Here is a 57,671-nt window from a genome sequence, read left to right as displayed (position 1 = left end):
ACCACACCGCGGACGCCGGCGAAACCGACGCCGTCCGCGTCGCCTGCGGGGCCCGCGCGGCCGGCCACGGAGGGCCAGCTCCTCGACGGGATCACCTTCGGGCAGGCCGCCGACGGGCTGAAGAAGTGCCTCGCAGACGACCGGTCGCGCACAGCCGACCCGTCCGGCTTCCGCATGGACCTGGGCGCGGCCGAGGACTACCGGATCATCCTGGCGATGAACAGCACCGGCGACTCCAACGCGCCCGGCGACGGCATGTACGTGGTCGCGGTGAAGGAGCAACCGAAACCGGCCCGGCTGATCTGTAACGTGAAGGACGGCCAGAAAAGCGGCATCAACGCCAGCGTAGGCTCCGACGACGTGCCGGGCGCCGGCCCCGTGATGGCCGACATCAACGGAGGCAAGCTCTACCAGCAGTCGTTCCTCGACCGTGGCCACTGGAAGCTGCCGTTCCAGTGGGGTGTCATCGGCACCGTCAGGCCGTCGGTGGCCCGGGTGACCGTCTCCTACGGCGGCGCCACCAGCCAGGCCGTCCTGGACCACGGCTGGTTCGTCGCCAACGGCGTCCTGAACCAGCAGGTCACCATGGCCCCGCGCATCAAGGGCTATGACGCAGGCGGCAAGCTGGTCTACGACTCCGACAAGGACAAGAACCACGAGAAGCGGCTGCCGTAGCGCCATGCGGCCGGGGGCGCCTCACAGGGGAAGGCGCCCCCGGGTCCCGGGCAGAGGTGCGGCATGAGGGCCTTTCCGGTCGCCCGTGCGGACGTGGCAATCCGCACCGGGCCGGAAGGCCCTCACCCACTTCTGTGGACACAACCTCCGGGCGACAGTGCTCCGCTCGGCCAGGTCCCACAGCGCAACGGGACGTCCCCAGCCCGCTCGGCCCGGCACAGCCCCCGATCCGCCTGCAGGCCCGTCAGACAGCGAAACGGTCGGGATCAGCGGCCTTCCAGTCGGCCGCCCAGGACTCGGGCGGCTCGATCAGCAACTGGCCAGGGGTCAGCCAGTCGTAGAGCTCCGAGTAGGAGCGGACGGTGACCGGGTCCACGCGCCGACGCAGCATGTTCGGGCGCAGTTCGGCGGGTTCACTCACGCCCAGCGAGGCGATGATCTGCAGTGCGCTGTTCACCGTGGCGGACTGGAAGCGGTGGACCCGGGCCGACTTGTCGTCGACATCCAACGCGCGTGCGCGGCGCGGGTCCTGTGTGGCGACACCGGCGGGGCAGGTGTTGGTGTGGCAGCTCTGCGCCTGGATGCATCCGATCGCGAACATCATGGCGCGTGCCGCGTTGGTGAAGTCGGCGCCTTGCAGCATGCGCTTGACGATGTCGGCTCCGGTGGCCACCTTGCCGCTGGCGCCGATCTTGATCCGGTCCCGCAGGCCGGCGCCGACCAGGGCGTTGTGGACGGTGATCAGGCCCTCGGTGAGCGGACTGCCCAGGTGGTCGGCGAACTCCAGCGGCGCGGCTCCGGTGCCGCCCTCCGCTCCGTCGACGATGATGAAGTCCGGCGCGGTGCCTTCTTCGAGCATGGCCTTGCACACCGCCAGGAACTCCCGCCGGGAGCCCACGCACAGCTTGAAACCGACCGGCTTTCCACCGGACAGCTCGCGCATTTCGGCGATGAACCGGATCAGTTCCCGGGGCGTGTCGAAGACCTGGTGGTAAGGGGGCGAGATGACGGTCTTCCCCTCGGGAACCTCGCGCACCCGGGCTATCTCGGCGGTGACCTTCTCTCCGGGCAGCACCCCTCCGATACCGGGCTTGGCTCCCTGAGACAGCTTCAGTGAAATGCATTTCACGTTGTCGTGAGCGGCCTTCTCGGCGAACCGCGCGCGATCGAAACCGCCGTCCGCGGTGCGGCAACCGAAGTATCCGGTGCCGATTTCCCACACCAGGTCACCACCGTGGCGCAGATGGTACTCCGACATGCCGCCCTCGCCGGTGTCGTGAGCGAAGCCTCCGAGGGCGGCCCCCCGGTTCAGGGCGAGTACGGCGTTGGCGGACAGCGAGCCGAAGCTCATGGCCGAGACGTTGAGCAGGGCCATGTCGTAGGGCTTGGCGCAGTCCGGGCCGCCGATGCGGACACGGGGCTGCTCCGCCGGCACCGGGCGCGGCCTCATCGAAGATTCGAAGTATTCGTAGCCTTCGGCGTAGACGTTCCGCTCGGTGCCGAACGCGATCTCCGCTTCGGTCCCCTTGGCGCGCTGGTAGACAAGGCTGCGCACATCCCGGTCGTACGGACGGCCATCGAAATTGCGCTCAATGAAATACTGCTGCAATTCCGGCCGGATCGACTCCAGCATGAAGCGGATGTGCCCCAGTACCGGGTAATTACGGAGAACGGAATGACGCTTTTGGAGCAAGTCATGAGTGCCGACCCCGGCTATCCCCGCACACAACACGGCGACCAGCCACAACCAGGGCGAAACAGTCAACGCCGAGACGCCGAAGGAAATGGCGAGAGCCCCGATGAATACGATCACTGCAATTCTGATCATGCGGGGAACGTACAGCCCTCCCGGGCCGCATCACAATGTTCCAAGGCTGAGACGTCCGCCCCATGAGGTGCCGGCCGTCCGAACGGCTTCGTGTCCGCTGAGTGATTTAGCCGACATAGTGGACGCCAGGTCAGCCGTCACCGCCAGTGCGAGAGGCAGCCTCAACCCTTGAACGTCCAGCTGTCGTCCGGCTGCAGCTGCGCGAGAACGGGGGCGACTTGAGGGCCTCGATATGCCACCCGGGACGTACCTTGAGCGCTCGGCATGGCCACGCGGTCATGAATCGGACAACAGTGACAAGTTGCACATCAGTGAGAAGTCGCACAGGGGTAAGTGCTTGCTCTGCGAATGGCCTCGGGGTGGGATTGCGGCAACTGTCGAGTGGGGGTCTCACCTTGTAAGGGGATCATGCGCAGAGTTCGTGCGCGGCGCCGCGTCGCGGTCGCAGCGGCCGGGGTCACCGCCCTCGCCAATATCGCACTCATGTCACCCGTTTTCTCAGGTTCTGCGGTCGCCGCACCCGTGCAATCGGTCCAAGAAGTCAAAGCCGTGCCGGCAGTAGCCGGGCAGCAGTCGGAGAACACCGCCCGCGGCTTGCTGACCACCGAGCAGTGCCGGGCGAAGTGGCAGATCTCCTGTTACACCCCGACCCAGTACCGGCAGGCGTACAACCTGAACCCGCTGTACCGGGCTGGAGTCACCGGCAAGGGGCGCACGATCGTGATCGTGGATTCGTTCGGCTCGCCGACCATCCAGCACGACCTGGACGTCTACAGTGCCCGGTTCGGCATGAAGAGCACCCACGTCGACGTGGTCAAGTGGGGTACCGTCCCGCACTTCGACCCCGCCAACCCCGCTCACATCGACTGGGCCGGGGAGACCACCCTTGACGTGGAGATGGCGCATGCCGTCGCCCCGGACGCGCACATCGTCCTGGTGGAGACCGGGGCCAACCAGAACGGGGACGGCACCACCGGCCTGCGAGAGATGATGGACGCCGAGAAGTCGCTCATCGACCGTGGCGTGGGCGATGTGATCAGCCAGAGTTTCGGCGCGACGGAGAACACCTTCCCCGGCTTCCGCAGCGGTGACTTCTCCAGCATTCAGAACCTGCGGTATGCCTTCAAGGACGCGGCCAGGCACGGTGTGACCGTCCTCGCGGCCTCCGGCGACGGCGGAGCCACCAACACCACCGCGAGCGGCAAGGCCAACTACCCGTACAGGGTCAACGCCTGGCCGTCCTCCGACCCGCTGGCCGTCTCGGTCGGCGGCACCCAGTTGCACTTGGACGCCAAGGGCGACCGCATCGCGCCGGACAGTGTCTACAACGACGACGGCGCGAGCGGCGGCGGCCTGTCCCATGTCTTCGCCCGTCCCTCGTACCAGAACGGGGTCGAGCAGGTGGTCGGCGACCGCCGCGGCACCCCCGACGTTTCGATGTCCGCCGCGCTGAACGGCGGCGCATGGGTGTACTCCAGCTACGACCCGAAGCGGGTCGGCTGGGATGTCTACGTCGGCACCAGCGAGGCCAGCCCGCTCTTCGCGGGCATCGTGGCCCTGGCCGACCAGGTCGCCGGGCACCGGCTGGGTGACATCCACCAGGCGCTGTACTCGCTGTTCGCTCAGTCCTCGCGGAACCCGTCCACCGGGATCGTGGACGTGAAGGACGGCACGAACAACAGCTACGCGGGAGTCACCGGCCACACCGCTGTGAAGGGCTACGACATGGCGACCGGCGTCGGCACGATCGACGCGGCCCGCTTCGTCCCGGCCCTCGCCAAGGAGGGCTGAAAGCTCCCATCCCCGAGGGGAGGGCGCCTGCCGCAGACCGCCGGGCCCCGCGCCGGGACGGCGGGGACGGCGGCTCCTGCGGCTTCGGAATGCCGGCTGCGGCGCATCGCCCTGCCGGCCGTGGACGGGCTCCACCGCAGCTGGGCGTCGATCGCCCACGTCTGGCTGGAGGCTCGGGCGCCGGCGCTCCCGCCGACCGCGGTTGCCTCGCCGTCCACCGCCAGTCCGTACGCATGGACGGACGCCTGGAGATCGCCAACCGCAAGATCGAAGAGTTGTTGCGCGAGTGCGAGTGAATAGCTCTTTCCCTGTCCGGGGCCCCTGGCGTCCTGCCCGGAGCCTCGCTGCTTCTCTGGGCCGACCCAGTCGTCCGGTTCACAGTCACGACTGGTGTGCGCAGTCTCACGACGTCTCACGACCCCCATCGGGTGACGATGGCTTCCTCGACGCTGAAGACCTCGTCGCAATCGGCGCACTGCGCTTCGCCGAAGACGTAGGTCAGCTTGTGCGCGATGCCGGGATGGCCGTCTGCGAGTGCACGGGTGTGGAGTCTTTGGGCCAGTCCCTCCAACGATGAGGGGGCCTGAGGCCGCAGCGGCACCCTCCTCGCCGCAGTGGATTTCATATACATGCTGTTTGTGGTCGAAAAGAAGCCGTGCTCTCCGAAGGCGACGAAGTTCTCCGAACCGCACGCGGGGCAGGGCACTTCATATTCCTCGTCGTTCAGCCCGTCGAGCTGTTCGCTCCAGACTTCGACGCCTTGGAAGCTGAGGAGCGTGGACAGCAAGTAGACGTAATTCGCGGGGTCGTCGGCGAGTCCGGGGTGCCGGAGGGCTTCCTCGGTCAGTTGCGCCAGCTCGGATACCTCCGAGGCGTAGGTGACTTGGGGATCTTCATCGCCGTATGGCTGATCCGTGCTCGCCATGATGGAGCCGGCCAGGCAGAGCGGCGCCTGTCGGTCCGGCGGTGCCCACCGACGCGCCATCTCGGTCAGAGCGGGCAAGGCCGCGTAGCTTGCCGAGTAGACGGTGCCCTGGTGGCACAACCGGGACCAGAGTTCATCCCAGCTGGAGTCCTGCGGGCTCGAGCCGGCTCTGTGGAGCAGGCTGGGAATGTCTTCTGCCGTGCCGTAGGCGTGGTGGAGCCGGGACCAGTCCGTCATGCCGATGATCCAAGCAGCAGAGTGTGACATGACGCGGCGGTGTCCGGGGAGGCTGAGCGAGCGGGCCGGGTCACGTTCCTTGGGGTGGTGCATCGGCGACCGCTCGGTGATCTTGCCTTTGAGGCTGTGCGGTGAGTTCGGTGGGCAGGGTGGTCTCGTCGGTTTCCGACTCGATCGGGTGGGGGCGGGCCACGGCGAGGAGTTCACGGCCCATGTAGCGGCGGGCCTCGGTCCACTCGCCGTTCCGCTCGGCCTGGACCGCGCCGACGAGTCGGATCACGGCGGGGCCTCATTGATTGCCGGTCAGGCTCCTGGCACGCCGCGTGTGACGCCAGGCCCCCGAGGCCAGATCCCGTGGTGGATGAGCGCTCGTCGTGCGTGCGTCACCTCTCCTGGCCACTTCCCCGGTTGCTGCCAGCCGGAGTTGAACGAATGGCGGGGTGGTGGCTCGGGCCGGCGGGGGTGTTGGCCTGCGAGGGTGTTGGCCTGCGGGGGTAGTTGAGAGTTGCAATGTCACAACTAGGTCACCACCTTCACTGATTCCTCACATTGGACGTATCGGCGTAGGTAGCTTCACCCCTCACGTACTGAAACAGGGGGGTCCCGTGAGCTACTACCAGCCTCAACCGCCGTTCCAGCCTCCGCCCGCGCCGCCGGCCGCCCGTCCCGCACCCAAGTGGGCCCGCAAGCGATTCGTACTGCCCGCCCTGGGCCTCGCGTTCATCATGGGCGTGGGCAGCGGCGGCGCCGACGGTCAGAACCCGGACGCGACGAAGTCGGTGGCTAACGACAAGGTGCAGCCGACGGCCACGGCTACGGTCACCGCGACGGCCACGGCCACGGCCACGGCGACCGCGAAGCCGAAGCCCGCGCCGACGGTGACGAAGACGGTCAAGGTAAAGGTGACTGTCACCGCGCACGCCGCTGCCGCGGGGTCGGGAACGGGTGGCAGTTCGACGTCTGGCGGATCGTCGTCCAGCGGCGGGTCCAGCTCGTCGGGTGGCTCCAGTTCTGCGGGCGGCGGTGCGACGGCGCTGTGCAATGACGGTACGTACTCGTACGCCGCTCACCATCAGGGGGCCTGCTCGCATCACGGTGGCGTGGCCGTCTTCTACCGGTAGCCAACGTCTCAGGTCGGTGCTCCGACCGGTGGTTGAGTATGGGACCGCCTGCCCCGCTGATTCGGGGAGTCCGGTCCCGCGTCTCCGAGGCGGCCTCTGGGCCCGCGCGGGGGTCAGGACCACGGCCGCCCCGTCCCGGTATCAGCGTGGGGCGGCGGGGCAGAAGGCGGCGCGCCAGGTGCGGCCACGGCGATCAGGCTTGACCCGCAAAGGATCGAGGTTCAAGGACGTCGCACTCGTGGGGTACCGGGGTGTCACCTGCGGGAATGTCCCGAGATCCCGTCGACGCCTCGCCGACAGGCCTCGACATACGCCGCTTCGGGCGGCATACGCCTGCACAAACGCGAAGACCCCGGCCTCAGCGTTTCCGCTGGTGACGGGGTCTTTGGGCACCTCATGAAGGGTGCCCCCGGCAGGATTCGAACCTGCGCACACGGCTCCGGAGGGCCCGTGAGAACCGTCGAATGATGCTGGTCACAGGAACGTCAGCCCGTCCTGAGACGCTACCCGTCCACGAATCGTCCACGGCCCTTCAGCTCCCCATAGGGAGACTCCCTGAGGCCAGGCTGTGAAGGGTCGCGACCTCCACCCGACGGTATAAGCCGTATGACTCAGTACGGGTTCAACTCGTAAGTTGATCTAGGCATGTGCGTTGCAAACGGATCTTGTGCGTGGCTGCCGCGCCTCCTAGAGACGTGCTTCGTCAGCGACGCATCTGTTTAGCCAAAGCGGCTCACCCTGCCCTGCATCCAGGGACGGTGGGCCGGGGACAGCAAGCCAGGCCCGTCATGTTGCGCCACTCGCTGACAAGCAGACAGGAGCGTAGCGAACGCCCACTCCGACAAGGTCCAGTAACATGCGCCTAGTTGACCCGGCTAAGGGGGGATGGGTCGTCATGGCGGGTGTGTCCGACAGCATCAAGGCACAGGAGCGGTATCGTCTCGGCGCTCGAACACTGGGGCACGGAAGCTATGCCCAGGTATTCCCTGCCGTGCACAAAGAAACGGGTGAAGAGGTAGCGCTCAAACGCGCCTACAATCGCCAGGACGCTCAGGACAGGATCAAACGTGAGATTCAGGATCAGAAGCGGCTAGCCCACCCCAACATCATGCCGATCCTGGATCATGATCCAGGCTTCACGTGGTACACGATGCCTCGTGCGGTCGGCAGTCTCAAAGACCTTCGTCAAGGGCCGGATGAAGAGGAGCTGGCGTCTATCCTCCTTGCTATCGGCGAAGCCTTGGAAGTGGCTCATCAACTCGGACTGGTTCATCGCGACATCTCTCCGCCAAACATCCTCGCCCTCTCGGGTGACAGCGGTGCGCGATACCGGTGGGTGGTCGCGGATTGGGGCATGGTCCGTCGTCCGCCTGAGGAAGCTTCCCGGGTTCTTACCCGTACCGGCCAGGGGATGGGCACGCCAGGCTACGACGCCCCTGAGTTGAGTGTGGACCCTCGCAAAGCCACGTCGGCAGCGGATGTGTACAGCCTCGGACGTGTTGCTGCTTGGTACCTCACCGGGACCCCTCCTGCAAGCGGAGTTCGGCTGCTTCCTGACGGCGAATTCCTGCATTGGCGGCTTTTTGTCAACGCATGCACGCGGCAAGAGGCCTCAATGAGAACACAAACCATGTCTGAGTTGCGGGACATGGTGCAGACGGTTCTTAACGACCGTGATGAGCCAGTGCTAACGAAGGCCAGCAGACTAGTGGAAGGAATCGTGCTCGGACAGGAGGGAAGCCTAGAGGCGCTAGTCCGGCTGGTTGACGCTCATCAAGATGACGCTAGCCTATACTTCGATTACTTTGCGCAGATACTTACAGGGCCGACGCGTACTTGGTGTCACTCCGACCCCGAGCGGGCCGCTTTGTTGGCAAGCGTTCTGGCAAGGCACCTTGTTGCCGGCTCCTGGGGCGATCGAGATAGGGAGTACGTAAGTACGCCGTTGGCCTTCCTGCATACGGTCCTCCAGGCGTTGGTGGATGACAACAACCTTGGACACGCCCAAGATCTCGCGCCAGACTTCTTCGCTGCGGACGTCCACTGGCAGGATCAAGACCAACGCAGACGCACTCTAGAATGGTTGGGCGACCTCCAGGCGCCAGCTGACCGTGCGCTCGCACCGGTCTTGGGCGCGCGGCAGGACATCGTGGAGTACTACAGAGAGCCTGGTTGGCGAGCGCGCAGTGTCGTGCTAGCCACCATCCTTGGCGCCAGCTGAACCCGATCCCGCATCACCGTGGTGGTGAGGGTCGTCACCGTGGTGCAATGGGCGAGTGTTGACGAGCGATAACCACAGGCCGACGCCGGAAGGCGCGGTCCTCCAGGAAGAGTCACCAGTGCAGGAGCCTAGCTCAGGACGAGGACGCCGGCACGGCACGAGTCGAAGTGAGCCGTTTGACCGATGGTTTCGCTACCCAGCGGGCTTCGCCTCCGACTATGTCTCCGTGCTCCTACGCCAGTTGCGGCTGCCCACCGCCGGTCTTGTAGTTGATCCTTTCACCGGATCAGGGGTTGCAGGCACCGCGGCTAGGCGAGCTGGTCATGCGTTCTATGGAGTTGAGGCTCATCCACTCATAGCTGAGCTTGCAGCTCTGAAACTCGACCGCACCTCCGAGGATCCGAACGCGCTTCTCGTGGCTGCCCGCGAGCTCACGCAAGAAGCTACAACGACGAGGGCGCGCATCGACATCAGCGGCGAAGCCGAACTGACACTCCGCAGCTTTGATCCCGAAACGCTCGCCACTTTGGTGAGCTTGCGCGATTCGATTCGAGCGCTACAAGAGCATGAGTGGCACTTGCATTTGAAATGGGCACTGCTAGCGACTCTAAGAGATGTCGCCTCAGTTCGTGTCGGCTGGCCATATCAGAGACCCGGAAGTCAACGGAAGCCTACATTCGCCGACCCCGTGTCTCGTTTCCTTCAGCGTGTCGCGTGGATGGTCGAGGATATCCGGGAGTTTGAGACCAACTATTTTTCCTCGCCGGCATGCCGAGTCAGGCAGGGCGACTCCCGTGAGGCTGAGAACTGGAGTGAACTGGGGAAAGGCACTGCGCATGGGTGTGTCACCTCGCCGCCGTACCTAAACAACTTCGATTACGCTGACGCGACACGGCTGGAACTGTACTTCTGGGGTGACGTTACCAGCTGGTCGCAAATGTGCGCCGAGGTACGTTCCGACATGCTGACTGCTACCACTCAGCAGAGCAGTGTTGGTGCTGCAAGCGATGCCAGAACCCTTTTGCAGTCGTACGGAACGGTCGGGACTGAAATCAGCGAAATTGCAGATCGACTGCGAAAGGAAAGAGGAAATCGATCGAGGGGTAAAGAGTATGACCGCGTAGTTCCCGACTACTTTGTAGCGATCGCGCGCATTCTGGAAAATCTTGCCACAGTGCTGGTCACGGGAGCCCCCGCGGTCTTGCTAGTTGGTGACAGCGCGCCATATGGGGTCTACGTTGACACGCCCGGCTTGATTGCAAAACTGGGAATGCGTCAAGGTTTCACTCTAGAGAAGGATGTAATTCTTCGTCACCGTGGGCAGCGGTGGGCAACCAATGCGACCCGACATAATGTGCAACTCGCGGAACGATTGGTGCTGCTCCGCCGTGATTGAAAGACTTCGGCGTCTTCCTTGGAAGCAGACCTTGTAAGCCTTCAAGGAAGAACGCCGGCCTCTCCAATTAGGGCACAGCATCTCAAATTGATGAACGCTGCGCCGTTGCGAACTCTCGAAGTAGCTCTTCTTTAAGGGAGCGAGTGTCCGTAGAGCGCTCAAAGACCATGCCGCGATGAGCTAGCTGGCCAGCGGCACCGCGATAGGCGCCCACCAGCGAATCAAACGCTGAGGCAAGGGCAGCCTGCGTAAGTCTCGGGCGCCTAGCGAGATCTCGACCAAGAAATGCGATAACTTCCTGCCTATGCCGAGCGGGAATGTACAGGAGCTCACCGCCATCTTTGCCGTTGGGAGTTACGACGAGTTGGTCAGCCAAACGCCGACGCGCTTCACTGAGGGCGTAACCGCCTTTTAGGCGTTGTTCTCCGGAAGCTCGACTACTTCGATTCCGAGACACTTCAGCAGCGAAGGCCTCAGCTCCCGCGAAAATAGCGCTGTCCACCTGTTGACCATCCGCTGTCGAGTGATGCCACCTGACTACGGCTCTATCCTCGGTATCCGACCTGTTGACGAGAAGCGCGATTACGACCCCCACAGCGATCGCTTGCATCACCTCGCTTCCTTGCCCTCGTCTGAGGGCGACTACCTGGTTCAGCCGCGCCATTGACCATGCCCTGTAGAGTTCCATAGCTCGGCGTTCTACTGATGCCACGTCAGCCAGCGTCAGCACCAGGTGGTCATCGCCGGCGTACTGCTCCTGCAATAGCTCCAGCATGAGTCGAGCCTCGATACCCACCAGCGATACATTGTCGCCCACTTGAGTTACCAGCGGCTCCCCGTACTGGTTGGCGCGACGCAACAAGTCAGCTGGGGTGGGTGGAAGCTTGCCCAATCGGTCACGCAAGGAATGTCCACGTGAAACAGGATCGAAGAAGCGTTTGCACATGGCTAGGTCGGCTTCCAATACGCCCGGCGCCCTGCCATACGAAAGGTGCCAGAGCTGAGTGAGGTCGCGAATCAACGCCACGCACTCGTCGCCCGTCAAGATGGCGGGAACCCCGAACACTCGTTGCACCATCGTACTCATAGTTGAAAGGCCTCTGCGAAGTATCCGCGCTGCCGCAGCGCGTTAACTCGCTCGTTCGTAGTCCCGTTTGATGACGCTATCGCCGGAGAAATTTCAAGCGGAAGGATCACTAGGACTTGATCGTGGGGTGCTTGTGCCTGTCGCCCCCGAAGGTATGAGGCTAGGGCTGACATGTTTTTGGCGTCAATGAATGAGCCGAACTCATCGAGGGCGATGAGTCGGTTTGAGGCGGCGTTATCATCTCTGTCAAGAGGAGCTACCTGTGCCTGCGTGTAGGCGAACGCTTGCTCTCCACTGGAGAATGCCGCGAGTGGGCGTTCGTTAGTCTGCCCGTCCGTAGCTGTCCATGAAAGCTGCAAGCTGTCGGGATCCAACTCGACGTTCGTGCCTCCGTTGAACAGTGCCGCTCTTACGACTTCGCTCTCGAACCACTGGCGAACCTCATCCGCTAGCCAGCGCTTGGCTGCCCTATCGGACGCAGTCTCGGTGCCTGTTTCCCCGCCGTGTTGGCGAATACGCGACCCCAGTCGCCCGAGTGCTGTCTCCATGCCGCGGAGTGATGAATAGGTGGATGCCAGGGAGTCGCGAGCCTTGTCGATTGCAGAGGCCACCTCTGTCAGTACTTGCGCTTGATCAGCAACGTTGAGCCCGGGCAGGGAGGAAATCTTCGGGATTGCCCTCCTTAGCCAAGAAAGCTCAGGCTCCTGATTCAGGAGGCGCGCAGTCGCTGTCACCCTGGAAATGCGGTTCTCGGAAGTGCGGTGAGCAAGAGTGGCTTGCTGGGAGGCTTGGGCTTCTCGGCGAGTCAGCTCCTCCAAGTCGGCCTGCTCTTTCTCGCGATGCTTTCTAAGGCGCGCAGCCTCTACGTTGGCTTCGCGGCATAGCTGCACCAACTCCGCTGCCAGGGCAGCCTCGGTCTTTCCACCACCGAGTAGTTCTCGGGCATGAGTAAGCCTGGCGTGATCTGCTTGAACAGCACGAGCCTCTTGGTCCAGTGTCGCGCGGTTTGACATCAGGTCTTCAAGGTTTCGCGCTGTTTGCTCAGGCAGCCCCTTCGTCGCCTTGAGCAGGCGGCCTTCGGCCTTTTCGAGGGCTGTTTGGGCCGCTTCCAGGTCTCTCAACGCAGCTTCTGTTTGTGCGATTGCTCCAAGCCGGCCTCGCGTTGCCTCGATCTCCTGCGTCAACTGTTCGGCGTCAGCTGAAGGGGCGTCTTCGCGGAGGACAGCCTCGCGATGCTGAAGCGCTTCCCTCAAAGCGGTAACAGTCCAATCAGAGTCACCCTGACTAGAAGCAATCAGGATGGCGTTGCCTAGATGTTCCTCTTGTTCTGCGGATTCCAAGCTGGAAGTCAAGCTGTTGAGCAGACTCAACAGCATTGGAGTGGCGTTAACGCGAGGCTGCTGCTCTAGCAGTCTATTCAGATGCTGGCTGGTGTCACGACGAGCTGCCGCGAGAGCATCTTCAGACGGCTCCAATCCGACAACTGCTGCAAGATTTTGGAGGTGGCTTTGTATAGTTCGAAGCGCCTTGTCTCGGCGAATTAGATACTTTTGAGCGTTCTCGAACTCGTTTTCGGCCTTCTCGTTCTGATGCTTTTGGGCGCTTGCATTTTTTATTTGAGTGTCGAGCTTTTGGCGCTGTTTATCGAGGTCCGCAAGGTGCGCCGCTAGTTCCTCAATCTTCTGGTCCATTTCAGGTCCGCGCCCTCGAACTTGCGTGAGCTGCGCGGAGATCTCTACGGCTCTATCTAGTCGCTTGATACGTTCACGCGCAGATTTCAGCTGATTAGCCAGACTGGTCGCTACCTTTTCGGCCTCGGCTGTAATCGTGAGCTCGCGTGACAACTGTGATGGTGCGCAATCAGTGATCCTGTTCTGCAGGTCCCCTAGTGCGAGCTCTACCTCTTCTTGGCGCAGCCTTCCGACCTCGGCGTCCCACTCCTGGATTCGCTTCTGTGCAGTGCTAAGTCTTTCAGATAGGACGCTTACGGGCGTATCGGCCGCCACGACATGGTGCACGCTGAGAAGTGGCGAGATGTTGCGTGGTCGAGCGGATCGCCCGTCGATTCTAATCTCTCCGATTAGATCGCCCAGGGGTTCGGCAATTTGAGGCCAGCGACTTGGATCGAGTACCCACTCCAATTTTTGCGCCCCGTGCAGGTCGGTAACTGAAACACGCGCGCTCTTCAGCTGGTTCCGGAAGGTCTTCCAAGAGTGATCGTTTCCTGCAAAGGGCTGGTCTCCCGTGCACAACCTGAGGAGCTTAATGGCGTTTGTTTTGCCGATGCCGTTGTAGCCCTCAATGCGGCAGAGTGGAATGCTGGGAATTTCGCCAATGATTCGGAGGCCGCGGCGGGTTTCGGCTTCAATCCTGATGTGCATCTGCGATCAACCTTTCGAGGACCAAGTGAGGGCCGAACGGTTCTGATGCGAGCAGGGTCAGAAGTGAAAGATCTACCCCGTGCGCGGTGCCCTGGTCGGCGGTCGTACGGGAGTTCCCAGGCCCTCGAAGCGCTGAGTCTATTTCCCGAACCACTGTCATCATTTGTTGTCCGACATCTGACACTGCAGTCCCCCTGTCTGTCGCGACAGGCCATACCCACCAGACCTGATGCTGCCACAGTTGCGTCGTGGGTAAGCCTACTTAAGGCGGAACGGGTTTGGCCGGTGTCCTGCCCGGTCTGGGGTCGAGCATGACCAGGGGGCCGTACGCTGGTTGGCAACTCGGGCAGGCTTTGGGCCTGACCGCAATGTGCACGAGTGGCCCCCTGGTCTTGCTCGACGAGGGACCCGGACCGGGGAGGTGGCTAAAGCCGTGGAGCCGACCGGCCCAGCCACGACGTACCCCTTCTCTGGCATCAGGTGACTGAACGCCTAGTGCGCGGCACGGGCGCCGGCCGGGCTGGAGCGGGGCGGAGACAGGAGCGCAGGCCCGGCCGGGGGTCGGGCCGCGCGCGGGGAGCGGAGCGAGCCGCCTTGAACCCGTGAAGAAAGTTGTTACTCAGGTTGCATCTGGGATGCGCCAGAGTGGCGCGTCGTACTGCTCCGGCCGGCTGTTGATGAGGAGCTGCCGCAAGTCGTCGCGTTGCGAGCCGCTGAAGTTCAGGGCCTCGGTGATGCGGCGAAACGTCGTGTGGGTGATCCCGCGGGCGCGGGCTTCACTCTCGAACTGGTCGAGCTGGGCCCAGACCGCGGCCGGGTTCAGCTTGGTGGGCTGCTGCTCCTTGAGCCATAGAGCCTTGTTGCGCTCGTAGTCGATCTCCGAGTAGCCGCAGATCTCGCGGCTGTAGGCCTCGGCCTCGTCCAGATGCGCGGTCGCCATGATGGCTCGGGCCAGTTGGTTGCGGCTGATGGCGTCGTCCAGGTCGACCTCGTGCACCGTTGGGCTCTCGTCCGTGAGCGACACGGGGAGTCCTGCGTCTCGGATCTCGCACGTGCCTCGCACGCCTCGGGCCGTCGCCACGAGGAGCGCGGTTGCTTCGGATGGGTGCCACTCCAGAACTGGGCTGATCACACCCGCGTCGCTCGCGGTGAAGGTGTGGATTACGGGGCCCAGCGCGGTGGCCAAATCTTCTGGCAGAAGCTCGCCATCCAGGCCCGGACCCGCAACGAGGAGTCGGACAGGCGCGTACACTTGGCAGCACGCTGCCAGAGTGAGGGCGTCGGCGAGTGGACTTTTCAGTGTCGGCTCGTCGCCCCGCGCGAGGATGTCTCCGCCTACGTCCAGGAGATCGATCGACTCGGGCTCCAAGTGGCTCACGAGGTCTTCGAGTTGGTGGGTGAGGCCTTCTGCTCCCTGGTAGGGGTCGAGCAGGGCGAAGGTGTGCGGGAGCTCTGCTGCGAGTCGGGGGAGTGTGGAGCCTGCGGACGCAATCGGGCGGGCCTGCGCCGGCACTGCCCAGACGGCCGGGGTGAGGCGTTCGAGGCCGGTGAAGTCGGCGGGCCGCCGGGGGCCCGGAAGAGGGTCGACCAGGAGGCGGTCCCAGGCGTACGTGAGGATCACCGCCTGGTCCTCGTCGCCGTAGAGGGCGGCGTGAAGCATAGCGGCGGCGACTGCATCGCCCCCTCCTCCTGCTGCGACGATCAACCGCGTCATGCGATCAGACTACGGGTTCACAGGTTGGCCACTCACCCTATAGTGGCAAAAGGCCATAGCCACTTGGACAAGGAGGGGAGATGCCTCAGATCGAAGAGGCTCAGCCGAAGTATCTCCAGATCGCGCACTACATCCGTGATCAGATTCTTCGGGGCGACCTGCGGCCGGGGGACGAGGTTCCCTCGGAACGGCAGCTCGCCGCGGACTGGAAGGTGTCCCGGCCCACGGCCGCGCGGTCACTGGAAGCGCTGAGCCATCAGGGCCTGGTCGAGAAGCGCCAGGGCTCCGGAACGTACGTGCGCAGCCTCGAAGTGAACCGGCGCGCACGGGAGTTGTACGGGCGGGCTCGGCAGACCGGGAAGATCTACACGTCCGGCGAGTACGCGGTGATCACGTCGGCCGGTTGGCTGGAGGCGCCGGACTACGTCGCTGAGGCCTTGGGCCTGGTGAAGGATCGTCGAGCCGTGCACCGCCGGCGCGTGACGAGCAATCAGGACGGTCCGATCACGCTGTCCACTTCGTGGTTCGCTCCGGACGTCGGCCAGCGTGCGCCCAAGCTCACGGATCCCGAGCGGATCCAGGAGGGGACGCTCATGTACGTCGAGACGATGACGGGGCGTCAAGGCAGCTACGCGGAAGACCGCATGTGCGCCCGGGCCGCCACGGACGAGGAGACGGCCGACCTGCGGTTGGAGCCGGGATCTGCGGTCCTTATCGTCCATCACGTCGTCTTCGACCTCCAGGATCGTCCGTTGGAGTTCGCCGAAGCCACCTACCCGCCGCACCGCTGGGCGTTCGAGCAGGGCTACCCGCTCACCTGACGGCGCGCCAGTTACGGCGAATCGCTTGCGCTCCCGAAGTGGCCAATGCCACTATCCACAAAGTGGCTAAGGCCACTTGGATGAGAAGGGGGCACGACGTGACGAGTCGGCGGCCGGAGCAGGGCGCGCGGTTAGCTTGCCGGGGGTGTCGGGGGCGTGGATGGAAGCGCGTCGGCTCCCGAACGGCGCTGGCGCTCTTCACGGCCAATGACCGCAGCCGTGCCACGTCGAAGCGGCGCTGCCTCGACTGCGACGGCAGCGGCAAGGAGTGAGCACGCATGGCCTACACGATCGACCGTTACCCCTGTCAGGACTCACCGCGGCTCGGTGCGATGATCTTGCATCCGGAGCCTGAGTCCGTGCCCCGGGCCCGGCGCTGGTTCCGGAAGTTCATCGCTCCGTACAGCCCGGCCTGCTCGATCGACGACTGCACGCTGATGATCTCGGAACTGGTGACCAACGCCATCCGCTACGGGAAGTCGGACGACCCCTGGCTGGTGCGGGTCGAGTGGTTCGCGAGGGAGCCTCGCTCCGCGTCGAGGTGCACAACCCGGGTTTCCCGGCGAATGTACGGCTGCGGCACCCGGAAGCGAACGACGCTCACGGGCGGGGGCTGCTTCTGGTCGACTCCATCGCCGACTCCTGGCATTCCGGGCCCAGCCACCTCGGCGGGACGGTCGTCTCCTTCGTGGTCGCTGATGCCTGGCCGGCGTGATGGGATAGCCCACCTCTTCTATTGCCACGCTAAAACTGCCGCTAGTCTGGTTGACCAGTTGACTTGGCCAATCTCGACAGGCGGCGTTCATGGCGTATGAAGTGGAGCCACCGAAGTACGTGCGCCTCGCGCAGACGCTTCAGCGTCGCATCGAGGACGGCACGTATGCGCCCGGCACCCGTGTACCGAGTGAGAATCAGCTGGTGCAGGCCTTCGGGATGTCTCGCCCGACCGTCGTGCGGGCCCTTGAGTTGTTGAAGCGGGACGGTTGGCTTGAGTCCCGGCAGGGGTACGGCACGATCGTCCGGGGTCGCCCGGAAGTCGTCGAGCAGAAGGACCGGCGGGGGCGTGAGGCGCTGGAGCGAGACGAGTCGCAGAGTGCGGGCCGCCTGGTCGAAGTCAGGCACGTGCCTGTCCCGGCTCGGGTCGCCTCGGAGCTTGGCCTGCCGAAGAGGGCCGAAGTCCTCATGCGTCGCTTCCTGGTCGAAGAGGACGGCGAAGCTGTCGAGTTGGTCTCGTCGTACTTCCCCGCCGGCCTGGTCGAGGGCACTGAGCTGGGGTCCGACGAACCTTTGAGCGGGAGTTCCCGCGAACACCTCGAAGCGCGGAAGAAAGTCCGCTTCGATCACGTGGTCGAGCGCGTGTCGGCTCGGCTGCCCGAGGCGCGTGAGGCCGAGCTGCTGGATCTGCCGGACGGCGTTCCCGTGCTGAGCGTCCTGGTCGTCGCCTGTGACGCCTCCGGCCGATCCTTGCAGGTCTCTGACGTGCTCCTTCCGGCTGACCGGCAGGAACTCGAAGACACCTACCGTCTGAGCTGACGCCGCCCTTCGGGCGAGACTCCCCCGATAGCTACTTGACAAGTCAACCTGGCATCCCTAGGTTCGAACTTGCTAAGTCAACTTGTCAGGTCGACGGGTTGGTCGACTCTCAGAAGGAGTAATCCCTGTGCGTGTGATCCGCGTTGACGCCTCAACCGCCACAATCCTGCTCACCGAGGCTCCGGCGCCGAAGGTGCGCGACCGGCAGACCTGCGAGATCGCCAAGGATGCGGTGACCGGTGAGGCACTGATGACCGTCGGCGTCGTCTACATCGACGAGGGCGAGTCGTCGCTGATCCAGGTCACCGTTCCGGAAAGCGGAGTGACCGAGGGCCTGACGGTCGGTGCTCCGGTCTCGCTTCCGGGTCTGGTGGCGCGGCCCTGGGAGAGCGTGTTCAACGGCAAGGAGCGGCACGGCATCGCCTACCGGGCGACCGCCGTTGCCCCGGGTGCCTTCCTGATGGCTCAGGCGGGCTGATCGCCGTGACGGACCTGGTGACGTTGGCCGAGCTGGGCGGTTCGCTCGCTGCGATTGGCGGCGCCGCCTACGCCCGGCACGCCTACCCGGCGGCGTACTGGTCCACGGTCGGGCTGCCGCTCTCGGTGGCCCGGCTGCTGGCCTCGTACTCCTCGACCATGGACGCCTGCGGCCTGACCGTGGAGCCGTCCCGGTGGCGGGCCCTGGCCGTCCGGGCGACTACCCGCCGTGAGGTCCGGCCGGTGCCTCCTCGGCGGGGCATCATCCGGCCCACCACGACCGGCCTGCGCATGCGGCTGCGGCTGGCTCCGGGCCAGGAGCCGGCGGACGTGGCGGCCTCCGCGGAACGCCTCCGGCACGCCTGGGGCGTCCACGCCGTCCACGTGCGGGACATCAAGCCCGGCGTCGTCGAACTGCAGCTCGTCGGCTTCGACGTGCTGCGAAAAGTGCGGATGCCCCGTCGGCTCAACGGCGGCCCGCTTCAGGTCCCGGCGGCATTACGGGAAGACGCAACCGCGTTCGTACGGGACTACCGGACCGTTCCGCATGAGTTGGTGCTCGGCGCCACGCTCTCGGGCAAGTCCATGTACCTGCGGAACCTGCTGACCGGGCTTGCCGCTCAGCCGGTCGTCCTGGTCGGCATCGACTGCAAGCGCGGGGTCGAGCTGGCGCCCTTCGCACCCCGGCTCTCCGCCCTGGCCACCGACCCGGACCAAGCGGCCGAGCTGCTCCCCGCGCTGGTCAAGGAAATGGAGGACCGATACGACCTGATCAAGGCCCGGCAGGACATCGCGCCCGGCACCCCGGAAGAGCTGATCACCTCAGACATCTGGGGACTGCCAGCGGACGAACGTCCCGCTCCGATCGTGCTCTTCATCGACGAGGTGGCCGAACTCTTCCTCGTCGCCACACGGAAGGAGGAGGAACGGCGGGACGAGATGGTCACCCAGCTCATCCGCCTCGCCCAACTCGGCCGGGCCGCCGGCATCTACCTCGAAGTCTGCGGGCAGCGCTTCGGCGCCGAGCTGGGCAAGGGCGCGACCATGCTCCGCGCTCAGCTCACCGGCCGCGTCTGCCACCGCGTGAACGACGAAGCCTCGGCCAAGATGGCGCTCGGCGACATCGCCCCTGAGGCCGTCTTCGCGGCCTGCGCCATCGCCCCCGAGCTGCCCGGCCTAGCCGTCGTCGGCGACACCTCCGGCGGCTGGTCCCGTATTCGTACCCCTTCCCTCTCTCTCGCCGACGCTGCCGCCACCTGCCGCGCGACGGCGGACCTCGCCCCCGACGTACCGGCGCTCAAGCCCTTCCGGCCGTACGTCCCGCCGATGCCGGTTGAGACATCCGGGCCCGTGGCCACGGCTCGCCCGGTCACCGAGTAAGCGCACCCGCCCACGGTCGGCGCGGCCGCCCCGTGCCAAGTCCCTACCCCCTCCATGCCTGGAACCGGAAGGAGTCACGCCGTGCGTGCCCTGCCTGTCCGCCTCGACGCCGTACTCGTCCAAGCGCTGATCGCCGCCGCGCTGTCCTTCGCCCACCTGCACGACCTGGCCTCGGCTGCCGGACAGCACGGATGGAAGGCATGGGCATACCCGGTCTCCGTAGACCTGCTGCTCGTGGCGGCCTGGCGGCGACTCCGCTCCGGCGGCGCGAAAGCGGCCGGATGGTGCTGGTTCCTCGTCGCACTGACCGCCTCGCTCGGCGCCAACGTCGCCACGGCCGGGCTCCTCGACCTGGGCGCCGTACCGGCCTGGCTGCGCATCCTCGTCGCCGGATGGCCCGCGGTCGCCTTCCTCGGCGGGACGCTGCTCGCCCACGGAGCAACCGCGGATGCCCCAACGACGGAGCGTGAGTCGGCCCCGGAACCCACGGCGCTCGAAGTGCCCGCCTCTGCACCCGAGTTGCCCGCTGCGGAGCCCGAAGCAGCTCCGCTCTCCACGACCCCGGTTCCGCCGGCGCTCGTCACGCTCGCGCGCAAGGTTGCCGACGAACACCGCGCCCGGACCGGAACGCCCATCGACACCTCGACCCTTCGCGCCCGGCTCGGCGTCCCGCTGCCGCTGGCCGAAGCCATCGCCGCCCAACTCGCCTGACCGGAGGACCTTCCACCGTGCGCCCGTCCACGCTCCGCGCGCTCAAACGCGCCGCCGAGCTGACCCGACAGAACCGCCTCACCGAAGCCGTGCTCATCGCCGAGCCCGTGATCCTCGCCGCCGACAGCTACGAGGGCGACGAGATCTTGCGCTGGCTGGCCGACCACGTCACCGACTTCACCGGCGAAGACCCGAAGGAGATCCGCTGATGACCACCAACCGCCGCTTCCGCAACGTCGCACGCATCGGCCCCGTCCAGGTCGCCACCTACTACGACGGCCGGGGCCGCGAGAAGCACACCGCCGCCTGCACGGCTCCGCGCTGCGGCTTCGCCACGGACTACGACAGCCGCGCTGCCGCCGAGCTGGCCGCTCGTACCCACCGCTGCGCCGTCCGTTGAGGGAGCTCCCGTGACCGTCTCGCTGCCGCTCGTCTTCGTCCTGGGCGTCATCGCCTGGGCCGCGATCAAGTTCCTCGGCGTTCGGCTCTGGGTCGCCGTCGTGATCGCGCTGTTCGGCTTCTGGCTCTCGCACACCTTCCTCGCCCCCGCCATCGAGTCCGGCACCCGTTCCGGGGTCGGCGTCGTCAACGGCACCCACGAGTGACAAGGAGGTCCGCCGTGCTCCGCCCCAAGCTGCCCGACATCCCGACTCTGCCGACGACAAGCGTCACGCCTCAGCAGACGCAGGCTCCGGCCCCCTCGGCCGGCCGCCCGGTCGCCCCGTACGTGGGCGTCGGTGTCGGCGCGGTCGCCGCCGTGGTCGTCGTCGGAATCGTGCTCACCGCGCTCCTGGCGGCGGTCGCCGTCTCGGCCGTGTCCGTGGCCATCGCCGCCGTGGTCCTGCGCTCCCTCGTCAGCAGCGCGAACAAGCGCTGACCGGCCGCCGGGGCGGCAACACGCCGCCAAGCATCCCGCCGCCCCGGGGCCGTCCTTCCCAACCGTCGCAACAGCCGAAAGGAACTCCCATCATCACCCGGCAGACCCCACCCCCGCTGGCGGAACTCTCCATGCTGGCCTCCCTCGGCACCATGCCCGAGCTGGCCCGCCAACTGTCCGGCCTGGGCGGCTGCACCCGCCCCGTACGCCTCGACGGCCACCGCACCGAACACGCGGTGGACCACGCGACCGGCGAGATCGGCCGCGTCCTGCACCACCTGGACTCCTCGACCCTCCCCGCCGGCCAGCTCCTCGTCCGCTGCAACAACCGCCGCGCCACCCGGTGCGCGGCCTGCGCCGAGACCTACCGCCGCGACACCTACCACCTGATCACCGCCGGACTCCGCGGTGGCAAGGGCACCTCCGAACGGGTCGCCACGCATCCGCGCGTCTTCGCTACCTTCACCGCCCCCGGCTTCGGCCCGGTCCACAACCGCCCCTCCGGCGGGCGGAACTGCGGCTGCGGCGTCCGGCACGAGGAAGGTGACGCCGTCCTGGGGACTTCCCTCGACCCGGAGTCCTACGACTACGAAGCGGCCGTGCTGTGGAACGCGCACGCGGGGGCGCTGTGGCGGCGGTTCTCGATCTACCTTCGCCGGGAGGTCGCCAAGCGGGCCGGCCTCACCCAGCGGGCGTTCCGGGAACACGCCCGGGTCTCCTTCGCGAAGGTGGCCGAGTACCAGAAGCGGGGCGCCGTCCATTTCCATGCCGTGATCCGCCTCGACGGCCCGGACGGCGGCGACTGCGCCCCTCCCGCCTGGGCCACGGCCGAGTTGCTGACCGATGCCATTAGGACAGCTGCGACCACAGCGCGAGTCGACGGGCCGGTGATCGACGAACGGGCACACTCTTTCGTCTTCGGCCGTCAGCTCGACGTCCGTACGATTCGCTCCGCTGACTTCGACGGCGGCCAGGAGCTGACCGAGCGGGCCGTAGCGGCGTACATCGCCAAGTACGCCACCAAGGGCGCCGAGACCGCGACGGGCACCTTAGACCGGCCGATCAAGTTCCTCGCCGAGCTGGCCCAAGCACGGATCACCGAACACGCCCGGCGCATGATCCGCACCGTCTGGACCCTGGGTGCCCGGCCCGAGCTGGCAGACCTCCGCCTGCGAGCCTGGGCCCACATGCTCGGCTTCCGCGGCCACTTCTCCACAAAGTCCCGCCGCTACTCGACCACCCTCGGCGCCCTCCGCGACGCTCGCGCCGACTGGCGCCGGACCCAAGCGGCTCCGCCCCTCCCGCAGGACGGCGAAACCACGCTCGTCCTCGCGCACTGGGCCTTCGCCGGTACCGGCCTGTCCCGCGCCGAAGCCTGGCTCGCCGCATCCCTCGAACCCGCCCCCGGAACGGAAGGAGAACCGACATGGACGCCCGCCGCGACGAGCTGATGACTGTTCGCCAAGTCTTGGACGAGCTGGGCGGTGTCTCACGACGGACGTTCTACCGCTGGCGTGAGTTGGGACAGGGGCCAGATGCATTCAAGCTTCCCAACGGTGAGCTTCGGGTCTGGCGCAGCGATTTCACCTCGTGGCTCCGGCAGTTGGAGGCGGCTGCATGAAGTCTCTCGACGTCAAGGTCTGGGGCGTACGCAAGAGGGACACCAAAACGCCCTCGTACGGCGTCCGCTGGTCCGTCGCGAGCAACGTCTTCTCGGACTCGTTCCGCACCAAGGCGCTCGCTGATCACTACCGAGCGAAGCTCATGTATGCCATGCGGGACGGCGAAGAGTTCGACACGGAAACTGGTCTTCCGGCCTCGATGGAACAGAAGAAGTCGCCCTTGTCTTGGTACGACTTCGCCCTCAAGTACCTCGCGATGAAGTGGCCCCATGCTGCGCCCAACACGCGAGACGGCATCAACGAATCTCTTACCAGCGTGACCATGGAACTGCTCGTGGAGCGCGCAGGACGGCCGTCGGATGAGGAGATCCGCAAGGCACTCCGTAACTGGGCCTTCGTGCTGCCAGGGCCGAACGATCGGGAGGTCCCGGATAACGTCCAGAACGTTCTGCACTGGGTGGCAAAGGCTTCCCGACCGCTCGCGGATCTCGCTGAACCGGCAACGGCCCGTTCGGTGCTCGACGGGTTGAAGCTGAAGCTCGACGGCACCGCGGCAGCCGCTGAGACCGTGCGGCGGAAGCGGCGGACCCTCGTCAACGCTGCGAACTATGCGGTCGACCTGGGGGAGCTGCGTGAGAACCCGATCACGGCGGTTCGCTGGCAGAAGCCCAAGGTCTCGAACCAAGTCGATCCGCGCGTTGTTGCCAACCCGGAGCAGGCCCGCAATCTCTTGGCAGCAGTGTCCTACGTGGGCGGCTACCGGCGTGCTCGCGGCCGGCGTCTCGTCGGACTGTTCGCGGCGATGTACTTCGGTGGCCTCCGTCCTGCAGAGGCCGTCGGCCTGGTGGAGACTGATCTCGTGCTCCCCGAGCAGGGCTGGGGCTCAGCGCTGCTCCACCGGACTCGTCCCTCGGTCGGCAAGCAGTGGACCAACTCGGGGGAGACCCACGACGACCGCGGACTCAAGAATCGGCCGACTGAGGATGTTCGGCGCGTGCCCATTCCACCCCAGCTTGTCGTAATGCTGCGGGAGCACCTCGCCACGTTCGGCACGGCGGAAGACGGGCGGCTCTTCTTCAGTGAGAAGGGCTCGGTCGTCCCGTCCTCGACTTACTACCGCGTGTGGCAGGAGGCTCGGCTCCTGGCGCTCCCGCTGGCCGTCGCGGCCTCGCCGCTCGCGAGTCGACCGTACGACCTTCGGCACTCGGCGCTGTCGACGTGGCTCAACGCCGGAGTCGATCCCACTGAGGTGGCCGAACGCGCCGGCAACAGTGTTGAGGTCCTGCTGACCCGCTACGCGAAGTGCCTCGACGGACGGCAGGACGTCGCCAACCGGCGTATCGAGGACCTGCTTCGCGAGTACGAGTAGACACCCCTGCCCGCCTCTGAGGCCCCTGGCATCGCGTCCAGGGGCCTCGTCGTTGCTCTACGGCTCAGCTCATCGAATAGCCGATCTCCGCAAGGTCTTCTGCGAGGTCTGCCAGGACGATCTCTGAGTTCAACGCGCGGACCACTTCTTCGGTCAGAGGACGCGAAGAGAAGACGTGACGAACGGCCTCCAGGTCGACCGGGATCTCGTAGTAGTCCTCGGCCCACCGTTGGAACGCTTCCGGCGAACGATCCACCAACAGTTGGAAGAGGTACCCGGCGCCGTCTGGATCTTCCGGTTCCTCGTCAGGGAAGTCGATCGCCCCTGCTTTCCAGCCGTCGTCGCCCATCTCTCGCCACATACACGCAGTGACCACAGGCATCCCGTCCTCGTCCGAGAACGCCGGCTCTTCAACACACGGCCGGAAGACCTCAGGAACCCCATCGAGCACTCCGGGCCATGGCCCGTCCTCTGCATAGGGACTCATAGGCGATTCGTGATCGAATCCCCGGACGTAGGCGCCAGCGGGCGAGAAAACGATCGAGTACTCGTTGCCCGATCCGTCACGCATCGAGGCCATCGACTCCTTCTCGGACCAGTGGTCGTCGAAGGAGTAGTAGCGGTCCTCCCACTCAGGGCTCAGGACTGCCTCCAGGATGGCCAGGGAGCGGCAGTGCTCACGGAGGACGGCTATCTCGGGCAGTTGCCGAGCAACGTCATGAACGGTCACCCGCTCATCCAAGCGCACGCCTCGGACACGGACACGTCAGGCTCCCGTCTGGCGGGTGACTGTCGGACCAAACCTGAGAACTGCGGAAAGCGCGACTCACCTGCGGCAACGCTCCAAGATCCCGTCCACGCCTCGTCCACCGCCCCCGACATACGGCCGCTTCGGGCGGCATACGGCTGCACATACGCGAAGACCCCGGCCTCAGCGTTTCCGCTGGTGACGGGGTCTTTGGGCACCTCATACAGGGTGCCCCCGGCAGGATTCGAACCTGCGCACACGGCTCCGGAGGCCGTTGCTCTATCCCCTGAGCTACGGGGGCGGGTCGGGCGCGTTGTCTGCGCGGCGACGGGTAGAACACTACCAGTTCCGGGAGGGTGGTCATGAACGTTTTCCGGTGGGGCCGTGGGGGTGGGTCCCCCGGACGGGGTGGAAGTGGGGAAAAGCCGGACGCGGTGGCTGGTGCGGACCTACTCTCGAGTGGTGCCAGCCGCTTCGGGCCGGGTGCTTGTTGTGGACGACAACAAGGTCATCCGGCAGCTGATCAGGGTCAATCTTGAGCTTGAGGGGCTCGAGGTCGTGACCGCGGCCGATGGTGCCGAGTGTCTGGATGTCGTGCATCGGGTACAGCCCGATGTCGTCACGCTCGATGTCGTCATGCCGCGACTGGACGGGCTGCGGACCGCGGGCAGGCTGCGGGCCGATCCGCTCACCCGTGATCTTCCGCTCGCCATCGTCAGCGCCTGTTCGCAGTACGAGGTCGAGGCCGGGCTCGATGTCGGCGTCGACGCCTTTCTCGCCAAGCCCTTCGAGCCCGCGGAACTCGTGCGGGTCGTGCGGCGGTTGATCGAGGGTGGAGCCCGTGGGGCCGGGGAGGCCGAGCCCGCCGGGCGTAGCAGCGGCTGAATCGGTTCATGGGTGTCAGCAAGTGGGCGGGGGCGTTCGCCGTTGCCTGAGATGCCTCGGCTGCCTCAACTGATCGACGTCCTCGCCCAGGCCGGCAGGCCGAGACTCAGGCGCTCCACAGCTCCACAGCTCCACAGCTCCACAGCTCCACAGCTCCACAGCTCCACAGCTCCGCGACTCAGCGACTCCGCGGATTCCGGCCCTTTCCGTCCACATGGCGATACCGCGCCCAAATGAGTTCGCATACCCACCCCCCTCCTCCCCTACGCTTGTCCCGTGACCCCCGTGGAGCTCTCCCGTACCGTGCTGAGCGCGGTCCGTCGCGCTGTCGACGTGGGGGAGCTGAGCGTCGGCGTGCCCGAGCGGGTCGTGGTCGCGCCGCCCCGGCCCGGCGGTTGCGGTGACTACGCCACCAACATCGCCCTCCAGCTCGCCCGGCCCGCCGGACAGCCCGCGCCGCACGTCGCCCAGGTGCTGCGGGGCCATCTGCTCGGCCTCGACGGCATCGACGACGTCACCGTCACCGGGCCCGGGTTCCTCAACATCAGCCTCCGCGACGCCGACGCCGAGGCCGCCCTCGTCCGGCTGGTGGAGGACATTCGGGGGTCCGGGGAGCGGTACGGGTACGCCCCGAGGCCGACCGGGACCGCCGTCGAGCTGCGCTGTCCGCGCGAGGTCCGTGCCGTCGTCGTCGCGGATGTCGTGGCGCGGCTCCTCCGGTCCCAGGGGGGCGAGGGAAGGGTCAGCTGCGCGAGTTCTCTCCCGGCCGACTGGGAACAGGTCCTGGGCGTCCGCATCGACGCCCCCGGTGACGCGTTCCCCGGCGTCGACATCCGTCCCGTCCCCGCCCCCGCCGATCCCCTCCCCCTCGGCCGTGACGCCGCCCGCTGGGCCCTGCTGCACCCCGCCGGACACGACCGGCCCCGTATCGGCGACGAGGATGACGAGCACGACGGGCATCTCATCCAGCGTGAGAGCAACCCGCTCTTCCGCGTCCGGTACGCCCACGCTCGCACCCAGGCCCTTGGGCGCAACGCGGCCGACCTGGGATTCGGCGCCGAGCCGGGGCCCGTCGACGTGGTCCCGTCCGAGCTGGTCCCCCTGCTCGCCGACCATCCCCGCGTGCTCGCCCGCGCCGCGGACCACCGCGCTCCCGACGTTCTCGCCCGGCACCTCGTCAGCGTTGCCGATGCCGTGCTGCCCTTCCTCGCGACCGTGCTGCCGCGCGGGGAGGAGAAACCCTCGGCCGCCCACCGCGCCCGGCTCGCCCTTGCCGAAGCCGCCGGGACGGTGCTGGCCGGTGGCCTGTCCCTGCTCGGCATCGACGCACCCGAACACCTCTGAGAGAGTCCACAGAGAGCCGCACTGACATGAGCCGTTCCGCACATCCCGCCGGGCCCCGTCACGCCGATGTCCTGCCCGAGGGCCACTACTCCGCCCCGCCCGCCGACCTCAACGCCCTCGACCCCAAGGTCTGGGCGCAGACCGTCCACCGGCGCGAGGACGGTGTCGTGACCGTCGGCGGTATCGCCGTCACCGACCTCGCCGAACGGGTCGGCACCCCCGCCTACGTCCTCGACGAGGCCGACTTCCGGGCCCGGGCGCGGGCCTGGCGCAACGCCTTCGGGCACGACGCCGACGTCTTCTACGCCGGGAAGGCGTTCCTGTCCCGGGCCGTCGTGAGGTGGCTCGACGAGGAGGGGCTGAACCTCGACGTCTGCTCCGGCACCGAACTCGCCACCGCGCTCTCCGCCGGAATGCCGGCCGAGCGGATCGCCTTCCACGGCAACAACAAGTCCCCGTACGAGATCCAGCGGGCCGTCGAGGCCGGGGTCGGGCGGATCGTGCTCGACTCCTTCCAGGAGATCGTGCGGGTCGCCCACATCGCGCAGTCGCTCGGGAAGCGGCAGCGGGTGCAGATCCGGATCACGGTCGGCGTGGAGGCGCACACGCACGAGTTCATCGCCACCGCGCACGAGGACCAGAAGTTCGGCATCCCGCTGGCCGGGGGACAGGCCGCCGAGGCCGTACGGCGGGCCCTCCAGCTCGACGGGCTCGAACTCATCGGCATCCACTCCCACATCGGCTCGCAGATCTTCGACATGTCCGGGTTCGAGGTGGCCGCGCACCGCGTGGTGCGGCTGCTCAAGGACATCCGGGACGAGCACGGGGTCGAGCTGCCGGAGATCGACCTCGGCGGTGGGCTCGGGATCGCGTACACCAGCAACGACGACCCGCGTGAGCCGCACGAGATCGCCAAGGCGCTGACCGAGATCGTCACCCGTGAGTGCGAGGCCGCCCGGCTCCGTACGCCCCGCATCTCCGTCGAGCCGGGGCGCGCCGTCGTCGGACCCACCGCCTTCACGCTCTACGAGGTCGGCACCATCAAGCCGCTGGAGGGGCTGCGGACGTACGTGTCCGTGGACGGCGGCATGTCCGACAACATCCGCACCGCGCTCTACGACGCCGAGTACAGCGTCGCGCTCGTCTCCCGGGTCTCCGACGCCGAGCCGATGCTCGTCCGGGTCGTGGGCAAGCACTGCGAGAGCGGGGACATCGTGGTCAAGGACGCCTTTCTGCCGGCCGACCTGGCACCCGGTGACCTCATCGCCGTGCCGGCCACGGGTGCGTACTGCCGGTCCATGGCCAGCAACTACAACCACGCGCTGCGTCCGCCGGTCGTCGCCGTCGCGGACGGGGAGGCCCGGGTGATCGTCCGCCGGGAGACGGAGGAGGACCTCCTGCGGCTCGACGTCGGATGAGCCCAGTCATCCCGATGACTCCGGTGACGCTGATGGCTCCGATGACGCCGACAGTGGCCGCGGCGCGGGGCGGCCGGAAGATCTCCTGTTTTCCAGGCCGACGAAAATGAAATAAACGTCTCACGATCCGGACAAATAGCAGAAACTCCGTTCCGGTGAGTGAGACTGGTCCAACCGTAGACGGTATGAGGAAACGAGGTCGGATGATGCGTACGCGTCCGCTGAAGGTGGCGCTGCTGGGCTGTGGGGTTGTCGGCTCAGAGGTGGCGCGCATCATGACGACGCACGCCGACGACCTCACAGCCAGGATCGGGGCCCCGGTGGAGCTCGCCGGGGTCGCCGTGCGGCGCCCCGACAAGGTGCGCGAGGGCATCCCCGCCGACCTCGTCACCACCGACGCCACCGCGCTCGTCAAACGCGGCGACATCGACGTCGTGGTCGAGGTCATCGGCGGGATCGAGCCCGCCCGGACACTCATCACCGCCGCCTTCGATCACGGCGCCTCCGTGGTCTCCGCGAACAAGGCCCTGCTCGCCCAGGACGGGGCCGCCCTGCACGCCGCCGCGGAGGCCAACGACGGGGACCTCTACTACGAGGCCGCCGTCGCCGGCGCCATCCCGCTGATCCGGCCGCTGCGCGAGTCCCTCGCGGGGGACAAGGTCAACCGGGTGCTCGGCATCGTCAACGGCACCACCAACTTCATCCTCGACAAGATGGACTCCACGGGGGCCGGCTACCAGGAGGCCCTCGACGAGGCCACCGCTCTCGGGTACGCGGAGGCCGACCCGACCGCCGACGTCGAGGGGTTCGACGCCGCCGCCAAGGCCGCGATCCTCGCCGGGATCGCCTTCCACACGCGTGTACGGCTCGACGACGTCTACCGCGAGGGCATGACCGAGGTCACCGCCGCGGACTTCGTCTCCGCCAAGGAGATGGGCTGCACCATCAAGCTGCTCGCCATCTGCGAGCGGGCCGAGGACGGCGGGTCCGTCACCGCCCGGGTGCACCCCGCGATGATCCCGCTCACCCACCCGCTGGCCTCCGTGCGCGGCGCCTACAACGCCGTGTTCGTCGAGTCCGACGCGGCCGGGCAGCTCATGTTCTACGGGCCCGGCGCCGGCGGCGCGCCCACCGCCTCCGCCGTGCTCGGCGACCTCGTCGCCGTGTGCCGCAACCGGCTCAGCGGGGCCACCGGGCCCGGCGAGTCGGCGTACGCGGCGCTGCCCGTGTCGCCCATGGGCGACGTCGTCACGCGCTACCACATCAGCCTGGACGTCGCCGACAAACCGGGTGTGCTCGCCCAGGTCGCCACTGTGTTCGCCGAGCACGGGGTTTCCATCGACACTGTTCGCCAGCAGGGCAAGGACGGCGAGGCCTCCCTCGTCGTCGTCACCCACCGTGCTTCCGACGCCGCCCTCGGCGGGACCGTGGAGGCGCTGCGCAAGCTCGACACCGTGCGGGGTGTCGCCAGCATCATGCGGGTTGAAGGAGAGTAACCAGCAATGACCCACCAGTGGCGCGGAATCATCGAGGAGTACCGGGACAGGCTGCCGGTGTCCGACAGCACGCCGGTCGTGACGCTCCGCGAGGGCGGTACGCCCCTCGTGCCCGCGCAGGTGCTCTCCGAGCGCACCGGCTGCGAGGTCCACCTCAAGGTAGAGGGCGCGAACCCGACCGGGTCCTTCAAGGACCGCGGTATGACGATGGCGATCAGCAAGGCCAAGGAGGAGGGCGCGAAGGCCGTCATCTGCGCCTCCACCGGCAACACGTCCGCCTCCGCGGCCGCCTACGCCGTACGGGCCGGGATGGTCTCCGCGGTGCTGGTGCCGCAGGGCAAGATCGCGCTCGGCAAGATGGGCCAGGCGCTCGTGCACGGCGCGAAGATCCTCCAGGTCGACGGCAACTTCGACGACTGCCTCACGCTCGCCCGCGCGCTCAGCGACAACTACCCCGTGGCGCTGGTCAATTCGGTCAACCCGGTGCGTATCGAGGGCCAGAAGACGGCCTCCTTCGAGATCGTCGACATGCTCGGCGACGCGCCCGACATCCACGTCCTGCCGGTCGGCAACGCGGGCAACATCACCGCCTACTGGAAGGGCTACCGCGAGTACGCCGCGGACGGCGTCGCCACGAAGACGCCCCGCATGTGGGGCTTCCAGGCCTCCGGCAGCGCCCCGATCGTGCGCGGCGAGGTCGTCAAGGACCCGTCGACCATCGCCACCGCGATCCGTATCGGCAACCCCGCCTCCTGGTCGTACGCCCTGGCCGCGCGCGACGAGTCCGGTGGCGCCATCGACGAGGTGACGGACCGTGAAATCCTGCGCGCCTACCGGCTGTTGGCCGCACAGGAGGGCGTCTTCGTCGAGCCGGCGTCCGCCGCGTCCGTGGCCGGACTGCTGAAGGCGGCCGAGCAGGGCAAGGTCGACCCCGGCCAGCGCATCGTGTGCACGGTCACCGGCAACGGCCTCAAGGACCCCGACTGGGCCGTCGCCGGCGCCCCTCAGCCGGTCACGGTCCCGGTCGACGCGGCCACGGCGGCCGAACGCCTGGGCCTGGCCTGAACGCCTGGGCCTGGCCTGACCTCACCGCCCGCACTGTCGACGACCAGCGCGACGACCAGCGCGACGACGAGTGCGACGACCAGCGCGGCGACGGACCGACCGCGTCCGGCTCCGCACGGGCCGGCCTCGCACGAGCCGGCGCCGGTCGAGGGCCAGTGACGGTCAAGCCGTCACCGCTCGGTCGTCGTCGGCTCAGCCGCTCCCCGCACGTCCGGGCGATCGGCCGCCGTCGTCCGGTGCCCGAGCGCGGCCCGGTCGGCGGCACCCGCCGTCGACGCTCCCGACGCCCCCGTCCGCCGACGGCGCCCGTCGGTCCGGCGCTCAGGCCGCTCGCCCGCCGCGTTTCGCCCGGTCGGCGCAACGCGCGCGCACCGCGCAAGCTACGCAACCGCGTGGCGTGCGGAGGCGTCTGTCCCAGGAGACTTCGGAGGAGGGTGGCACGGGGGGCTTGCGACACGCATCGTGCGCCTCCCGTGCGCCCTATGTCGCCACTGAACTTTCCTTCGATAGGCTGTAGGGAACCCGACCGCCGCACACGCCCACGCAGGTGGCGGTGCCGCGTCGTCTCCGCGGCCTGAGGGTCTTCCCCGTTCCTGTCGAGTGACATTCGACCATCACGCAGCTCAAGGAGAGTCAACGAGCGATGGCCGGTCCCGCGTTCCGCGCCGCCGCCGTCCGGGTGCGCGTCCCCGCCACCAGCGCCAACCTCGGCCCAGGCTTCGACGCCTTCGGCCTGTCGCTGGGGCTCTACGACGACGTCGTGGTCCGGGTGGCCGACTCCGGGCTGCACATCGACATCGCCGGCGAGGGCAGCGAGACGCTGCCGCGGGACGAGAAGCACCTGCTCGTCCGCTCGCTGCGCACCGCCTTCGACGTCCTCGGCGGACAGCCGCGCGGCCTGGAGATCGTCTGCGCCAACCGCATTCCGCACGGCCGCGGTCTCGGCTCCTCCTCCGCCGCCATCTGCGCCGGAATAGTCGCGGCCCGCGCCGTGACCATAGGCGCCGAGGCCAGGCTCGACGACACCGCGCTGCTCGAACTGGCCACCGAGATCGAGGGCCACCCGGACAACGTGGCGGCCTGTCTGCTGGGCGGGTTCACCTTGTCCTGGATGGAGGCCGGAGCGGCCCGGGCCATCAGGATGGAGCCCTCCGATTCCATCGTTCCGGTGGTTTTCGTGCCGGGAAAGCCAGTGCTCACCGAAACCGCGCGCGGCCTGCTCCCGCGCACCGTGCCGCACGTGGACGCCGCCGTCAACGCGGGCCGCGCCGCCCTGCTCGTCGAGGCCCTCACCCGGCGCCCCGAGCTGCTGCTGCCGGCCACCGAGGACCGCCTCCACCAGGAGTACCGCGCCCCCGCCATGCCGGAGAGCGCGGCGCTGGTGGAGCGGCTGCGGGCGGACGGCATCCCCGCGGTCATCTCCGGCGCCGGACCCACCGTCATGGCGCTCGCGGACGCGGGCACCGCCGACAAGGTGGAGCAACTGGCGGGCGCCGACTGGGCCGCCAACAGGCTGAGTCTCGACCTGCAAGGAGCCTGCGTACTGCCACTCGCGGCAGGCGGGGAGATCTGAAATCCGGCGGTTGCCGGATTTCGAGAGGGGGAATGTTTGTTGGATCCGGTAGTGTTAACCTCAAGTCTGCACCCGACCCCACCATGGCGAGGTGCCTCGTGTCCCCGTCCGGGACAGACATTCCTCCGGGAGCCCCCCAAGCCGCACTGTGTGGTGTACGTCGTACCTGGGCAGTACCTCGTATGCGCACACTGAGCGGTCCGCCGGGCACGCTCCGGAATCGGTGCGACCACGCGACGTGACTCAGTGACACTCGGTGCCGCTGATGGTCGAGGAAGCGCCAATCACCAGAAATCTCTTCCGCCGCTTTGGGCGGACCACCGCCCCGGCACGGTTCACCAGCAAGGACCGAAGCCGGACAGCACAACCGGTCGCCGAGCCAGACAGGCCGACGTCCGCTCCAGGGAAGGACCCTTCGTGAGCGACACCACCGATCTGATGGGCGCACGTGTCGAGGAGACCGCTGCCGCGCCCGCCACGGACGCCTCCGCGCCTGCCACCGGTGCCGGCTCCCGGCGGCGCCGCGGTACCGGCCTCGAGGGCATGGTGCTGGCCGAGCTGCAACAGGTCGCATCCGGCCTCGGTATCAGGGGCACCGCGCGCATGCGCAAGAGCCAGCTGATCGAGGTCATCAAGGAGGCGCAGGCGGCCGGGGGCGCCCCCGCCGCGAAGGCCGCGCCCGCCGCGGGGGACGCCGCCGAGACCAAGCCGAAGCGCCGCAGCACCTCCCGCACCCGTACGGGCGACGAGGCCGCGCCCGCGAAGAAGGCGGCGGAGGCCCCCTCTGCCAAGCCCTCGAACGACGTGGAGCAGTCGGGCGCCTCCGCCAAGGCCGTGGCGCAGCAGCAGATCGAGATCCCCGGCCAGCCGGCTGGGGGCACCGCCCGCTCGAGCGAGGCCGAGCGTGCGGGAGAGGACGCTCCGGCCGAGCGCCGCCGCCGTCGGGCCACCGCGGAGGCGGGCGCCCCCGCGGGCAGCGCCGAGACCGTCGCCGCCGAGGCGAAGAGCGAGTCGAAGGCCGAGACCGCGGCCCAGCAGCAGTCGCAGGGCGACGCCGGTGACGGTGGCGAGGGCCGCCGTCGCGACCGCCGTGAGCGCGGCCGGGACCGCGACCGCGACCGTGACCGCCGGGGCAAGGGCGACGACCAGCAGGGCCAGGGCGGTCAGCAGCAGCGCCAGCAGGGCCAGCAGCAGAGCGGCGGCCGGCCGGACCGTCAGCAGCGGGCCGACGAGGACGGGGACGACTTCGAGGGCGGACGCCGGGGCCGTCGCGGCCGCTACCGCGACCGTCGTGGCCGCCGTGGCCGTGACGACGTCTCCGAGCCGCAGATCGCCGAGGACGACGTCCTGATCCCCGTCGCGGGCATCCTGGACATCCTCGACAACTACGCCTTCATCCGCACGTCGGGCTACCTGCCGGGTCCCAACGACGTGTACGTCTCCCTCGCCCAGGTCCGCAAGAACGGCCTGCGCAAGGGCGACCACGTCACGGGTGCGGTCCGCCAGCCGAAGGAGGGCGAGCGCCGCGAGAAGTTCAACGCGCTGGTCCGGCTGGACTCCGTCAACGGCATGGCGCCCGAACACGGCCGTGGGCGGCCGGAGTTCAACAAGCTGACGCCGCTGTACCCGCAGGACCGGCTCCGTCTGGAGACCGACCCGGGCGTCCTGACCACCCGCATCATCGACCTGGTCTCGCCCATCGGCAAGGGCCAGCGCGGTCTGATCGTGGCCCCGCCGAAGACCGGCAAGACCATGATCATGCAGGCGGTCGCCAACGCGATCACGCACAACAACCCCGAGTGCCACCTGATGGTCGTCCTCGTCGACGAGCGTCCGGAAGAGGTCACCGACATGCAGCGGTCGGTCAAGGGCGAGGTCATCTCCTCGACCTTCGACCGCCCGGCCGAGGACCACACCACGGTCGCCGAGCTCGCCATCGAGCGCGCCAAGCGTCTGGTGGAGCTCGGCCACGACGTGGTCGTGCTGCTGGACTCGATCACCCGTCTGGGCCGTGCGTACAACCTGGCGGCCCCGGCCTCCGGCCGCATCCTGTCCGGTGGTGTCGACTCCACGGCCCTGTACCCGCCGAAGCGGTTCTTCGGTGCGGCCCGCAACATCGAGGACGGCGGTTCGCTGACCATCCTCGCCACCGCCCTGGTGGACACCGGGTCCCGCATGGACGAGGTGATCTTCGAGGAGTTCAAGGGCACCGGCAACATGGAGCTCAAGCTCGACCGGAAGCTCGCCGACAAGCGCATCTTCCCGGCGGTGGACGTCGACGCGTCCGGTACCCGTAAGGAAGAGATCCTGCTCGGCAACGAGGAGCTGGCCGTCGTCTGGAAGCTGCGCCGGGTGCTGCACGCGCTCGACCAGCAGCAGGCGATCGAGCTGCTCCTCGACAAGATGAAGCAGACCAAGTCGAACGTCGAGTTCCTGATGCAGATCCAGAAGACCACGCCGACTCCCGGCAACGGCGACTAGGCGTACCGCCGAGCAAGCCGGACCAGCCGGGTAAGCCGGTAAGAGGCACGCAGAAGGCCGCCCCCCTGTTTCAGGGGGGCGGCCTTCTGCCGTTCCCGGCCGTACAAGCGTCCCCGGCCGTACAAGCGTCCCCGGCCGTACGAGCGTTGCGGGCCGTACGAGACCTTCGCCACAGGCGCCGCGCCCCGCTCCAGCTCCCCACGGCGCCGTCCGGAGTCGTGTCACCGCAGGTGAGCGGGGTTACCAAGCGGTACACAGACCCGCATGGTGCCTATGTCCGCATGTGGTGGACACGGAGCGTTGTGCAACCCTTTCCCGAGTTCCCCCGTCTGACCGTACGAGCGACGATAGTGCGGTACGGGTCTCATCGACCGAAAGCAGACCGGGGTCCGGCCCCGACCGCAGGGGGTAACCGACCGCAGACACGAGAGCCGAGGAGCGCATGCCTGCCGACAGCACGCGAGGACCGGGCATACCAGGGGAATCCGGTGACACCGGGCCCCGCCGCCGCGCCAAGGGCCGCCGTCGCAAGCCCCCCACCGGGCGGCGCAGGGCCCTGACGGCCATGGCCTGGACCGCCGCGGGGATCGTCGTGCTCGGCGGCGCGGGGGCCGGCTTCCTCTACTTCAAGCTCAACGGCAACCTCAGGACCATCGACATCAACCAGGCCCTCGGCGGCGACCGGCCCACCAAGGCCGACAACGGATCCGAGAACATCCTGGTCCTCGGTTCCGACACCCGCGCCGGCGGCAACAAGAAGCTCGGCGGCGGCACCGACGACGGCAGCGCCCGCTCCGACACGGCGATGATCGTGCACGTCTACGAGGGCCACAAGAAGGCCGGAGTGGTCTCCATACCGCGCGACACCCTCGTCGACCGCCCCGAGTGCACCGACGCCAAGGGCGGCACGCACGCCGCGGAGCACAACGCGATGTTCAACGAGTCGTACTCCACCGGCGGCGCCGCCTGCGCGGTGAAGACCGTCGAGTCGATGACCGGCCTGCGCATGGACCACTACCTGGAGGTCGACTTCAGCGGCTTCCGGAAGCTCGTCGACGAACTCGGCGGAGTCCGGGTCACCACGACGAGGAACATCGACGACCCGCGCAGCCACCTCGACCTCAAGGCCGGCACGCACACCCTCGACGGGCAGCAGGCCCTCGGGCTGGTCCGCACCCGGCACGGCGTCGGCGACGGCTCCGACCTCGGCCGCATCCAGCTCCAGCAGGCCTTCGTCAAGGCCCTGGCCGACCAGGTCAAGCACATCGGCGTGCTCACCAACCCCAAGAAGCTCTACGACCTCGCCGACACCGCGACCAGGACCGTCACCGCCGACTCCGACCTCGGCTCGGTGAACTCCCTGATCGCCTTCGCCGACGGCCTGAAGGGCATCAGCTCCTCCCGCATGACCATGGTCACGATGCCGGTGCGGTACGACCCGGCCAACCCCAACCGCGTCCTCGTGGAGAAGGCCAAGGCCCAGCAGATCTGGAACGCCCTGAGGAACGACAAGCCCATCCCCAGGACGGCCACCGAGGGCACGGCCACCGGCAAGGCCAAGGGCGTGGTGAGCGCCCCCTGACGGGCGCGGGGAACTGCGCGACAAGCCACGATCGACCCGCACCCGCCCACGGCGAACACACGTCACCCCGGCATGCGGGAAACCCACCCCCGCCCCGCAGGGACCCGCAGGGAATACCCGACCCCACCCCCCGGTTTGGGTGGATGGCCCCAGTCCTGGCAGACTGGTACGTCGGCTCCGGTTCACGCTCCGCATTCCGCGGCTGCGACCCGGCGCCCTCCCGGAACTCTAGGAGACACCTTGAAGCGCGACATCCACCCCGCGTACGTCGAGACGCAGGTCAGCTGCACCTGCGGCGCGTCGTTCACCACCCGCAGCACCATCGAGTCCGGCAGCATCCGGGCCGAGGTCTGCTCCGAGTGCCACCCGTTCTACACGGGCAAGCAGAAGATCCTCGACACCGGTGGCCGTGTGGCCCGCTTCGAGGCCCGCTTCGGCAAGGCTGCCGCCGGCTCCAAGAAGTAGCGAGCCCCTTTTCGCCGGTCCACGGCCGTACCCCACCGCGGGGTGCGCCGGGACCGGCGTTTTTGGTCGCCCGCCTTCCCCCACCCCAGTAGTACAGGCAGTACAGGAGCCGAAAGATGTTCGAGGCCGTCGAGGAACTCGTCGCCGAGCACGCCGATCTGGAGAAGCAGCTCGCCGACCCGTCGGTCCACGCCGACCAGGCCAACGCGCGCAAGCTCAACAAGCGCTACGCCGAGCTCACCCCGATCGTCGCCACGTACCGCTCCTGGAAGCAGACCGGCGACGACATCGACACCGCGCGTGAACTCGCCGCGGACGACCCCGACTTCGCGGCCGAGGTCAAGGAGCTGGAACAGCAGCGCGAGGAGTTGACCGAGAAGCTGCGCTTCCTGCTCATCCCGCGCGACCCCAGCGACGACAAGGACGTCATCCTCGAGATCAAGGCGGGCGCGGGCGGCGACGAGTCGGCCCTGTTCGCCGGCGACCTGCTGCGCATGTACCTGCGGTACGCCGAGCGGGTCGGCTGGAAGACCGAGATCATCGACGCCACCGAGTCCGAGCTGGGCGGCTACAAGGACGTCCAGGTCGCGGTCAAGAGCCGCGGGCAGACCGAGCCCGGCCAGGGCGTGTGGGCCCGGCTGAAGTACGAGGGCGGGGTGCACCGCGTGCAGCGGGTGCCAGCCACCGAGTCCCAGGGCCGTATCCACACCTCCGCCGCCGGTGTGCTGGTCACCCCCGAGGCCGAGGAGGTGGACGTGGAGATCAGCCCCAACGACCTCCGCATCGACGTCTACCGGTCCTCCGGGCCCGGCGGCCAGTCCGTCAACACCACCGACTCCGCGGTGCGCATCACGCACCTGCCCACCGGAGTCGTCGCCTCCTGCCAGAACGAGAAGAGCCAGCTGCAGAACAAGGAGCAGGCGCTGCGTATCCTGCGCTCCAGGCTGCTCGCCATGGCGCAGGAGGAGGCGGAGCGGGAAGCCGCCGACGCCCGCCGCAGCCAGGTCCGCACCGTCGACCGCTCCGAGAAGATCCGCACCTACAACTTCCCGGAGAACCGCATCTCGGACCACCGCGTCGGCTTCAAGGCGTACAACCTGGACCAGGTCCTGGACGGCGAGCTGGACGCGGTGATCCAGGCCTGCGTCGACGCGGACTCGGCCGCCAAGCTCGCGGCCGCGTAAGACACGTACGCACGCGGGACGTGCGTACGTACGAGCACCAACGGAGGACCAGCGTGCAGCAAGAATCCGGGGGGCGACCCCCGAGCCCCCGCAGCGTGCTGCTCGCGGAGGTGGCGCAGGCCACCCAGCGGCTGGCCGACGCGGGCGTGGACTCGCCGCGCACCGACGCGGAGGAACTCGCCGCGTTCGTGCACGGCGTCAAGCGGGGCCAGCTGCACACCGTGAAGGACGCCGACTTCGACGCCCGTTACTGGGAGGTCATCGCCCGGCGCGAGCAGCGCGAGCCGCTCCAGCACATCACCGGGCGGGCCTACTTCCGGTATCTGGAACTCCAGGTCGGGCCAGGGGTGTTCGTGCCCCGGCCGGAGACCGAGTCCGTGGTCGGCTGGGCCATAGACGCCGTACGGGCCATGGACGTCGTCGAGCCGTGCATCGTCGACCTGTGCACCGGCTCGGGGGCCATCGCGCTCGCCCTCGCCCAGGAGGTGCCGCGTTCGCGCGTGCACGCCGTGGAGCTGAGCGAGGACGCCCTGAAGTGGACCAGCAAGAACATGGAGGGGTCCAGGGTCGACCTGCGCCAGGGCGACGCCCTGACGGCCTTCCCGGACCTCGACGGCCAGGTCGACCTCGTCATCTCCAACCCGCCGTACATCCCGCTCACCGAATGGGAGTACGTCGCCCCCGAGGCCCGCGACTACGACCCGGAGCTGGCGTTGTTCTCCGGGGAGGACGGCCTCGACCTGATCCGCGGCATCGAGCGCACCGCGCACCGGCTGCTGCGGCCCGGCGGAGTCGTCGTCGTCGAGCACGCCGACACCCAGGGCGGACAGGTGCCGTGGATCTTCACCGAGGAGCTGGGCTGGGCCGATGCCGCCGACCACCCCGACCTCAACAACCGGCCGCGGTTCGCCACCGCCCGCAAGGCGCTGCCGTGACCCCCATCAGGACTTCTAACCAGCAGTACGTGTACGAGGAGGCCCGCTGACAATGGCACGGCGATACGACACCAACGACGCCACCGACCGCGTGACGGGTCTGCGCGAGGCGGCGTCCGCCGTCCGCCGCGGCGAACTCGTGGTGCTGCCCACCGACACGGTCTACGGCATCGGCGCCGACGCGTTCTCCTCCGAGGGCGTGGCCGACCTGCTCGCCGCCAAGGGCCGGGGCCGCAACATGCCCACCCCCGTGCTCATCGGCTCCCCGAACACGCTGCACGGACTGGTCACGGACTTCTCCGAGATGGCCTGGGAACTCGTGGACGCCTTCTGGCCGGGCGCGCTGACGCTGGTCGCGCGGCACCAGCCGTCCCTCCAGTGGGACCTCGGGGACACCCGGGGCACGGTCGCGGTGCGGATGCCGCTGCACCCGGTCGCCATCGAACTGCTCACGGAGGTCGGCCCGATGGCCGTGTCGTCGGCGAACCTGACCGGCCACCCCGCGCCGGAGAGCTGCGGCGCCGCGCAGGACATGCTCGGCGACTCCGTCTCCGTCTACCTCGACGGCGGCCCGACCCCCGGCAACGTCCCGTCCTCCATCGTCGACGTCACCCGCAAGGTGCCCGTGCTGCTGCGCGAGGGCGCCCTGTCGCCGGAGGAGCTGCGCAAGGTGGTACCCGACCTCGAGGTGGCGAATTGACGGCCCCTGACGCGGGGCGTGGCATAGGCGACACCTTCCGCATCCTGCACGTCAGCACCGGCAACGTGTGCCGTTCTCCCATCACCGAGCGGCTGACCCGGCACTTCGTGGCGGACCGGCTCGGGGATCCGCGGGGCGGCGGGCTGATCGTGGAGAGCGCGGGCACCTGGGGCCACGAGGGCGCGCCGATGGAGGCCAACGCGGAGACCGTGCTGGCCGACTTCGGCGCGGACGCCTCCGGCTTCACCGGCCGGGAACTGCTGGACGAGCATGTGATCTGCGCCGACCTGGTGCTCACCGCGACCCTGGACCACCGTGCCCAGGTCATCTCCATGGGCCACTCGGCGGGCCTGCGCACCTTCACCCTCAAGGAGTTCACCCGCCTGGTGAAGGCGATAGACACGGCCACGCTGCCGCCCCTGGAGGACGGCGTGGTCGAACGCGCCCGCGCCCTGGTCCGTGCGGCCGCCGCTCTACGCGGGTGGCTCCTGGCCCCGACCGCCGAGGCCGACGAGGTCTACGACCCCTACGGCGCCCCCCTGACGTTCTTCCGCTCCGTCGGCGACGAGATACACCAGGCCCTGGACCCGGTGGTGACGGCCCTGACGGGAGTCCCGGCCCGCGCCTGACGCCCGCAGCCGACGGGCATCCGCCCCCAGGGACGACTGCTGGCCACCCAGCAACTGACGCGCACCGGCGCGGGGGCCGGGGTGCTCCGTGAGGTCGCGCACGGGTCGCGCCGGGTGACGGCCGCGGCGCGCGTCTGCGGAGCTTCTGACGGACCGGGAGGCCCGGGACCCGGCCCGGGGCCCGGGGTGCCCGACGGAGCCGCACACGGTTCGTGCCGGGACCAGTTGGCTTGCTCTGGCCGGGCGGATGTGGTGCGGGTGCGTCGTGTGCCCTGTCTGTGCGGTCTCGGGGCTGCGTCGGGGATGGCCTTGACGTGTGTCTGCGGGGTGCCCGGCGGGGGCCGACGGCGGCCCGCGTGCATCGCGCGGGTCCGGTCGGCCTGCTCCGGGCTGGGCGTGCGTGGGCTGTGCCGGTGGTCGGCCTCGGCGCGCGCCCTGTCGGGCGTCTGGTGGGCCGCGCGCTCGTACGTGGCTCGGGGGACCCGGCCCGGGCTCCGTGGACCGTACGGCCCGGTTGGAGGGCCTGTCGGCCCGTGGGGGACCCGGCGCTCGTCGCGGTCTCCGAGGCCCGTCGACGGGAGGCGCGTGGACGGGGGAGAGGGGCGGCCGGGGCGTACCCGCATGTGGGCACCTGGGGCTCGCCGCTCGGTCTCCCGGGCCCGGCTGCCGGCGTCGCGCGGGGTGTGAGCAGAGAAGCACGCGAGGGGTAGCCGTGTCGGCGTAAGGGGCCGCGCGGGGTGGGGCTGGTGGGCCTACATTTGACGTACGTCAACGTCGACCGTCCGGAGCCCGACATGTCGGTCATCCCCGTTCTCGAGGCCGATCTCCTGCGCCGACAGGACCCCGAACTGGCCGACGTCCTGCTCGGGGAGCTCGACCGGCAGTCGACGACGCTCCAGTTGATCGCGGCCGAGAACTTCACCTCGCCGGCGGTGCTCGCCACGCTCGGCTCGGTGCTGGCGAACAAGTACGCCGAGGGCTACCCCGGCGCCCGGCACCACGGCGGCTGCGAGATCGTCGACGTCGCCGAACGCCTCGCCGTGGCGCGGGCCAAGGCCCTGTTCGGTGCCGAACACGCCAACGTGCAGGCCCACTCGGGCTCGTCCGCGGTGCTCGCCGCGTACGCGGCGCTGCTGCGGCCCGGCGACACCGTCCTCGCCCTCGGCCTGCCCTACGGCGGACACCTCACGCACGGCTCGCCCGCGAACTTCTCCGGCCGCTGGTTCGACTTCGTCGGCTACGGCGTCGACGCCGAGACCGGACTCATCGACCACCAGCAGGTGCGCACGCTCGCCCACGCGCACCGGCCCAAGGCGATCGTGTGCGGCTCCATCGCCTACCCCCGCCACATCGACTACGCCTTCTTCCGCTCGGTCGCCGACGAGGTCGGCGCCTATCTGATCGCCGACGCGGCCCACCCCATCGGACTCGTCGCCGGCAAGGCGGCGCCCAACCCCGTCCCGTACGCCGACGTGGTGTGCGCCACCACCCACAAGGTGCTGCGCGGGCCGCGCGGCGGGATGCTCCTGTGCGGCGGCGAGCTGGCCGAGCGCGTCGACCGCGCCGTCTTCCCCTTCACCCAGGGCGGCGCCCAGATGCACACCATCGCCGCCAAGGCCGTCGCGTTCGGCGAGGCCGCGACCCCGGCCTTCTCCGCCTACGCCCACCAGGTCGTCGCCAACGCGCGGGTGCTCGCGGCCCGGCTGGCCGCCGAGGGCCTGACCGTCACCACCGGCGGCACGGACACTCACCTGATCACCGCCGACCCGGCGCCGCTCGGTATCGAGGGGCGCACCGCGCGCGGACGGCTGGCCGCCGCCGGTATCGTCCTCGACTGCTGCGCGCTGCCGCACGCCGACGGCCGCGGGCTGCGCCTGGGCACCGCCGCGGTGACCAGCCAGGGCATGGGCCAGCAGGAGATGGAGTGGATAGCCGTCCTGTTCGGCAAGGTGCTGCGCGGCGAGGTCGACGGGGCGAGCGCGCGCGAGGACGTGCGCGAACTCACGGTCCGGTTTCCGCCGTATCCCGGCTGAGACGGGGTAGCAGAGGGGTCGTACAAAACCGTACACAGCCACACGTGCAACCATCGTCGCTACCCGGAAGTCCACATACATATGCCTGCGTCGCTAGGGTGTGGGGCTGAGAAGGCCAGCGAGACCTGTGGGGAAGCCCGTGCGTGAATACCTGCTGACGCTCTGCATCACGGCCGCGGTGACGTATCTGCTGACAGGGCCGGTACGCAAGTTCGCGATCGTCGCGGGAGCGATGCCGGAGATCCGGGCACGTGACGTGCACCGGGAGCCCACTCCTCGGCTCGGCGGTATCGCCATGTTCTTCGGCCTGTGCGCGGGCCTGCTCGTCGCCGACCACCTCACCAACCTCAACGAGGTCTTCGAGAAGTCGAACGAGCCGCGCGCGCTGCTCTCCGGCGCCGCGCTGATCTGGCTGATCGGCGTCCTGGACGACAAGTTCGAGATCGACGCCCTGATCAAGCTGGGCGGTCAGATGATCGCGGCCGGTGTGATGGTGATGCAGGGTCTGACGATCCTGTGGCTGCCCGTGCCCGGCGTCGGCACGGTCGCGCTCACCCAGTGGCAGGGCACCCTGCTCACTGTCGCCCTGGTCGTCATCACCATCAACGCGGTCAATTTCGTCGACGGCCTCGACGGTCTGGCCTCGGGCATGGTGTGCATCGCGGCCGCCGCGTTCTTCATGTACGCCTACCGGATCTGGTACTCGTACGGCATCGAGGCCGCCGCCCCCGCCACCCTCTTCGCGGCCGTCCTCATGGGCATGTGCCTGGGCTTCCTGCCGCACAACATGCATCCCGCGCGGATCTTCATGGGCGACTCGGGGTCCATGCTCATCGGCCTGGTGCTGGCGGCCGGCGCGATCTCGGTGACCGGGCAGGTCGACCCGGACGTGATGAAGCTGTTCTCCGGGTCCGAGCGCAACGCGGTGCACCAGATGGTGCCGGTCTACATCCCGCTGCTGATGCCGTTGACGATCATCGCCATCCCGGCCGCCGACCTGGTCCTGGCCATCGTGCGGCGCACCTGGCACGGCAAGTCGCCGTTCGCCGCCGACCGCGGCCATCTGCACCACCGCCTGCTGGAGATCGGCCACTCGCACAGCCGGGCCGTGCTGATCATGTACTTCTGGGCGGCACTGATCGGCTTCGGCGCGCTCGCCTACTCGGTCAAGTCGGCGTCCATGTGGATCGTGCTGGGCATCGTGGGCCTCAGCTTCCTCGGCCTGGTGCTGCTCCTGCTGCCGCGCTTCACCCCCCGCGCCCCGCGCTGGGCCGAGCGGTTCGTGCCGCCGCGCTACCGGCGCCGGGGCGGGGTCATGGGCCCGGGAGTCTCCGAGCCCGCGGCGGCGCCGTCCGGCTCGCCCACGGACTCCGCGCCGCAGGAGGCGTCCGTGGGGGCTTCCGCGGCCTCGGAGAGCCCTGTGCCGGGGGAGACGCCCGTGGCGGCGGGCGTGCGGGTCCGTGCCGGTGCGGCCGGTGTCAACGGAGCGACCGCCGTCGGAGCCCGTTCGCGCGTTCTGGACGGACGGAAGGCCGGAACGTCGCGCTGACGGCCAAGGTAAGAATCTGACTAAAGCGTTGCCAACCCGTGGGGTGCTGAAGCCCCTCAATATCGGGCGAATGGGTCTCGATTTTGCACAGAAGTGCAGCTGTACTCTCACGTGTGAGGGTCAGCACACCCAGGAGGTAAAGACCTCATCAAATAGTTTGTGATACCGTTCACGAGTATCCCGGAGAGCCGAAGGGCCGCAGTGAGAAGGTCCTGGTGGGGCCGAGGTTTCCTCCCTCGGCACCGGGACTACGCTCGTCCCATGACGACGCCCTGCCCCCTGTGAATGCGGAGTTGCCGCGATGCCGTCCAATGACGCCCGGATCCTGGCCGAGGCCGCTGTGCCCACAGCCGCCGTCGGTGCGGTCGCCGCCGTCGTCAGCGGTGTGGTCGCCGGTGGAAAAGGGGCGATCGGCGCGGTCGTCGCGACCCTGGTCGTGATCCTGTTCATGGGGCTCGGTCTCTACGTCCTGCAGCGCACGGCCAAGTCGCTTCCGCATCTCTTCCAGGCGATGGGCCTGATGCTCTACGCGGCCCAGATCCTGCTGCTGTTCGTCTTCCTGGCCGCGTTCAAGCACACCACGCTGTTCAACCCCAAGGCCTTCGCCTTCACCCTGCTCGCCGCCACGCTGGCGTGGACCGCGGCGCAGACGCGGGCCCACATGAAGTCCAAGATCCTCTACGTCGAGCCCGACTCGGCCCCGTCCACGGCGGGCGAGAAGTCCGAAAAGACGGAGCGCTCGTCGTGAGCGGTAGGGCCGGGATAAAGACGCTTGGGAGATCCTGCTATCGTCCGGTGCCAACTGCGGCATCGCGGGCGCGGGCATCACAGCTGACGCCTGTTCGATCGCGAGGCGAGATGCCCCTCTGCCGCCCCCACATCCGTAACACCAGTCCCGTGCCGAACTGCGGCCGCACGCCGCGCCGACACAACGAGGTTGCCGTACCTATGCGCCACGCTGAAGGAGCCCGCGGTGAGTGCTGACCCGACGCAGGTGCTCGCCTTCGAGACCGACTGCCACATCTTCGCCGGCTGTGGCTTCCCCGCTCCGGGCCTGCACTCGTTCCTGTTCGAGCCCCTCTGGGGCAACGCGGACAGCAACCTGTACTTCAACAAGCCGATGCTGCTGGCGCTGCTCGGCTCCATCATCGTCGTCGGATTCTTCTGGGCGGCCTTCCGCAGGCCCCAGGTCGTGCCGGGCAAGCTCCAGATGGTCGCCGAGGCGGGCTACGACTTCATCCGCCGCGGAGTCGTCTACGAGACGATCGGTAAGAAGGAAGGCGAGAAGTACGTTCCGCTCGTCGTCTCCCTGTTCTTCTTCATCTGGATGATGAACCTCTGGTCGATCATCCCGGTCGCCCAGTTCCCGGTGACTTCGATCATCGCGTACCCGATCGTGCTGGCCCTGATCGTCTACGTGCTGTGGGTCTCGCTGACCTTCAAGCGCCACGGCTTCGTGGGCTTCTTCAAGAACGTGACGGGCTACGACAAGTCGCTGGGCCCGGTGCTCCCGCTGGCCATGCTCATCGAGTTCTTCTCGAACCTGCTGGTCCGGCCCTTCACTCACGCGGTCCGGCTCTTCGCGAACATGTTCGCGGGCCACACGCTGCTGCTGCTCTTCACCATCGCCAGCTGGTACCTGCTCAACGGCATCGGCATCGCCTACGCGGGCGTCAGCTTCATCATGACGATCGTGATGACGGCCTTCGAGCTCTTCATCCAGGCACTGCAGGCGTACGTCTTCGTCCTCCTGACGTGCACGTACATCCAGGGCGCGCTCGCAGAGCACCACTGAGCACCCCGCAGAGCAACCCCCTGATCGTCCGGTGGCCAACCCCCACCGGTCCGTAAAGAAAAGGAAGAACTGGCATGTCCCAGACCCTTGCCGCTGTTTCCGGCTCGCTCGGCTCCGTCGGTTACGGCCTCGCTGCCATCGGTCCCGGCGTCGGCGTCGGCATCATCTTCGGTAACGGCACCCAGGCCCTGGCCCGCCAGCCCGAGGCCGCCGGCCTGATCCGCGCCAACCAGATCCTCGGCTTCGCCTTCTGTGAGGCGCTGGCCCTGATCGGTCTGGTCATGCCGTTCGTCTACGGCACCTGATTCGCCGAACAGCGAAAGCTTCCTAGACGAAAGGCACTGACATGAGCCAGCTGCTCATTCTGGCGGCCGAGACGGAGAACCCTCTCGTTCCGCCGATCCCCGAGCTCGTCATCGGCCTGCTCGCCTTCGTCATCGTCTTCGGTCTCCTCGCCAAGAAGCTCCTCCCGAACATCAACAAGGTTCTGGAGGAGCGCCGCGAGGCGATCGAGGGCGGTATCGAGAAGGCCGAGGCCGCGCAGACCGAGGCCCAGAGCGTCCTTGAGCAGTACAAGGCTCAGCTCGCCGAGGCCCGGCACGAGGCCGCGCGCCTGCGCCAGGAGGCACAGGAGCAGGGCGCCACGCTCATCGCGGAGATGCGGGCCGAGGGCCAGCGTCAGCGCGAGGAGATCGTCGCCGCCGGCCACGCCCAGATCGAGGCCGACCGCAAGGCCGCCGCGTCCGCGCTCCGGCAGGACGTCGGCACGCTGGCCACCGAGCTGGCCGGCAAGCTCGTCGGCGAGTCCCTCGAGGACCACGCCCGGCAGAGCCGTGTGATCGACCGCTTCCTCGACGGCCTCGACGAAGCCGCTTCGAAGGCCGAGGCGACTCGATGACCATGCACGGAGCCAGCCGTGAGGCGCTGACCGCCGCACGCGAGCGTCTGGACGCGCTGACGGACTCCACCTCGGTGGACGCCGGCCGGCTCGCCGACGAGCTGGCGGCCGTCACCGCGCTGCTCCACCGCGAGGTCGGTCTGCGTCGGGTCCTGACCGACCCGGCGCAGTCCGGTGAGGCCAAGGCCACGCTGGTGCAGCGCCTGCTCGGCGGGCAGGTCGGCGGCACGGCCGTCGACCTGGTGTCCGGCATGGTGCGTTCCCGCTGGTCGCAGCCCCGTGACCTGGTCGACACGCTGGAGGAGCTGGCGGACGTCGCCGACCTCACCGCGGCGCAGCAGGCCGGCACGCTCGACAACGTCGAGGACGAGCTGTTCCGCTTCGGCCGGATCGTCTCCTCCAACACCGGGCTGCGCGCGGCCCTGACCGACCGCGCCGCGACCGTCTCGGCCAAGAAGGAGCTGCTGCGCCGGCTGCTCGGCGGCCGGGCGGCCGCGACCACCGAGCGTCTGGTGACGCGCCTTGTGACCGCGCCGCGGGGACGTAGCCTGGAAGCGGGACTGGAGTCCCTGACCAAGCTCGCCGCCGACCGTCGCAACCGCATGGTCGCCGTCGTCACCTCGGCGGTCCCGCTGAGCGACACGCAGAAGCAGCGTCTCGGCGCGGCCCTCGCGAAGATCTACGGCCACCAGATGCACCTCAACCTCGACGTCGACCCCGAGGTCGTCGGCGGAGTCCGGGTGCAGGTCGGTGACGAGGTCATCAACGGCTCCCTCGCGGACCGGCTCGAGGACGCCGCCCGCCGCATGGCGAGCTAGCAGCAACTCAACACGCAAGACGTACACGACGGCCCTGGTTGGGCCGTGCAGAGGATTCACCTCTTATTGGGGGGAGTCCCGAACTCGTGGAATACCCCCCAAGTGAAACTTCGGGCCCAACAAGGAGAGCAGGGAACCCAGATGGCGGAGCTCACGATCCGGCCGGAGGAGATCCGGGACGCGCTGGAGAACTTCGTCCAGTCGTACAAGCCGGACGCGGCCTCGCGCGAGGAGGTCGGTACGGTCACCCTTGCCGGCGACGGCATCGCGAAGGTCGAGGGTCTTCCCTCGGCCATGGCCAACGAACTGCTGAAGTTCGAGGACGGCACCCTCGGCCTCGCCCTCAACCTCGAGGAGCGCGAGATCGGTGCCATCGTCCTCGGTGAGTTCAGCGGCATCGAGGAGGGCCAGCCGGTGCAGCGCACCGGTGAGGTCCTGTCCGTGGCCGTGGGCGAGGGCTACCTCGGCCGCGTGGTGGACCCGCTCGGCAACCCGATCGACGGCCTCGGCGAGATCGAGACCGAGGGCCGCCGCGCCCTCGAACTGCAGGCCCCCACGGTCATGCAGCGCAAGTCGGTGCACGAGCCGATGGAGACCGGCTACAAGGCCGTCGACGCCATGACCCCGATCGGCCGCGGTCAGCGTCAGCTGATCATCGGCGACCGCCAGACCGGCAAGACCGCCCTGGCCGTCGACACGATCATCAACCAGCGCGACAACTGGCGCACCGGCGACCCGAACAAGCAGGTCCGCTGCATCTACGTCGCCATCGGCCAGAAGGGCTCCACCATCGCGTCGGTCCGGCGCTCGCTGGAGGAGAACGGCGCGCTGGAGTACACGACCATCGTGGCCGCCCCGGCGTCCGACCCGGCCGGCTTCAAGTACCTGGCGCCGTACACCGGTTCCGCCATCGGTCAGCACTGGATGTACCAGGGCAAGCATGTCCTGATCATCTTCGACGACCTGTCGAAGCAGGCCGACGCCTACCGTGCCGTGTCGCTGCTGCTGCGCCGTCCGCCGGGCCGTGAGGCCTACCCGGGCGACGTCTTCTACCTGCACTCCCGGCTGCTGGAGCGCTGCGCGAAGCTGTCCGACGACATGGGCAAGGGCTCGATGACCGGTCTGCCGATCGTCGAGACCAAGGCCAACGACGTCTCGGCGTTCATCCCGACCAACGTCATCTCCATCACCGACGGCCAGTGCTTCCTGGAGTCGGACCTGTTCAACGCCGGTCAGCGCCCCGCGCTGAACGTCGGTATCTCCGTCTCCCGAGTCGGTGGTTCCGCGCAGCACAAGGCGATGAAGCAGGTCTCCGGCCGTCTGCGCGTGGACCTGGCCCAGTTCCGTGAGCTGGAGGCGTTCGCCGCCTTCGGTTCCGACCTGGATGCGGCCTCGAAGTCGCAGCTGGAGCGCGGTCAGCGCATGGTCGAGCTGCTGAAGCAGGACCAGTACCAGCCGATGGCCACCGAGGACCAGGTCGTCTCCGTGTGGGCCGGCACCACCGGCAAGATGGACGAGGTGCCGGTCGCCGACATCCGCCGCTTCGAGAAGGAGCTCCTGGAGTACCTGCACCGCAAGGAGCAGGGCCTCATGACCTCCATCAAGGAGGGCGGCAAGATGTCCGACGACACGCTCCAGGCCATTGCCGAGGCGATCGCCGAGTTCAAGAAGCAGTTCGAGACGGGCGACGGCAAGCTGCTCGGCGAGGACACCCCGGCCGCTGCCGCCAAGTGACGTAAGGAAGGGACCTGACTCATGGGAGCCCAGCTCCGGGTCTACAAGCGTCGCATCCGATCCGTCACCGCGACCAAGAAGATCACCAAGGCGATGGAGATGATCGCCGCCTCGCGCGTCGTCAAGGCGATGCGCAAGGTGTCGGCCTCCACGCCGTACGCGCAGGAACTGACCCGCGCGGTCACGGCGGTCGGAACCGGGTCCAACACCAAGCACCCGCTGACCACGGAGGCGGAGAACCCGACCCGCGCCGCGGTACTGCTCCTGACGAGCGACCGCGGTCTGGCCGGCGCCTTCAACTCCAACGCCATCAAGGCGGCGGAGCAGCTGACCGCGCGCCTCGAGCGCGAGGGCAAGCAGGTCGACGCCTACATCGTCGGCCGGCGCGGTGTGGCCCACTACAACTTCCGTGAGCGCAAGATCACGGAGTCGTGGTCCGGCTTCACCGACGAGCCCACGTACGCGGACGCCAAGACGGTGGCGGCCCCGCTGATCGAGGCCATCGGGACGGACACCGAGAAGGGCGGCGTGGACGAGCTCCACATCGTCTACACCGAGTTCGTCTCGATGATGACGCAGACGGCGACCGACTCCCGGTTGCTTCCGCTGCGTCTGGACGAGGTCGCCGCAGAGGCCGCGCCGAAGGACGAGATCCTTCCGCTGTACGACTTCGAGCCCTCGGCGGAAGACGTCCTCGACGCGCTGCTGCCGCGCTACGTGGAGAGCCGTATCTACAACGCGCTGCTCCAGTCGGCCGCTTCGAAGCACGCCGCCACGCGGCGCGCGATGAAGTCGGCCACCGACAACGCGGGCGAGCTGATCGACACGCTCGCGCGTCTTGCCAACGCGGCCCGCCAGGCCGAAATCACCCAGGAAATCAGCGAGATCGTCGGTGGCGCGAGCGCCCTGGCCGACGCGACCGCGGGGAGTGACAAGTAATGACCACCACTGTTGAGACGGCCACGGCGGCGGGCCGCGTCGCGCGGGTCATCGGCCCGGTCGTCGACGTGGAGTTCCCCGTCGACGCGATGCCGGACATTAACGCCGCCCTTCACGTCCAGGTCGCCGACCCGGCGAACGAGGGCGAGCAGAAGACGCTGACCCTGGAGGTCGCCCAGCACCTGGGTGACGGCCTGGTCCGCACGATCTCCATGCAGCCCACCGACGGTCTGGTCCGCCAGTCCCCGGTGACGGACACCGGCGCGCCGATCTCCGTCCCGGTCGGCGACTTCACCAAGGGCAAGGTGTTCAACACCCTCGGTGAGGTGCTGAACGTCGACGCCGAGTACGACGGCGAGCGCTGGCCGATCCACCGCAAGGCGCCGAACTTCGACGAGCTCGAGTCGAAGACCGAGATGTTCGAGACCGGCGTCAAGGTCATCGACCTGCTGACCCCGTACGTCAAGGGCGGCAAGATCGGTCTGTTCGGCGGCGCCGGCGTCGGCAAGACGGTGCTCATCCAGGAGATGATCTACCGCGTCGCCAACAACCACGACGGTGTCTCCGTGTTCGCCGGTGTCGGCGAGCGCACCCGTGAGGGCAACGACCTCATCGACGAGATGAGCGAGTCGGGCGTCATCGACAAGACCGCGCTGGTCTTCGGTCAGATGGACGAGCCCCCGGGCACCCGTCTGCGCGTCGCGCTGGCCGGCCTGACCATGGCCGAGTACTTCCGTGACGTCCAGAAGCAGGACGTGCTGTTCTTCATCGACAACATCTTCCGCTTCACGCAGGCCGGTTCCGAGGTCTCCACGCTGCTCGGCCGTATGCCGTCCGCGGTGGGTTACCAGCCGAACCTGGCCGACGAGATGGGTCTGCTCCAGGAGCGCATCACCTCGACCCGCGGTCACTCGATCACCTCGATGCAGGCGATCTACGTCCCCGCGGACGACCTGACCGACCCGGCCCCGGCCACCACCTTCGCCCACCTCGACGCGACGACGGTTCTGTCCCGTCCGATCTCGGAGAAGGGCATCTACCCGGCCGTGGACCCGCTGGACTCCACGTCCCGGATCCTGGACCCCCGCTACATCGCGGCGGACCACTACAACGCGGCCATGCGCGTGAAGAGCATCCTGCAGAAGTACAAGGACCTGCAGGACATCATCGCGATCCTCGGTATCGACGAGCTCGGCGAGGAGGACAAGCTCGTCGTCCACCGTGCCCGTCGCGTGGAGCGCTTCCTGTCCCAGAACACCCACGTCGCCAAGCAGTTCACCGGTGTGGACGGCTCGGACGTGCCGCTGGACGAGTCGATCGCGGCGTTCAACGCGATCTGCGACGGCGAGTACGACCACTTCCCCGAGCAGGCGTTCTTCATGTGCGGTGGTATCGAGGACCTGAAGAAGAACGCGAAGGAGCTCGGCGTCTCCTGAGCATCGAGCTCACCTGAGGGGGCGGGTGCGTCCCGCCCCCTCTCCCACGCCCCCTAGAATTGACCCCAACACCCGGCACTACCGCCGGGTGGTGACCCGAGGAGCCACCCTTGGCTGCTGAGCTGCACGTCGAGCTCGTCGCCGCCGACCGCCAGGTCTGGTCCGGCGAGGCCACCCTGGTCGTCGCGCGCACCACGTCCGGCGACATCGGCGTCATGCCCGGTCACCAGCCGCTGCTCGGTGTGCTGGAGTCGGGCCCGGTGACCATCCGTACGAGTGAAGGTGCCACGGTGATCGCCGCCGTGCACGGCGGTTTCATCTCGTTCGCGGACAACAAGCTGTCGCTGCTGGCGGAGATCGCCGAACTCTCGGACGAGATCGACGTCCAGCGCACCGAGCGGGAACTCGAACGCGCCAAGGCGGAGGGCGACGCTCATGCCGAGCGCCGCGCGGAGGTCCGACTGCGCGCGGCGACGGCCAGCTGAACCCAGCCAGCCGTGTGATGACGTCACTCAGCCGCGGTCGGTACCGGAGCAATCCGGTACCGGCCGCGGCTGAGGTGAATGCGGGTGTTTTTTCCGTTCCATTACCTAGGAGACGAGGAGGTCGGTGTCGATGGTCCTCGCTCTGACTGTGTGCGGGCTGGTGGTCTTGCTCGTGGTGGTGGGACTGTTCGTCTTCGGCCTGCGACGCAGGCTCATCCAGCGCTCCGGCGGCACCTTCGACTGCAGTCTGCGCTGGGACGTACCGGAGAAGACCGACACCAGCGGCAAGGGCTGGAGCTACGGCGTCGCCCGCTACAACGGCGACCGCGTCGAGTGGTTCCGTGTCTTCTCCTACGCCCCCCGTCCCCGCCGCACCCTGGAGCGGGCGTCCATCGAGGTGGCCGGCCGCCGTCTGCCCGAGGGCGAGGAGGAACTCGCGCTGCTCTCCGACGCGGTCGTCCTCACCTGCCTGCACCGCGGTACGCGCCTGGAACTCGCGATGAGCGAGGACGCGTTGACCGGCTTCCTCGCCTGGCTGGAGGCGGCGCCGCCCGGACAAAGGGTGAATGTGGCGTAGTACGACGGAAGAGCTCCCCCGGACCACGTCCGGGGGAGCTCTTCCGGTCTCGGGGCCGGTGGACCCTTACGACAGACCGCTGTTGATGGCGTTCACCAGTTCGCCGTTGCTGGTGTCACCGCTGAACTCCCAGAAGAAGGCGCCGCCCAGGCCCTGGGTCTTCGCCCAGGACATCTTGGTGCCGATGGTGGCGGGGGTGTCGTAGGACCACCAGTTGCTGCCGCACTTCGCGTAAGCCGTGCCCGCGATGGTGCCGGTGGCCGGGCAGGACGTCTTGAGCACCTTGTAGTCCTCGATGCCCTGCTCGTACGTACCGGCCGCCGGGCCCGTGGCCGTGCCGCCCGGGGCGTCCTGGGTGACGCCGGTCCAGCCGCGGCCGTACAGGCCGATGCCCACGAGCAGCTTGCTCGCCGGTACGCCCTTGGCCTTGTACTTGGCGATCGCGTCGGCCGTGGTGAAGCCGGCCTGCGGGATGCCGTTGTAGGAGGTGAGCGGGGAGTGCGGGGCGGTGGGGCCCTTCGCGTCCCAGGCGCCGAAGAAGTCGTACGTCATCACGTTGTACCAGTCGAGGTACTGCGCCGCCCCGCCGTAGTCGGCGGCGTCCACCTTGCCGCCGGAGGTGCCGTCGGCGGAGACGGCCGCCGTGACCAGGGCGCTGTTGCCGAACTTGGCCCGCAGCGCGGCCGCCACGTTCTTGATGGCCGCCGGCCCGCTGGTGTCACAGGTCAGGCCGCAGGCGTTGGGGTACTCCCAGTCGATGTCGATGCCGTCGAACACATCGGCCCAGCGGGAGTCCTTCACCAGGTCGTAGCAGGACTGGGCGAAGGCCGTCGGGTTCTTGGCCGCGTCCGCGAAGCCGCCGGACCAGGTCCAGCCGCCGAAGGACCACAGCACCTTGATGTTCGGGTACTTGGCCTTCAGCTGGCGCAACTGGTTGAAGTTGCCGCGCAGCGGCTGTTCCCAGGTGTCGGCGACGCCGCTGACCGACTGGTCGGCGGTGAACGCCTTGTCGTAGTCGGCGTAGGAGTCGCCGATCGTGCACTTGCCGCCGGTGACGTTGCCGAAGGCGTAGTTGATGTGCGTGATCTTCGAGGCGGAGCCGGACGTCACGATGTTCTTGACGTTGTAGTTGCGGCCGTAGATGCCCCACTCGGTGAAGTAGCCGAGCCGGACCTTGTTGCCGGGCGGGGGAGTGCCGCCACCGCCGCCGGTGGTGCGCACCGCGACCGAGCCGCTGACCGGGCCGGTCTGGTTGGCGGTGTCACGGGCCTGGACGCTGTAGGAGTAGTCGGTGCCCGCGGTCAGCCCGGTGTCCGTGTACGAGGTCGTCGTCACGGTCGCGACCGTCCTGCCGTCGCGCAGCACGTCGTAGTTCTTGACGCCCTTGTCGTCGGTGGCCGCGCCCCAGGTGAGCTTCACCGAGGTGTCGGTGATGTTCGAGGCGGTCGGGGTGCCCGGCGCGGAGGGCGGGTTGTCACCGGGTACCGTGCTGCCGCCGTCACAACTTCCGCCGTTGAGCTTGCAGTTGCTGGGGGATCCGGCGCCGGCGCCGTTGAAGCCGAAGGAGACGGAGGCGCCCGGGGCGAGGGTGCCGTTGTAGGACTTGTTCTTGGCGGTCCAGTGGGTGCCGGAGCTGGTCACGTCCGCGTCCCAGGCGGAGGTGACGGACGTACCGGAGGGGAAGTCCCACTCGATCGTCCACGAACTGATGCTCGTGGTGCTGGAGTTGGTCACCGTCCACTTGCCCTCGAAGCCGGTGCCCCAGTCCTGGGTCTTGGCGTAGGTGGCGGTGGCCGATGCCGCGGCCTGAGCGGAGCCCGCGAGGCCGACCATCCCGGCCAGCGGGAGCAGCAGGGTCGCGAACCCGGCCGCGGCTCTGTGTCTGAAGCGCATACCGCGCCTCCTCTTGTGATGTCGCCTGCGGGGAGCTATGGCCGCCCCTTCGGCGGTGGGGGTTGTGGTCGGGGGGCGTGACTGAGCCATCACGCCCCCCGGTGCCGCGAGAATAGAAAGGTCTGGACCACGGGTCAATAGGTCTGGACCAGTTGTCCCGTTGCTCCTCAGATCCCCAACTCCTGGGCCAGCACCGCCGCTTGGACCCGGCTGCGCAGCTCCAGCTTGCCCAGCAGGCGGCTGACGTGGGTCTTCACGGTGCCCTCCGCGAGGTCCAGGCGGAGGGCGATCTCCGCGTTGGACAGCCCCTCACCCAGGCACGACAGCACCTCGCGCTCCCGGGGGGGTGAGGGTGCCCAGCGCGGCCGGCGCCGCCTTCGCCTCCCGTGCCGGTCCGGCGGCGAACTCCGCGATCAGACGCCGTGTGACGGCGGGTGCGACGATCCCCTCCCCGCGCGCCACCGTGCGCACCGCTTCCACCAGCTCACGCGCCTCGGCGTCCTTGAGCAGGAAGCCGGCCGCCCCGGCGCGCAGCGCCCCGAAGACGTACTCGTCGAGGTCGAAGGTGGTGAGCACGAGGACGTCCGCCAACTGCTCCGCGACCACCTGCCGGGTCGCCGACACCCCGTCCAGCCGCGGCATCTGGATGTCCATCAGCACCACGTCCGGACGCAGCTCGCGGGCCAGCGCGACCGCCCGCTCGCCGTCCGCCGCCTCGCCGGCCACTTCGATGCCGGGCGCGCTGCGCAGGATCAGGACCAGCCCGGCGCGGACGGCGGACTGGTCCTCGGCGACGAGGACACGGATCATGCGGTATCTCCTTCGCCGTCGCCCAGGGGCAGGGTGGCACGGACGGTCCAGACGGCGCCCTCGGGACCGGCCGCGAACGCGCCACCGAGCAGCGTGGCCCGCTCCCGCATCCCGGTCAGACCGGCACCGGAGCCCGGGGCGCGCGGCCCGCCCCGGCGCCCGTAGGGGCTGGTCACCGCCACCTCGAGCGCGCCGTCACGCCGGGCCAGAGCGACGGTGACGAGGCCCGGAGCCGCGTGCTTGAGGGCGTTGGTCAGCGACTCCTGCACGATCCGGTACGCCGCCAGCTCCACCGGTGTCGGCACCTCGCCGTGCCGGGCGTCGAGCGTCACCTCGAGACCGTTGCCGCGTGCCGCCTCGGCCAGCGCCTCGAGACCGTCCAGGGTCGGTGCGGCGGCCGGGGCGTGCTCGTCGCCGCTGTCGCGCAGGATGCCGATCAACCGCCGTATCTCCGCCAGTCCTTCGACGCTGTTCTCCCGGATCACGGTGAGCGCCTGCCGCGAGGTCTCCGGGTCGTCCAGGGACAGCGCGGCCGTGGATTGGATGGCGATGGCGGACATGTGGTTGGCGATCATGTCGTGCAACTCCCGTGCGACCCGGGCTCGTTCGGCGACGATCGCCTGTGTGCGGTCCATGTCCGCGAGCAGCGCGGTCTGTTCGGCCCGCAGCCGCTCGGCGACCGCCGTGTCACGGTGGTTGCGCACCACCCAGCCGGTGGCCGCCGGCACCAGGCTGACCAGGGCGACGCCCACGCCAAGCAGGAGTGTCTGCGGCGTGCGCCAGACCACGAGGGGCACGACCGTGCCGATCACCGTGAGCAGACCGGTGATCCAGGGAAGGCGGCGGGCGAGGGCGGGCGGGCCGTAGAGCACCGCCGCGTAGACCAGATCGGTGAACATCACCACGGTGGCCAGGCTGCCCCGCGTCGGGAGGTCCGCGACGACCGCCGCGGTGCCGACGAGCAGGGCGGGCCCCGGCCGGGTCCGGCGCAGCAGCTCGCACCCCGCCATCACCAGCAGCGGGACGGCGACCGCCCAGTCCTGGTCCAGGACGGAGGCCGGGGCGTGGCGGGCGCGGGTGTGCAGCCCGATGCCGAGCAGCGCCAGTCCGCCGACCAGTCCGCCCACGGCGATGTACACGTCGTGGCGGTGTGGGCGGAGTCCTCGGGCCATGCGTCCATCCAACACGGGGGAGCGGTCGGCCGCCTGATGCCCCGGGAGGGTCCGCTCGTACATCGAAGGATGCACGAGCGGTTCGTCACCGCCGACGACGCGGCGGACGCGGTCCGCCGCCAGCCTGGAGGAGGAACCGAGAGGAGCAATCGTGATCGTCGCGCTGATCATCGCCTGCGAGGTGGGCTTCTGGGTACTGCTGGCGCTGGGCCTGACCGCCCGCTACCTCCTGCGGTGGCGCCGCACCGGCATGGCCCTGCTGCTGTGCGAGCCGATGCTGGAACTGGTCCTGTTCGCGGTCACCGCCGTCGATCTGAGGAACGGCGCGGTGCCCGGCTGGGAGCACGGACTGGCCGCCCTGTACATCGGCTTCACCGTCGGCTACGGCCACTACACCGTCGGCCGGCTCGACGCCCACGCGGCCCACCGCCTGGCCGGCGGCCCGCGCCCCGGGAAACCGCCCCGTCACGGACTGGCCCGGGCACGCCACGAGGGCGGCCTCTGGCTGCGCACCCTCGTCGCGTCGTGCGTCTCCCTCGCCCTGCTCCAGGCGGCGGTCCTGTACGTCGGCGACCCGTCCGCCACCGAGCCGCTCAGGTCCTGGCAGGGGACGACGCTGCGCATCGCCGGGATCCACGGGCTGATCGCGCTGTCGTACCTGCTCTTCCCCAAGAAGGCTCCGGCCGAGTCGGCCCGTCCGGACGAGGAGCGCACACCGGCCGGACGGTGAGCGGGCACCGGGCGGGTGCGGGTCGTCCCTGGCGGGGAGGAGCGCTCAGCGTTCGCCGCCTGGTACCCACAGCACGTCCCCGGCAGCTTTGTTGGCCGTGCGCGCCAGGATGAACAGCAGGTCCGACAGCC

The 57,671-nt window shown here is 68.3% G+C and carries 52 protein-coding genes, 1 tRNA gene and 3 pseudogenes (2 of these 56 cut by a window edge); 43 read left to right on the top strand and 13 right to left on the bottom strand.

All coding sequences use genetic code 11. From position 1 onward, the window contains the following. Positions 1 to 675, top strand: the 3' portion of a protein-coding gene (locus ACWC91_RS00525; RefSeq protein WP_376504956.1) for a hypothetical protein. Its footprint begins 270 nt before the window's first position; 675 of the gene's 945 nt are visible here — the last part of the coding sequence; its start codon lies off the left edge, out of view; its stop codon occupies positions 673 to 675. Between the two features lie 244 nt (positions 676 to 919). On the opposite strand, the gene ACWC91_RS00520 is transcribed toward ACWC91_RS00525, so the two are convergent. Beyond that, the gene (locus tag ACWC91_RS00520) at positions 920 to 2,503 is read right to left on the bottom strand and encodes an FMN-binding glutamate synthase family protein (protein WP_450640783.1); all 1,584 of its coding nucleotides are present in this window, start codon (positions 2,501 to 2,503) and stop codon (positions 920 to 922) included. 549 nt (positions 2,504 to 3,052) lie between these two features. On the opposite strand from ACWC91_RS00520, the gene ACWC91_RS00515 reads away from it, so the two are divergent. Continuing rightward, a complete protein-coding gene (locus ACWC91_RS00515; RefSeq protein ID WP_348638489.1) occupies positions 3,053 to 4,294 on the top strand; it encodes a S53 family peptidase in 1,242 nt (413 codons plus the stop codon). A gap of 412 nt (positions 4,295 to 4,706) precedes the next feature. On the opposite strand, the gene ACWC91_RS00510 is transcribed toward ACWC91_RS00515, so the two are convergent. From ACWC91_RS00510 to ACWC91_RS00500, 3 genes and pseudogenes are all read right to left on the bottom strand, one after another. Then, entirely contained in the window at positions 4,707 to 5,456 is a 750-nt protein-coding gene (locus ACWC91_RS00510) for a hypothetical protein (RefSeq protein WP_450640781.1), read from the bottom strand. A 70-nt stretch (positions 5,457 to 5,526) separates the two neighbouring features. Beyond that, positions 5,527 to 5,739: pseudogene (locus ACWC91_RS00505) on the bottom strand (hypothetical protein); the annotation flags it as partial. Positions 5,740 to 6,210: 471 nt separating this feature from the next. Further along, positions 6,211 to 6,498, bottom strand: a complete 288-nt coding sequence (locus tag ACWC91_RS00500; RefSeq protein ID WP_450640780.1) for a hypothetical protein — start codon at positions 6,496 to 6,498, stop codon at positions 6,211 to 6,213. A gap of 983 nt (positions 6,499 to 7,481) precedes the next feature. On the opposite strand from ACWC91_RS00500, the gene ACWC91_RS00495 reads away from it, so the two are divergent. Both ACWC91_RS00495 and ACWC91_RS00490 read left to right on the top strand, forming a co-directional pair. Continuing rightward, the gene (locus ACWC91_RS00495; RefSeq protein WP_450640778.1) at positions 7,482 to 8,798 is read left to right on the top strand and encodes a protein kinase domain-containing protein; all 1,317 of its coding nucleotides are present in this window, start codon (positions 7,482 to 7,484) and stop codon (positions 8,796 to 8,798) included. A 226-nt stretch (positions 8,799 to 9,024) separates the two neighbouring features. After that, on the top strand, positions 9,025 to 10,194 hold the full coding sequence (locus ACWC91_RS00490; protein ID WP_450640776.1) for a hypothetical protein: 1,170 nt from the start codon (positions 9,025 to 9,027) through the stop codon (positions 10,192 to 10,194). Positions 10,195 to 10,276: 82 nt separating this feature from the next. On the opposite strand, the gene ACWC91_RS00485 is transcribed toward ACWC91_RS00490, so the two are convergent. The 3 genes from ACWC91_RS00485 to ACWC91_RS00475 form a co-directional block, all read right to left on the bottom strand. Continuing rightward, positions 10,277 to 11,272, bottom strand: coding sequence for a hypothetical protein (locus ACWC91_RS00485; protein WP_450640775.1), 996 nt, complete (start codon positions 11,270 to 11,272; stop codon positions 10,277 to 10,279). Positions 11,273 to 11,277: 5 nt separating this feature from the next. Next, complete coding sequence (locus ACWC91_RS00480; RefSeq protein ID WP_450640773.1) at positions 11,278 to 13,662, bottom strand: hypothetical protein; 2,385 nt, start codon at positions 13,660 to 13,662, stop codon at positions 11,278 to 11,280. A gap of 619 nt (positions 13,663 to 14,281) precedes the next feature. Next, positions 14,282 to 15,376: a DUF1152 domain-containing protein gene (locus ACWC91_RS00475; protein ID WP_450640771.1), complete on the bottom strand. Its 1,095-nt coding sequence runs from the start codon at positions 15,374 to 15,376 to the stop codon at positions 14,282 to 14,284. Positions 15,377 to 15,456: 80 nt separating this feature from the next. Here ACWC91_RS00475 and ACWC91_RS00470 point away from each other — a divergent pair, with 80 nt between their 5' ends. The 13 genes and pseudogenes from ACWC91_RS00470 to ACWC91_RS00410 all read left to right on the top strand — a co-directional run bounded on the left by ACWC91_RS00470 (position 15,457) and on the right by ACWC91_RS00410 (position 24,166). Beyond that, complete coding sequence (locus ACWC91_RS00470; RefSeq protein ID WP_376654679.1) at positions 15,457 to 16,197, top strand: GntR family transcriptional regulator; 741 nt, start codon at positions 15,457 to 15,459, stop codon at positions 16,195 to 16,197. A 278-nt stretch (positions 16,198 to 16,475) separates the two neighbouring features. Further along, positions 16,476 to 16,912, top strand: a pseudogene (locus ACWC91_RS00465) (ATP-binding protein). 89 nt (positions 16,913 to 17,001) lie between these two features. Then, positions 17,002 to 17,730, top strand: a complete 729-nt coding sequence (locus ACWC91_RS00460; RefSeq protein ID WP_450640769.1) for a GntR family transcriptional regulator — start codon at positions 17,002 to 17,004, stop codon at positions 17,728 to 17,730. 127 nt (positions 17,731 to 17,857) lie between these two features. Then, positions 17,858 to 18,208 carry an SCO3933 family regulatory protein gene (locus tag ACWC91_RS00455; RefSeq protein WP_450640767.1) on the top strand — a complete coding sequence of 117 codons (351 nt, stop codon included), beginning with the start codon at positions 17,858 to 17,860 and terminating at the stop codon, positions 18,206 to 18,208. Positions 18,209 to 18,213: 5 nt separating this feature from the next. Further along, positions 18,214 to 19,587, top strand: coding sequence for an FtsK/SpoIIIE domain-containing protein (locus tag ACWC91_RS00450; RefSeq protein ID WP_450640765.1), 1,374 nt, complete (start codon positions 18,214 to 18,216; stop codon positions 19,585 to 19,587). A gap of 81 nt (positions 19,588 to 19,668) precedes the next feature. After that, complete coding sequence (locus ACWC91_RS00445) at positions 19,669 to 20,298, top strand: DUF2637 domain-containing protein (protein WP_450640763.1); 630 nt, start codon at positions 19,669 to 19,671, stop codon at positions 20,296 to 20,298. A 17-nt stretch (positions 20,299 to 20,315) separates the two neighbouring features. Continuing rightward, on the top strand, positions 20,316 to 20,507 hold the full coding sequence (locus ACWC91_RS00440) for a hypothetical protein (RefSeq protein ID WP_450640762.1): 192 nt from the start codon (positions 20,316 to 20,318) through the stop codon (positions 20,505 to 20,507). Beyond that, positions 20,507 to 20,698, top strand: a complete 192-nt coding sequence (locus ACWC91_RS00435) for a mobile element transfer protein (RefSeq protein ID WP_402591649.1) — start codon at positions 20,507 to 20,509, stop codon at positions 20,696 to 20,698. Before ACWC91_RS00440 ends, ACWC91_RS00435 begins: the two co-directional genes overlap by 1 nt. 10 nt (positions 20,699 to 20,708) lie before the next feature. Continuing rightward, on the top strand, positions 20,709 to 20,903 hold the full coding sequence (locus tag ACWC91_RS00430) for a hypothetical protein (RefSeq protein WP_100568067.1): 195 nt from the start codon (positions 20,709 to 20,711) through the stop codon (positions 20,901 to 20,903). A 14-nt stretch (positions 20,904 to 20,917) separates the two neighbouring features. After that, the gene (locus ACWC91_RS00425) at positions 20,918 to 21,175 is read left to right on the top strand and encodes a SpdD protein (protein WP_450640761.1); all 258 of its coding nucleotides are present in this window, start codon (positions 20,918 to 20,920) and stop codon (positions 21,173 to 21,175) included. Positions 21,176 to 21,306: 131 nt separating this feature from the next. Next, complete coding sequence (locus ACWC91_RS00420; RefSeq protein ID WP_450640759.1) at positions 21,307 to 22,626, top strand: replication initiator; 1,320 nt, start codon at positions 21,307 to 21,309, stop codon at positions 22,624 to 22,626. Then, positions 22,602 to 22,796 carry a helix-turn-helix transcriptional regulator gene (locus ACWC91_RS00415; RefSeq protein WP_365775187.1) on the top strand — a complete coding sequence of 65 codons (195 nt, stop codon included), beginning with the start codon at positions 22,602 to 22,604 and terminating at the stop codon, positions 22,794 to 22,796. The genes ACWC91_RS00420 and ACWC91_RS00415 overlap by 25 nt, the downstream gene beginning before the upstream one ends. Next, positions 22,793 to 24,166 carry a tyrosine-type recombinase/integrase gene (locus tag ACWC91_RS00410; RefSeq protein WP_450640758.1) on the top strand — a complete coding sequence of 458 codons (1,374 nt, stop codon included), beginning with the start codon at positions 22,793 to 22,795 and terminating at the stop codon, positions 24,164 to 24,166. The genes ACWC91_RS00415 and ACWC91_RS00410 overlap by 4 nt, the downstream gene beginning before the upstream one ends. A 64-nt stretch (positions 24,167 to 24,230) precedes the next feature. Here ACWC91_RS00410 and ACWC91_RS00405 read toward each other — a convergent pair whose 3' ends face one another. After that, positions 24,231 to 24,896: a hypothetical protein gene (locus ACWC91_RS00405; RefSeq protein ID WP_450640756.1), complete on the bottom strand. Its 666-nt coding sequence runs from the start codon at positions 24,894 to 24,896 to the stop codon at positions 24,231 to 24,233. 247 nt (positions 24,897 to 25,143) lie between these two features. Beyond that, a tRNA-Arg gene (locus tag ACWC91_RS00400) sits at positions 25,144 to 25,215 on the bottom strand. Positions 25,216 to 25,328: 113 nt separating this feature from the next. Between ACWC91_RS00400 and ACWC91_RS00395 the strand changes: the two genes are divergently transcribed. The 25 genes from ACWC91_RS00395 (at position 25,329) to ACWC91_RS00275 (ending at position 52,935) form a co-directional block, all read left to right on the top strand. Then, positions 25,329 to 25,799 carry a response regulator gene (locus ACWC91_RS00395; protein ID WP_450640813.1) on the top strand — a complete coding sequence of 157 codons (471 nt, stop codon included), beginning with the start codon at positions 25,329 to 25,331 and terminating at the stop codon, positions 25,797 to 25,799. A gap of 276 nt (positions 25,800 to 26,075) precedes the next feature. Further along, positions 26,076 to 27,143, top strand: coding sequence for an ArgS-related anticodon-binding protein NrtL (gene nrtL / locus ACWC91_RS00390; RefSeq protein WP_450640754.1), 1,068 nt, complete (start codon positions 26,076 to 26,078; stop codon positions 27,141 to 27,143). A 26-nt stretch (positions 27,144 to 27,169) separates the two neighbouring features. After that, positions 27,170 to 28,561, top strand: a complete 1,392-nt coding sequence (gene lysA, locus ACWC91_RS00385) for a diaminopimelate decarboxylase (protein ID WP_376504963.1) — start codon at positions 27,170 to 27,172, stop codon at positions 28,559 to 28,561. Between the two features lie 203 nt (positions 28,562 to 28,764). Next, positions 28,765 to 30,057, top strand: coding sequence for a homoserine dehydrogenase (locus ACWC91_RS00380; protein WP_450640752.1), 1,293 nt, complete (start codon positions 28,765 to 28,767; stop codon positions 30,055 to 30,057). A gap of 6 nt (positions 30,058 to 30,063) precedes the next feature. Next, positions 30,064 to 31,122 (top strand): threonine synthase, encoded by a 1,059-nt coding sequence (thrC, locus tag ACWC91_RS00375; protein WP_225075577.1) that lies wholly within the window; start codon positions 30,064 to 30,066, stop codon positions 31,120 to 31,122. 643 nt (positions 31,123 to 31,765) lie between these two features. Then, positions 31,766 to 32,695, top strand: a complete 930-nt coding sequence (gene thrB / locus ACWC91_RS00370; RefSeq protein WP_401780334.1) for a homoserine kinase — start codon at positions 31,766 to 31,768, stop codon at positions 32,693 to 32,695. Between the two features lie 417 nt (positions 32,696 to 33,112). Further along, the gene (gene rho, locus ACWC91_RS00365; RefSeq protein ID WP_225075579.1) at positions 33,113 to 35,176 is read left to right on the top strand and encodes a transcription termination factor Rho; all 2,064 of its coding nucleotides are present in this window, start codon (positions 33,113 to 33,115) and stop codon (positions 35,174 to 35,176) included. A 442-nt stretch (positions 35,177 to 35,618) separates the two neighbouring features. Further along, positions 35,619 to 36,758 (top strand): LCP family protein, encoded by a 1,140-nt coding sequence (locus tag ACWC91_RS00360; RefSeq protein ID WP_225075580.1) that lies wholly within the window; start codon positions 35,619 to 35,621, stop codon positions 36,756 to 36,758. A 240-nt stretch (positions 36,759 to 36,998) separates the two neighbouring features. Next, entirely contained in the window at positions 36,999 to 37,223 is a 225-nt protein-coding gene (rpmE, locus tag ACWC91_RS00355; RefSeq protein WP_141358350.1) for a 50S ribosomal protein L31, read from the top strand. A 116-nt stretch (positions 37,224 to 37,339) separates the two neighbouring features. Next, entirely contained in the window at positions 37,340 to 38,407 is a 1,068-nt protein-coding gene (prfA, locus tag ACWC91_RS00350) for a peptide chain release factor 1 (RefSeq protein ID WP_225075581.1), read from the top strand. A gap of 95 nt (positions 38,408 to 38,502) precedes the next feature. Further along, complete coding sequence (gene prmC / locus ACWC91_RS00345) at positions 38,503 to 39,342, top strand: peptide chain release factor N(5)-glutamine methyltransferase (protein WP_141366246.1); 840 nt, start codon at positions 38,503 to 38,505, stop codon at positions 39,340 to 39,342. A gap of 52 nt (positions 39,343 to 39,394) precedes the next feature. Further along, positions 39,395 to 40,042: an L-threonylcarbamoyladenylate synthase gene (locus ACWC91_RS00340; RefSeq protein WP_225075582.1), complete on the top strand. Its 648-nt coding sequence runs from the start codon at positions 39,395 to 39,397 to the stop codon at positions 40,040 to 40,042. Next, complete coding sequence (locus ACWC91_RS00335) at positions 40,039 to 40,671, top strand: arsenate reductase/protein-tyrosine-phosphatase family protein (RefSeq protein WP_225075583.1); 633 nt, start codon at positions 40,039 to 40,041, stop codon at positions 40,669 to 40,671. The genes ACWC91_RS00340 and ACWC91_RS00335 overlap by 4 nt, the downstream gene beginning before the upstream one ends. A gap of 794 nt (positions 40,672 to 41,465) precedes the next feature. Continuing rightward, on the top strand, positions 41,466 to 42,704 hold the full coding sequence (locus ACWC91_RS00330; protein ID WP_225075659.1) for a serine hydroxymethyltransferase: 1,239 nt from the start codon (positions 41,466 to 41,468) through the stop codon (positions 42,702 to 42,704). A 139-nt stretch (positions 42,705 to 42,843) separates the two neighbouring features. Then, positions 42,844 to 44,253 carry an MraY family glycosyltransferase gene (locus ACWC91_RS00325; protein ID WP_225075584.1) on the top strand — a complete coding sequence of 470 codons (1,410 nt, stop codon included), beginning with the start codon at positions 42,844 to 42,846 and terminating at the stop codon, positions 44,251 to 44,253. A 301-nt stretch (positions 44,254 to 44,554) separates the two neighbouring features. Further along, entirely contained in the window at positions 44,555 to 45,001 is a 447-nt protein-coding gene (locus tag ACWC91_RS00320; protein WP_281155216.1) for a hypothetical protein, read from the top strand. A gap of 225 nt (positions 45,002 to 45,226) precedes the next feature. Further along, a complete protein-coding gene (atpB, locus tag ACWC91_RS00315) occupies positions 45,227 to 46,048 on the top strand; it encodes a F0F1 ATP synthase subunit A (RefSeq protein ID WP_225075586.1) in 822 nt (273 codons plus the stop codon). A 74-nt stretch (positions 46,049 to 46,122) separates the two neighbouring features. After that, entirely contained in the window at positions 46,123 to 46,353 is a 231-nt protein-coding gene (gene atpE, locus ACWC91_RS00310; protein ID WP_073889576.1) for an ATP synthase F0 subunit C, read from the top strand. Positions 46,354 to 46,394: 41 nt separating this feature from the next. After that, entirely contained in the window at positions 46,395 to 46,946 is a 552-nt protein-coding gene (locus tag ACWC91_RS00305; protein ID WP_225075587.1) for a F0F1 ATP synthase subunit B, read from the top strand. Positions 46,947 to 46,948: 2 nt separating this feature from the next. Then, positions 46,949 to 47,764, top strand: a complete 816-nt coding sequence (locus ACWC91_RS00300; protein ID WP_225075660.1) for a F0F1 ATP synthase subunit delta — start codon at positions 46,949 to 46,951, stop codon at positions 47,762 to 47,764. Positions 47,765 to 47,905: 141 nt separating this feature from the next. After that, entirely contained in the window at positions 47,906 to 49,498 is a 1,593-nt protein-coding gene (atpA, locus tag ACWC91_RS00295) for a F0F1 ATP synthase subunit alpha (protein ID WP_225075588.1), read from the top strand. A gap of 21 nt (positions 49,499 to 49,519) precedes the next feature. Further along, positions 49,520 to 50,437 (top strand): F0F1 ATP synthase subunit gamma, encoded by a 918-nt coding sequence (locus tag ACWC91_RS00290; protein WP_450643056.1) that lies wholly within the window; start codon positions 49,520 to 49,522, stop codon positions 50,435 to 50,437. Next, a complete protein-coding gene (atpD, locus tag ACWC91_RS00285) occupies positions 50,437 to 51,873 on the top strand; it encodes a F0F1 ATP synthase subunit beta (RefSeq protein ID WP_225075590.1) in 1,437 nt (478 codons plus the stop codon). Before ACWC91_RS00290 ends, atpD begins: the two co-directional genes overlap by 1 nt. 110 nt (positions 51,874 to 51,983) lie before the next feature. Next, positions 51,984 to 52,358, top strand: a complete 375-nt coding sequence (locus ACWC91_RS00280; protein ID WP_100568037.1) for a F0F1 ATP synthase subunit epsilon — start codon at positions 51,984 to 51,986, stop codon at positions 52,356 to 52,358. Between the two features lie 130 nt (positions 52,359 to 52,488). Then, a complete protein-coding gene (locus tag ACWC91_RS00275) occupies positions 52,489 to 52,935 on the top strand; it encodes a DUF2550 domain-containing protein (RefSeq protein ID WP_141358328.1) in 447 nt (148 codons plus the stop codon). A gap of 66 nt (positions 52,936 to 53,001) precedes the next feature. Here the strand turns inward: ACWC91_RS00275 and ACWC91_RS00270 are convergent, their stop codons facing one another. The 3 genes and pseudogenes from ACWC91_RS00270 to ACWC91_RS00260 form a co-directional block, all read right to left on the bottom strand. After that, positions 53,002 to 54,828, bottom strand: a complete 1,827-nt coding sequence (locus tag ACWC91_RS00270) for a glycosyl hydrolase family 18 protein (RefSeq protein WP_450643057.1) — start codon at positions 54,826 to 54,828, stop codon at positions 53,002 to 53,004. A gap of 167 nt (positions 54,829 to 54,995) precedes the next feature. Then, a pseudogene (locus ACWC91_RS00265) lies at positions 54,996 to 55,638 on the bottom strand (response regulator). Then, a complete protein-coding gene (locus ACWC91_RS00260; RefSeq protein WP_450643059.1) occupies positions 55,635 to 56,810 on the bottom strand; it encodes a sensor histidine kinase in 1,176 nt (391 codons plus the stop codon). Before ACWC91_RS00260 ends, ACWC91_RS00265 begins: the two are co-directional and overlap by 4 nt. A gap of 151 nt (positions 56,811 to 56,961) precedes the next feature. Between ACWC91_RS00260 and ACWC91_RS00255 the strand changes: the two genes are divergently transcribed. After that, positions 56,962 to 57,540: a hypothetical protein gene (locus ACWC91_RS00255; protein ID WP_225075594.1), complete on the top strand. Its 579-nt coding sequence runs from the start codon at positions 56,962 to 56,964 to the stop codon at positions 57,538 to 57,540. Between the two features lie 45 nt (positions 57,541 to 57,585). On the opposite strand, the gene ACWC91_RS00250 is transcribed toward ACWC91_RS00255, so the two are convergent. Then, positions 57,586 to 57,671: the end of a cob(I)yrinic acid a,c-diamide adenosyltransferase gene (locus tag ACWC91_RS00250; RefSeq protein ID WP_225075595.1), read on the bottom strand. 487 nt of this gene lie beyond the right edge of the window; only the last 86 of its 573 coding nucleotides appear in the window; the start codon falls outside the window, past its right edge; the stop codon is at positions 57,586 to 57,588.

It is taken from the genome of Streptomyces sp. NPDC001204, from assembly GCF_053598035.1.
The sequence above is the reverse complement of the archived record's forward strand: the minus strand, read 5'-3'. Positions and strand labels throughout refer to the sequence as shown.

Coding starts and splice junctions, on each gene's coding strand:
- ACWC91_RS00520 (WP_450640783.1), bottom strand. CDS start 2,503: ATGATCAGAATTGCAGTGATCGTATTCATCGGGGCTCTCGCCATTTCC.
- ACWC91_RS00510 (WP_450640781.1), bottom strand. CDS start 5,456: ATGACGGACTGGTCCCGGCTCCACCACGCCTACGGCACGGCAGAAGAC.
- ACWC91_RS00485 (WP_450640775.1), bottom strand. CDS start 11,272: ATGGTGCAACGAGTGTTCGGGGTTCCCGCCATCTTGACGGGCGACGAG.
- ACWC91_RS00480 (WP_450640773.1), bottom strand. CDS start 13,662: ATGCACATCAGGATTGAAGCCGAAACCCGCCGCGGCCTCCGAATCATT.
- ACWC91_RS00475 (WP_450640771.1), bottom strand. CDS start 15,376: ATGACGCGGTTGATCGTCGCAGCAGGAGGAGGGGGCGATGCAGTCGCC.
- ACWC91_RS00470 (WP_376654679.1), top strand. CDS start 15,457: ATGCCTCAGATCGAAGAGGCTCAGCCGAAGTATCTCCAGATCGCGCAC.
- ACWC91_RS00460 (WP_450640769.1), top strand. CDS start 17,002: ATGGCGTATGAAGTGGAGCCACCGAAGTACGTGCGCCTCGCGCAGACG.
- ACWC91_RS00435 (WP_402591649.1), top strand. CDS start 20,507: ATGACCACCAACCGCCGCTTCCGCAACGTCGCACGCATCGGCCCCGTC.
- ACWC91_RS00420 (WP_450640759.1), top strand. CDS start 21,307: ATGCTGGCCTCCCTCGGCACCATGCCCGAGCTGGCCCGCCAACTGTCC.
- ACWC91_RS00415 (WP_365775187.1), top strand. CDS start 22,602: ATGGACGCCCGCCGCGACGAGCTGATGACTGTTCGCCAAGTCTTGGAC.
- ACWC91_RS00410 (WP_450640758.1), top strand. CDS start 22,793: ATGAAGTCTCTCGACGTCAAGGTCTGGGGCGTACGCAAGAGGGACACC.
- lysA (WP_376504963.1), top strand. CDS start 27,170: ATGAGCCGTTCCGCACATCCCGCCGGGCCCCGTCACGCCGATGTCCTG.
- ACWC91_RS00380 (WP_450640752.1), top strand. CDS start 28,765: ATGATGCGTACGCGTCCGCTGAAGGTGGCGCTGCTGGGCTGTGGGGTT.
- thrC (WP_225075577.1), top strand. CDS start 30,064: ATGACCCACCAGTGGCGCGGAATCATCGAGGAGTACCGGGACAGGCTG.
- thrB (WP_401780334.1), top strand. CDS start 31,766: ATGGCCGGTCCCGCGTTCCGCGCCGCCGCCGTCCGGGTGCGCGTCCCC.
- ACWC91_RS00360 (WP_225075580.1), top strand. CDS start 35,619: ATGCCTGCCGACAGCACGCGAGGACCGGGCATACCAGGGGAATCCGGT.
- prfA (WP_225075581.1), top strand. CDS start 37,340: ATGTTCGAGGCCGTCGAGGAACTCGTCGCCGAGCACGCCGATCTGGAG.
- ACWC91_RS00340 (WP_225075582.1), top strand. CDS start 39,395: ATGGCACGGCGATACGACACCAACGACGCCACCGACCGCGTGACGGGT.
- ACWC91_RS00330 (WP_225075659.1), top strand. CDS start 41,466: ATGTCGGTCATCCCCGTTCTCGAGGCCGATCTCCTGCGCCGACAGGAC.
- ACWC91_RS00320 (WP_281155216.1), top strand. CDS start 44,555: ATGCCGTCCAATGACGCCCGGATCCTGGCCGAGGCCGCTGTGCCCACA.
- atpE (WP_073889576.1), top strand. CDS start 46,123: ATGTCCCAGACCCTTGCCGCTGTTTCCGGCTCGCTCGGCTCCGTCGGT.
- ACWC91_RS00305 (WP_225075587.1), top strand. CDS start 46,395: ATGAGCCAGCTGCTCATTCTGGCGGCCGAGACGGAGAACCCTCTCGTT.
- ACWC91_RS00300 (WP_225075660.1), top strand. CDS start 46,949: ATGCACGGAGCCAGCCGTGAGGCGCTGACCGCCGCACGCGAGCGTCTG.
- atpA (WP_225075588.1), top strand. CDS start 47,906: ATGGCGGAGCTCACGATCCGGCCGGAGGAGATCCGGGACGCGCTGGAG.
- ACWC91_RS00290 (WP_450643056.1), top strand. CDS start 49,520: ATGGGAGCCCAGCTCCGGGTCTACAAGCGTCGCATCCGATCCGTCACC.
- atpD (WP_225075590.1), top strand. CDS start 50,437: ATGACCACCACTGTTGAGACGGCCACGGCGGCGGGCCGCGTCGCGCGG.
- ACWC91_RS00275 (WP_141358328.1), top strand. CDS start 52,489: ATGGTCCTCGCTCTGACTGTGTGCGGGCTGGTGGTCTTGCTCGTGGTG.
- ACWC91_RS00270 (WP_450643057.1), bottom strand. CDS start 54,828: ATGCGCTTCAGACACAGAGCCGCGGCCGGGTTCGCGACCCTGCTGCTC.
- ACWC91_RS00260 (WP_450643059.1), bottom strand. CDS start 56,810: ATGGCCCGAGGACTCCGCCCACACCGCCACGACGTGTACATCGCCGTG.